Raw genomic sequence first — 57,671 nt, 5'->3', positions numbered from 1 at the left:
AAGGTAGTGCCAGTCACGAGCTACTGAAAACCGCTATTGAATCTTTGACATGTATGACACACCGTGGCGGCATCGCAGCTGACGGTAAAACTGGCGATGGTTGTGGTCTTCTAATCCAAAAACCAGATGCATTTTTACGTGCGGAAGCAATGTCCTTGTTTAATCATACTTTGTCGGATTTATACGGCATCGGCATGATCTTCTTAGATCAAGATGAAGACTTGGCCGCTGAACAAAGAGCGACCTTAACAAAGCAACTTGAAGATCAAGAAGTGAATGTAGTGGGTTGGCGTGAAGTGCCAACGGACGCTTCTTGCTTGGGTCGTATTGCGGAAGAGTGTTTACCACGCATTGAACAAGTGTTTATCGACAGTAATCGTATGGACGCTCGTACCTTTGCGACACGTCTGTTTGTGGCTCGTCGTCAAACTGAGCTGGCCTTAGCTCAATATGAAAACTTCTACGTTTGTTCTTTATCTGACAAAGTATTGTCTTATAAAGGCCTAATGATGCCAGTGGATCTGCCTTCTTTTTACAAAGACCTTGGCAATGACAAGCTGAAAACTGCGATTTGTGTTTTCCACCAGCGCTTCTCAACCAACACACTACCAAGATGGCCATTGGCTCAGCCTTTCCGCATGTTGGCCCACAATGGTGAGATCAACACCATCGAAGGTAACCGTAACTGGGCTCTGGCGCGCGCGAACAAACTGCGTTCACCATTGATCCCTGAGCTACAAGACCTTCAGCCTTTGGTTAACCTAACCGGTTCCGACTCTTCTTCTATGGATAACATGTTAGAAGTCTTGGTAACGGGTGGTATGGATATTTTCCGTGCAGCACGCTTGATCATTCCACCAGCGTGGCAAAACGTTGAGAATATGGACCCAGAGCTGCGTGCATTCTACGAATACAACTCTATGCACATGGAACCATGGGATGGTCCAGCCGGTCTTGTAATGACCGATGGCCGCCATGCGATTTGTATGCTTGACCGTAACGGCTTGCGTCCATCTCGTTGGGTCGTTACGAAAAATGGTTTTATCACCCTAGCGTCTGAAATCGGTACTTACGGCTACAAAGACTCTGATGTCGTTGCGAAAGGTCGTGTAGGACCTGGCCAAATGCTGGTGGTTGATACTCAAAATGGCAAGATCTTACACACGGATGATATCGACAATCATCTGAAATCTTTGCATCCGTATAAAAAATGGTTGAAACAAGAAGCGATTCGCGTTGAAACCATGCTGACAGAGTCGTCTCAAGAGTTCGATCACTTCAGCAAAGAAGAAATGCTGACTTACCAAAAGATGTTCCAAGTTTCTTTTGAAGAGCGTGATCAGATTTTCCGTCCATTGGCAGAAAGCGGTCATGAAGGCGTAGGCTCCATGGGTGATGACACGCCTATGGCAGTGATGTCGAGCCAGACTCGTCCGGTCAGTGATTACTTCCGTCAAAAATTTGCTCAGGTTACCAACCCACCGATAGATCCACTACGTGAGTCCATCGTGATGTCGTTGGAAACCTGTATTGGTGTAGAACGTAACCTGTTCGAAGAAACGCCAAAACACGCTAACCGTATTATCTTGTCGTCACCTTTGTTGTCGCCACGTAAGTTCAGCCGCATGTTGGCGATGGACGACCACAGGTTCCGTTTGGTTCGTTTGGACACTAACTATGATCCAGCGCAAACCTCTCTAGAGCAAGCGGTACGTGACCTACAAGTCAAAGCAGAACAAGAAGTTCGTAATGGTGCGGTTATTCTAGTGTTGACCGACCGTGACCTTGTGAAAGGCAGCTTGCCAATTCCAGCACCAATGGCCGTGGGGGCAGTGCATCACCACTTAACGAAAGTGGGCTTGCGTTGTGACTCTAACATTGTTGCTGACACAGGCTTTGCTCGTGACCCTCATCAATTTGCCGTACTACTAGGCTTTGGTGCGACAGCGGTTTACCCATACTTATCTTACCGTCTAATCAATGACATGATTGAGAAGGGCGAAGTGCTGGGCGACCCAATCTCTTGCCACGTGAAATACCGTAAGGGTATTAACAAAGGCTTGATGAAGATTCTGTCGAAAATGGGTATTTCTACCATGGCGTCTTACCGTGGTGCTCAGTTATTTGAAGCCGTGGGTCTATCTAGCAGTGTTATCGATCTATGTTTCAAAGGCGTATCGAGCCGTATTGAAGGGGCAACCTTCATGGACTTCCAGCGTGAGCAAGCTTCTATTGCCAACAACGCTTGGAAGTTGCGTAAGCCAATCCAGCAAGGTGGCTACCTAAAATATGTCCATGATGCGGAATACCATGCTTTCAACCCAGATGTGGTACGTAATCTACAAACTGCGGTGGGCAGTGGTCGTTTTGAAGACTTCACTAAGTACACAGAACTGGTAAATAACCGTCCTGCGTCTATGTTGCGTGACTTGTTTACCTTGTCTGACAAAGCCAAAGCAATTCCGCTAGAAGACGTTGAAAGCATCGACGAAATTTTGCCACGTTTTGACTCTGCTGGTATGTCATTGGGGGCCTTGTCTCCAGAAGCCCATGAAGCCTTAGCACAAGCGATGAATGAATTAGGCTGTCGTTCTAACTCTGGTGAGGGTGGTGAAGACCCAGCTCGTCATGGTACTGAGCGTCGTTCTAAGATTAAGCAGATCGCTTCGGGCCGTTTCGGGGTAACACCTGAATACCTAGTGAATGCTGAAGTACTTCAGATCAAGGTCGCACAAGGTGCGAAACCGGGTGAAGGTGGACAGCTTCCAGGTGGTAAAGTGAACGGTTTGATCGCACGTTTACGTTACGCCGTACCTGGCGTAACCTTGATCTCTCCTCCGCCACACCACGATATTTACTCTATCGAGGATTTGGCGCAGCTGATCTTTGACTTGAAGCAAGTAAACCCAGAAGCTCTAGTATCGGTGAAACTGGTTTCTGAGCCAGGTGTCGGTACCATCGCCGCCGGTGTTGCGAAAGCCTATGCCGACTTGATCACAATTTCCGGTTACGACGGTGGTACAGCAGCATCACCACTAACGTCTATTCGCCATGCGGGTTCTCCATGGGAGCTAGGCTTAGCGGAAGCTCAACAAGCCCTTCGTTCTAACGACTTGCGCGGTAAGATACGTTTGCAAACCGACGGTGGTTTAAAAACAGGTCTAGACGTTGTCAAAGCGGCTATCTTGGGGGCAGAAAGCTTCGGTTTTGGTACCACACCAATGGTTGCTATGGGTTGTAAATTCCTACGTATCTGTCACTTGAACAACTGTGCGACAGGGGTGGCGACTCAAGATCAGCATCTACGTGATGAGCACTTCATCGGTACGGTAGAGATGATCAAAAACTTCTTCCGCTTTATGGCTGAAGACACGCGCCTATGGTTGGCGAAATTGGGTGTTGCAAGTCTACGTGACCTGATTGGCCGTACAGATCTATTGGCGTTGCTACCAGGGGAAACTGAGAAGCAGAAGAACTTGGATCTATCACCAATTTTGAACAATGATTTGATCCCTGCGGACAAGCCTCAATATTGTGAAGCGCCATTCAACCCACCACACGATAAAGGCCTATTGGCGCTGAAAATGTGGGACACGGTGAAAGACGTAATAGAAGAAAAAGAAGGCGGCGAGTTTGCTTTCGATGTGACCAACTGTGACCGTTCGATCGGTGCTCGTCTGTCTGGTGAGATCGCTAAACGTTACGGCAACCAAGGCATGACAGATGCACCTTTGACACTACGTCTAAAAGGTACAGCAGGTCAGAGTTTTGGTGTTTGGAACGCTGGTGGCTTGAACATGTACCTAGAAGGTGATGCCAACGATTACGTAGGTAAAGGTATGACTGGCGGTAAGCTGGTTGTGCGCCCACCACAGGGTTCAGTGTTTGAGTCTCAAGACTCAGCAATTATCGGTAACACCTGTTTGTACGGTGCCACAGGCGGTAAATTGTTTGCAGCGGGTACAGCAGGTGAACGTTTTGCAGTGCGTAACTCAGGTACTCACACTGTCATCGAAGGTGCTGGCGACCACTGTTGTGAATATATGACAGGCGGTATGGTAACGGTACTGGGTAATACAGGTTATAACTTTGGTGCAGGTATGACAGGTGGTTTCGCCTACGTACTGGATTTGGATCGTACCTTCGTGGACAAATACAATCACGAGTTGGTCGAAATTCACCGTATCGGTACCGAGTTAACCGAAGAGTATCGTTCACATCTTCGTTCTGTGATCGAAGAATATGTTCGTGAAACTGACAGCGCATGGGGCCATGAAATCCTAGAAAATTTCTATGACTACATTGGTAAATTCTGGCTAGTGAAACCAAAAGCCGCGAGTCTTGGCGCGCTATTAGCAAGCACGCGTCAACGTCCAGAATAAAACACGCGATCACAATGCCTGAATGCAGGCATTGTGAACAAAACAGTTTGACCCATTTGAGAGAGAGTGCCGCTCGTTGAGAGTGGCCACAGGAGATAGCAGCTTATGTCTGAGCGCTTGAACAATGCATTTCAGTTCGTCGAAGTGGATCGTAAAGACCCGAAAAAGAAGCCTTTAATTACTCGTAAGGCGCAGTTCGTCGAAATTTATAAGCCCTTTGAAGAAGAAGGGGCGAAAGACCAAGCACACCGTTGTTTAGAGTGTGGTAACCCTTATTGTGAGTGGAAGTGCCCAGTGCACAACTACATTCCAAACTGGTTGAAACTGGTCAGCGAAGGCAGCATCTTAGAAGCTGCTGAGCTAAGCCATCAAACCAACTCACTACCAGAAGTTTGTGGCCGTGTTTGTCCACAAGACCGTCTTTGTGAAGGAGCCTGTACCCTTGGCGAAGGTGGCTTTGGTGCCGTGACGATTGGCTCTGTTGAAAAATACATCACGGATACTGCCTTTGCTTTAGGCTGGCGTCCAGATATGAGCAATGTTGTGCCGGCGAACAAAACCGTTGCCATAGTGGGTGCAGGGCCTGCGGGCTTAGCGTGTGCCGATATTCTTGTGCGCAACGGTGTTAAGCCTGTGGTATTTGATAAATACCCAGAGATAGGTGGCTTGCTAACCTTTGGTATTCCAGAATTTAAACTTGAAAAGAGCGTGATGACTCGTCGCCGTGAAATCTTTGAAGAAATGGGTGTTGAATTCGTATTGGGTACATCTGTCGGTGAAGACGTCCCATTTGAGCATGTGCTAGAAGAGTACGATGCTGTTTTCCTTGGTATGGGAACTTACAAGTACATGAAGGGCGGTTTCCCGGGCGAAGATTTACCAGGGGTACACGACGCACTGGATTACTTGATTTCGAATGTGAACCACTGCCTAGACTTCGAAGAAGACGAAGCAGACTACATTAACCTTAAAGGCAAAAAAGTTGTGGTACTTGGTGGTGGTGATACGGCCATGGACTGTAACCGTACTGCCATTCGCCAGGGCGCGAAAAGCGTATCTTGTGCTTACCGTCGTGACCAAGAAAACATGCCGGGTTCTCGTAAAGAAGTCAAAAATGCTCGCGAAGAAGGCGTGCAATTCCTATTCAACCGCCAGCCTGTAGAAATCATTGGTGATGGCAAGGTTGAAGGCATTAAAGTGGTTGAGACACAAATGGGCGAGCCAGACGAAAATGGCCGTCGTAGTGCTGAGGTCATTGAAGGTAGTGAACAAGTGATTCCTGCGGACGCTATCTTGGTTGCCTTTGGTTTCCAAGCCAGCCCAGCGCCTTGGTTTGAGAAGTTTGGTATCGAAACCGATGCTCGCGGTCGAGTGATCGCCCCAAGCAAGGGTAAGTTTATGTTCCAAACGACCAATGAAAAAATCTTTGCTGGTGGTGATATGGTACGTGGTTCTGACTTGGTGGTTACGGCCATTGACGAAGGCCGTAAAGCCGCTGAAGGCATTATGGACTTCCTCGACGTATAAACTGAGTAAGTACAACAAAAAACGGGCATCAGTGATCTGATGCCCGTTTTTTTATGGTGCTAATGTAACCTATTCGGCTTTAGCGGTTGGGTGGATCAAAGCCAAACTTTCTTCCGCGAAGCCCATACCAGCCTCAGTGTAGAAGTTAAAGACATTATCTATGCCGGAAGCGAGCAGTTCTTCGCGCTCATCTTGGTAGCGAGCAATCGCGGCAATGTGCCCTTGGTAGTTAGCTTTACGCAGCTGTATAGCAATGTTGGTACTGTCTTCTGCAATAGGCAGGGCTAACAATATAAGTCGCATACCACTGGTATCCAGTCTCTCCCATAAGTCGGCATCTTCACCATCACCATAAAAGACATTTTGCTGAGCCTCTTTCATGGTCTGAATACGGTTCTTATCCGCATCCATGCCTGCCACGGTACCCTCTGCAAGGCAGTTTAGGGATTCAAACGCACCACGACCAACTCGACCTAGACCCACCACAAGTATCTCAGCGTTAGGCGGCTGCACAAAGATATCTTCTGGTAGACACTTAGGTGTTTCAAAGCGGCGCAAGGCTTCTTTGTTTCTTCGATATAAACGGTGTGCATTGCGATATATCAAGCTGGTAATCACAAAAGAGAAAGACACAGCGAGAGCCAGAATCACCAACCACTCTTTATTTAACCAACCGTTAGCGACACTTAACGCCACGACGATCAAGCCAAACTCGCTGTAGTTGGACAAAATCAGCGACGACAAGAACGAAGTACGACTGCGCAACTGGAGTTTGGAAAACAGTACGAAGAAGAGCACAAACTTGATCAGCATAACGAGAGTGATCAGCAAGCTCATCAGTATCATGTCGAGGCTTGGAAGGGCCGTGAAGCCGATGGATAAGAAGAAGCCAATCAAGAACAAATCTTTGAAGTTCATCAATGACTTATTCATTTCCGTCGCTTTCGGATGAGAGGCCAGCAAAATACCGAAAATGAGTGCCCCTAAATCACCTTTTACCCCAACCAAGTAGAAGAGCTCATAGCCCCCTAGTGCTAAGAATAAGCCGGTTAGAGGGAGCATTTCACCGTGCCCCGCTTGGTCAACAATGCGGTTAATGATGGGGCGTAGCAAGAGCAAGCCAAACAAACCAATCGCCCAAATGGAAGGGATGTTACCTGTCGCAGCAACCAAGAAGATCACCGCCACTATGTCTTGCATGACCAAAACACCAAGAGAAAGCTGACCATGACGCGTTTTTAGCTCCCCAGTTTCTTCCAATAGCTTCATCACACAAACGGTGCTGGAGAAGCTTAGGGCAAAGCCTATAAGGGCTGCGGTGCTGAACTCTAACACGCCAAAGTAGGGCAGACTCAAGATGGTAAGCAACATGGCAATACCCGCAAAGGTAATGCTCCAGACCCCCATATGGGAAAGCGTAGAGGCCCAAACTTCCCGTTTCAGCAAGTCTTGTACGTGCAGTTTTAAACCAATGCTAAACAGCATCAGGGTGATACCAATGTTCGCGAGCGAATCTAAGGTGCTACTGGCTTCGAAACCAAGAAAATTGAGGAGAAAACCGGCTAACAGGAAACCGATCAAAGGGGGCAAATTGATCATTTTGACGGCTAAGCCGCAAACAAAAGCAAACAAGAGCCAAATAAATTCCATGAAGACCTTCTAATAATGGATAGGGAAATGACGTTTTTCAATGGTACGAAAATCATGCCAAAAACGCAGTAGCTGAAAGATGATTTATATCAGGGGTTAATTTATCTGTGTTGTGGGTAACGGCACAAGGACTTTTTATAGTAAGGTAGCAGGTTAATTGAGACCAGCAGTAAGGATGATGAAGTGGCTATATTTGGAAAGTTTTTCGAAGCAAAAAAACAGCTGCCAGAAAAGGAATTTATTGTACTTTTTGCCATTTTAACCTCACTGACGGCCCTCAGTATTGACGCCATGTTACCCGCTTTTCCTGATATCAGCCGTGATCTGAATATCCAAGATTATCAACATACTCAATGGATTATCTCTGCGCTCATCTTCGGCATGATGTTTGGGGAAATTATTTTTGGCCCTTTATCGGATGCCATAGGGCGTAAAAGCAGTATTTTGCTCGGTGTGGGCATTTATCTGGTCGGCACCATTATGGCCCTGTGTGCTGATTCATTGTGGATGCTTCTTGCGGGGCGGGTTGTGCAAGGCTTTGGTGTGGCCGGGCCAAAAATCGCTTCCCGGGCATTGATTCGGGATCTCTACCAAGGTTCTGCCATGGCGCGCATCATGTCTTATGTGATGGTGATTTTTATCCTTGTGCCTATGCTGGCACCTGCCTTTGGGCAACTCATCATGCAGCTCGGCCATTGGCGTTGGATCTTTGCTGCCTTGATGATACAGGCTTTAATTGCCTCCCTTTGGCTGATTTTCCGACAAGAAGAGACCCTGCCCAAAGATAGACGTTTGCCTCTAGAAGTTTCGCGGTTGATAAATAGCGCCAAGTTTATTCTCTCTCGGAAAGATGTGGTTGCTTACACAGGAATTGCTGGGCTTATTTTTGGTGGTTTGATGCTGTATTTAAGTATCGCCCAATCCATCTTTCAGGATGTTTACCAGCTTGGGGATAATTTCCCACTTTATTTCGCCATGGTGGCATCTGGCTCTGGTTTAGCGAACCTACTGAATGCTCGCATCGTCCAACGAGTCGGGATGAAGCCCTGCGTGGCTTTTGCGCTCATACTCATGTTTAGCACGGCTGGATTGCTGAGTGTGCTGTCCATGTGGTATTCAGGAGTGCCGCCATTTTGGCTGTTTATGATGTTGGGGATTGCTATGTTCGCTTGTTTGGGGATGGTGTTTGGTAACATCAATGCCTTAGCCATGGAGCCTCTAGGTAAGGTGGCCGGCTTAGCTGCCGCAATGATTTCGTCTGCTTCGAGTTTAGTCGCCATTGTGGCAGCGACCTTGATGGGGCAATTTTATCACTTCACCGTCACCCCTTTAGCTTTCGGCTTTTTGATCTTCTCGGGTTTAGGTTACCTTTTGCTGCGTTATGCTCGTCATTATCAACATGATGAGCAAACACCGAGCGATAACAAATGAGGCAAAGATAAAGTCATGGCTGTCATCAGATAGTGGTAAAAGTGCGGTAGAATAGCTGCCAATTGTTATCCGCATCCGAGAATGATATGCCAACCCAAACATCCGCTGCCCCTTCTTTAGGCAAACAACTTTTTGACATGACCTGGCCTATGCTCTTTGGCATCTTATCTATGATGAGCTTCCAATTGGTAGACAGTGCTTTCATCGGCCAATTAGGGGTTCTGCCCCTTGCCGCACAAGGTTTTACACTGCCTATCCAGATGATCATTATTGGTATCCAAGTGGGTTTAGGCATTGCCACCACGGCAATTATCGCTCGCGCACTCGGCGCAGAAAGAGTTCGCTACGCCAAACAGTTAGGTGGTTTGGTTATCATCATTGGCAGTGTTGGTATTGCCATTATCTGTTTGCTGCTGTGGCTTTTTCGCTACCTGTTGTTAGCCCTGTTAAGCGCCCCAGAGGATGTTTATGCCTCTATTGATGCTTATTGGCCTTACTGGCTAATAAGCGCTTGGGTTGGCGCTGTGTTGTATTTCTATTACAGCTTGTGTCGTGCCAACGGCAACACCATGTTGCCAGGCTTGATGATGATTTTTACCAGTGTGCTCAATATGCTGCTAGACCCCTTGTTTATTTTTACCTTTGGCCTTGGGCTGGAAGGGGCCGCTATGGCGACGATTGTGGCGTTTGGTATAGGTTTGTTAGTGGTCACTCCTAAGGTCATGAAAAACCATTGGCTGAGTTTAGATTGGAATGACCTCAATGTTTATAAAAGCGTATTGGAAATCGCTCATATTATGGGCCCTGCGATGATCAGCCAGCTGTTACCGCCTATCTCCTCTATGCTGGCCACCAAACTCATTGCAGGTTTTGGTACTGCGGCGGTGGCGGCATGGGCATTAGGTTCACGGTTTGAGTTCTTTGTTATTGTGCCTGTGTTGGCGCTCACCATGTCTATGCCTCCGATGATTGGTCGCTTGTTGGGGGCGAAGAAATTGGTCGAGGTGCGCCAATTGATTAGTATTGCGAGTCGCTTCGTGATCCTTTCTCAATTGGTGATAGCTGTGTTGGCTTTCATGGGAGCATCATCTCTCGCTCAGCTATTGTCTGGGGAAGAAAGCGTAGCAAACATTCTGAGTTGGCATCTTATGCTAGTGCCAATCAGTTTAGGGGCGTTGGGGTTGTGTATGGTGATGGTGTCCGTTTCTAATGCTATAGGGCGCTCCTATACGGCCTTAACCATTTCGGCCCTGCGCCTGTTCGCCTTCTTTTTACCCTGTATCTGGCTGGGGTCAGAAATTGGCGGACTACAAGGTGTTTTTGTGGGCGTTTTGGTGGGTAATCTGCTGGCAGGTTTATGTGCTTGGGTGGTTTGTCAAAAAGCATTACGACGTGTTGAGGCCGAAACTCAAGCGAATTAAGCAGAAGATTTGGCATAGACCACTAAAAGCATTAAGAGACCGTAAATTATTGGCGTGTGGACGCGACAAGAGTTGAAAATACAGGTGATAATGAATATCATTAAAGAATATTAACCCTGTATGGAGACTTTTGTGGACGACTTAGTAAAACAACAGATTATTGACTTCTTGCAAGTTGGTGGTCCTGTGGTATGGATACTGATGGTCTTTTCCGTTGTCGCGTTAACCATTGTGCTATTAAAACTTTGGCAGTTCTCTTCCCTACGAGCAGAAAGTTTAAAAACGTCAAATCAAGCTTTGGCGCTATGGCGCGCTGGCGACAAAGATAAGGCTCTAGAGACTTTGCAGCAAAAGCGTCCTATTGATGCTTTGGTGGCATTTAGCATGGAAAGCATTACGGCTAACCGTCTCCATGTTGACCTGATCCGTGAAGAAGTTGAGCGTCGTGCCATGAACTTACTTGGACAACTGCGAGCTTACCTTCGACCTCTCGAAATCATTGCGACACTCAGCCCATTACTCGGTCTGCTTGGTACTGTTTTGGGTATGATTACCGCATTCCAGCAAATGGAAGGTGCGGGCAGTCAAGTTGACCCATCGGTATTGTCTGGTGGTATCTGGCAAGCCTTGTTGACCACGGCTGTAGGTTTGGCCGTTGCTATTCCAGTTGTAAGTTTACACAGCTGGCTAGAACGTAAAGTTGAGCGTATTGCCCATAATATGAATGACGCAGTGACTCAGGTTTTTACGGCTCAATCTGTTGAAGCGCTCAAGGATGAGGCTCAAAAAGAGGTCTTGCATGCCGCTTAACCTGGAACAACCAAAGCGTAAGCAAGCGATTAGCTTAACGCCTTTGATTGATGTGGTTTTTATTCTCCTGTTATTTTTCATGCTAACGTCCAGCTTTGTGCCTTGGCGTATCCTAGATACGCCCTTGGCGGTGCATACGCCACCACAAGAGCAAGATCAAGAAGAGCAAGAAATCATTACCCTGACCCTACAACAAAATGATGGTCAGGTTTGGCAGGACGACATCGCCATTAGATTGTCAGATCGTCAGGCATTTGAAACCTTGGTAAGTGAAAGCAGTGATGCAGTATTTGTGGTGAAAGCAGAGTCGGGAGTGACTTTGCAGAGTTTATTGAAGCTTGCGGATACCCTAAAACTACATGGTGCTGAGACCGTTTCGATTGCAGACGCTTTTGATATGCCGGAGACCCCATGAAATTAGCTGCAAAATTTGCTGCACGTAACGCCAGTGACAATGACGATAACATGGTGCCACTGATCAACGTGGTATTTTTGATGTTGGTCTTCTTTATGGTGGCCGGTCAAATCAAAAAAGCCGATCCGGTGGCCGTTATTCCTCCTACTTCTATTAATGATACCCGTGCAAACAGTGAGCCCAATGCAGTGATTGTGGTGAGCAATGACGAGCTGTATTTGGATGATCAGCCAGTTGTAATGGAAGACATTCAAAGCTTGCTAGAAACCTCATTTAGCGCTGCGGAAAACCAAGCCGATTATTGGGTGCAGGTGAAAGCGGATGGTGGCATCGCCATTGATCAGCTTAGACCTATCTTTAATCAGATACGCTTGGCAGGCTTGGTTAAAGTGAGCTTGGCCACTCAGTTGGAGAGAGAGCAACCATGATAAAAACACATCATTGGTTGTTGGCATCTGCACTGGCAGTATCTGTGCATGGTGTGGCTTTTTACTTGGTCTTCAATGAAGAAGCCGAAGGTGGACAAGCTGCGGGCCAACAGGGTATTGAGTTTGATCTTGGTATGCTAGGCGATATGGGAACCGAGGCAGAAACCAGCGCAGCCCAAGAGGAAGTGGTGGTTGAAGAACCTGTTGAGGTGGAAGAGCCAGAACCGATCGTAGAACCAGAGCCGATCGTAGAGCCAGAACCGGTCGTAGAGCCTGAACCGATTGTAGAGCCAGAGACGATCGTAGAGCCAGAGCCAATCGTAGAACCAGAGCCGATAGTAGAACCAGAACCAGTCATTGAGCCTGAACCAGTCATTGAGCCTGAACCTGTTGAGGTGAAACAAGAATCTCCGGTAGTGATTGAAAAACCAGAGGTTATTATTCCGCCAGAACCAGAACCAGAACCAGAACCAGAACCAGAACCAGAGCCAGAACCAGAACCAGAGCCAGAACCAGAGCCAGAACCAGAGCCAGAGCCAGAGCCAGAACCAAAACCAAAACCTCAGCCAGTAGTTGTCCAAGAACCAGCCCCTGAGCCGGTTGAAAAAGTCGAGGCACCTGTTCAGCCACCTGTGCAAGAGAAGCCCCAAGAAGCTGCGCAAGCGACTCAAAAAGCTTCCACAGGAACCTCCAATGCCAGCACCAGTGGTGGTAATGAAGGCGCTAAAACGGATTACTTTACCAAGCTTGCGGCAGTGCTAGCGCAAAATAAACGTTACCCACGGGCGTCCCGTCGTCGTAATGAAGAGGGTGTGGTAACACTGGCGTTTGTGGTGAACCGTGATGGACAAGTATCGGATGTGGAAATACGCGAGAGCTCAGGTTACAAACGACTTGATAATGCCGTATTGGACATGATCAAACGTGCGACTCCCTTGCCTAAGTTCCCGCCAGATATGGATATGGCCGATCTAAGCATTGTTTTGCCGATCAGTTTTAAGCTTAACTAATCGGCAAAACCAACCGCTCGCCTAGCAAAGTCATGGCCGCTGTTAAGGGGCCTCTTTGCTAGGAAGCAATAACCAGACTTTACCAAAGTGCTTCAATTGGCCTGCGTGAAAGTGGGCATCTTCACCTACCCCTTGATACCAATCAATATGCCCCGCTCCTTTAATGGCACCGCCTTTGTCTTGGGCAAGTAGTAGCTGAAAGCTGTGTCCGATAAGTTGTCCTTGCAGGTCTAGCTTAGGCACTTGCGCGAGCAAAACAGAACCAAGCGGAATGACACTAGGATCCACCGCCGCCGAATACAAAGGGGTTAACGGCACATTGGCAGCGCCTACAGGACGAGTCAGCCCTTCACTAAAAAACAAATAACTTGGGTTGGTTGAGAGGATCTCTCGGTTACGCTCCGGGTGGTCTGCTAACCATTGGCGGATGCTTTGCGCCGAAATGTCTTCACGAGCAATTTCGCCCCGTTCAATCAATTCTTTGCCCAGACTGCGATAGGCATGACCATTAACGCCCCCCCAAGACAGTAACTGCTGTTCGCCGTTTTCGTATTCCACTACCCCAGAGCCTTGCACGTGCAAAAAGAAGTTGTCGACCAAATCTGCGGTATAGGCGATTTCTAACCCTTGACCATCTAACGCCCCTTCAAAATCAATCTCTTCACGGCTTGGGAAAGTGCCGTCAGGCTTGCGCTGACTGGGCTTTCGGTACAGGGGGTATTTGAATGTTTCATCTGCTTGGTGGCGTACTGACAGCACAGGTACATAGTAGCCAGTGATCTGCACATTGCCGCGCTGGTCTTGCCCAGCCAGTTGATAAGCCGTGAGGTTAGGCTGTGTGGCAGGGTTATCTAACCAATCTTGCAATGCTTGGGTGCTGGCCAGTAAGTCCTCTAGGCTCACAGTAAGGTTGCCCAACTGGTACTCTCGCTCGCTGAGCTTATTTAAATACTTTACTTGCTGGGCGAGACCATCTTTAAACACATCATCTGGAACTGGTAAGCCTGGCGGCAGGCTTTCTTTCAAATACAAGGTGTCACGTTTAAGGGCTTGGGTATCACGGCCGTTGTTCTCAAAATCATTCGAGGCGTCAATTTCACGCTGACTGCAGGCGCTTAATACTAATAAAGCCGCTAGGCTTAAACCATGTAGCCAAGGCCGGCTGTTGAGTAAAGAAAAAGAAGGTGAAAATCTGTGTGTCATAACAACAAACCCAGTTTAAAAATCGATAAAAAACAACAAAAAATAAAAAAGTGAGTCGTCAGCTTGCCGATTAATACCCCCTAAATCAAGCGACTTTACAGCATCAATTGCTCGTAGGCTTGGCGTAGGGCAATGAAGGTTTCAGGGTCACCTCCTAAGTCTGGGTGATGCTTTTGTACCAGTTTGCGATAGTGCTGTTTTATTTCGACTTTGCTGGGATTCTCGTGGTCGATGGCGAGGGTTTTAAGGGCCTCTTGCCGGCCAGTTTGATAGCAAGTGCCAAGATAGAAGCTTTCCAATAATCGTGATACTTCTGCCTCATCGGTTTTTTGATACTCCTGCCAGTCCAGATAATAAGCAGCAAGCTTTACATCTGCACTGTTGTCTAATTCTTGCAGCTGCGCCTTGGGTATCACGCTTTTACTCGTCAGCTTAATTTTTAAAGAACTGATTTCAAGGACTAGGTTATCTTCGCGCCATAAGCGACCTTGTAGCTGATATAACGCGTTCATGATCAAGAAATGTTGGCGAAAGAGCTGTAGATTGGCATCGTCGGCCAGTTCATTAAAGGTGGGGTGCTGCTGCTTTAAGGTTTTGAGAATATCAAACTCACTGATGCCATCAGGATGGGCTTTCAGTAGGGTGAGTATTGATGCGACTAAAGGGTTTCTCATTTGGTGCCTTAAATGCGAATATTTAAACCAGTGTAAGCGATTTGGATTTTGATCACCAAATCCATGGTCGCTGATTTTAGTTAGAGGAAGAGATATGTTGTGGATAGTCCTCATCATAGTGTTGGTACTGCTGATTGTCGCGCCGACGTTATGGGTGAAATATACCCTGAAGCGCTATGCTGGCCACAGAGACGATTTACCGGGTACAGGCGGGGAGTTGGCGCAGCATTTGATCAAGCGCTTCGAATTAGATCAAGTGAGTGTGGAGACCACCCAAGAAGGGCGTGACCACTTTGACTTTCAGGCCCATGCGGTGCGTCTCAGCCCAAGTGTATTCAACGGACACTCTCTTACTGCCGTGGCGGTGGCCAGTCACGAAGTCGGCCATGCCTTGGCCCATGAAAGAAATGAAAGCATCGCCAAGTTGAGTCGTCGTTATCGACCCTTATTGATGATCATAGCGAAACTTACCGGGGCATTATTGATTGGCTGGCCACTGATCTCCATGTTGCTGCATTTACCTTATGCGGTGGCGTTGCATGCTTTAGTCGTAGGCTTGTCGGGCTTTTTGGCGGTGCTGGTACAGCTTATTATCTTGCCAGAGGAGTGGGACGCCAGTTTCAATAAAGCGTTACCGATTGTTGCCCAAGGAGAATATGTACCTAAGCAGGATTTGCCAAAAATAAAACGTATTTTAACGGCCTGCGCTTTGACCTATGTGGCGGCGGCCTTGGTTCGCTTGCTCTTCTTCTGGCGTTGGCTGAAACGCTAACCTTCTTGCCCATTCACGACCTCCATTCATCAAAATGACGAATTTGTTACAGAACGCCTATGAAACTGTAACAATTTCGTTTTATGATGGAATATTAACCTTTTGGTTAGTATTAATATTGACCACATCAATCATAGTGTATGGAGAGACATGATGACCCCTTCTATTCTAAGAGGAGCTGCTGTTTTAGCTTCTTCTTTGGCCCTAAGCAGCTTGGCTCAAGCCGCGACCATTGACTTACGCGTCATGGAAACCACAGATATTCACATGAACCTAGTGGATTATGACTACTACGGCGATAAGCAAAGTGATGCAGTGGGGCTTTCACGAGTCGCGACACTGATAAAGGCCGCTCGCGCCGAAGTCAGTAACTCTGTGCTAGTGGATAATGGTGATTTGCTACAGGGTACGCCACTAGGAGATTACGTCGCTAAAGGTCGAGTGCTACGCTACGGAGAAACACATCCAGCGTTTAAAGCCATGAATCTATTAGATTATGATGTGGGGAATATCGGTAACCATGAATTTAACTATGGCTTAGACTTTTTGATGAAAAGCCTAAGTGGGGCAAACTTCCCTTATGTGAACGCCAATGTGTATTTGGACGACGGCGATAAAGACCCTTCAAACGATCAACCTTATTTCCAACCTTACCTGATTAAAGACAAGCAGTTTGTCGATTCCGATGGCAATACGCAAACTGTAAAAATTGGTTATATCGGCTTTGTTCCACCACAAATCATGACTTGGGATAAAGACAACCTAACGGGCAAAGTGGTGGCAAAAGACATTATCGAAACTGCTGAACGCTATGTGCCAGAAATGAAAGCCCAAGGGGCCGATGTGATCATCGCCATTCCCCACAGTGGTATGCAAAATTCCCCTTATATGAAGGGCGAAGAAAACGCGACTTACCATCTCGCCAAAGTGGATGGCATTGATGCCATCTTGTTCGGCCACTCCCATCGCGTCTTCCCTGGGGATAAATCTTTGAATGGACTGGCGGGCGTGGACAACGAAAAAGGCACAGTGTTCGGTAAGTTTGCAACCATGCCGGGCTTTTGGGGCTCTCACCTAGGGGTGATTGATCTAGTGCTAGAAGAAAGCCCACAAGGAGGCTGGCAAGTCGCCGACGGTAAAGCCTCTGTGCGTGCTATTGCCAAGCGTGAAGGGCGTAAAACCATTCCGTTGGTGAAGGCGGATGCCGCCATCAATGATGCCGTAGAAACCGAGCATGAAGGCACCTTGCAATACATGCGTCGTAAAGTGGGTGAGTCCACCGCAGACATTAACAGCTTCTTTGCACTGGTTCAGGATGATCCTTCTATCCAGATCGTGAACAATGCGCAAACTTGGTATGTGCAAAACATTGTTCGTGGCACTTCTTATGAAGGCATGCCTATTTTATCCGCGGGCGCGCCTTTCAAAGCGGGTGGCCGGGGTGGCCCTGAGTATTACACCAATGTCCCTAAGGGTGATATTGCGCTGAAAAATGTTAGCGACTTGTATATCTACCCGAACGATTTAAAAGTTGTGAAGTTGACTGGGGCACAGGTGATTGAATGGCTGGAAGTGGCTGCTGGACAGTTTAACCAGATTGATGGCAATTCTAGCCAAGCACAGGACTTGGTGAATGCGTCTTTCCCAACCTATAACTTTGATGTGATTGATGGTATCGATTATCAAATTAATGTTACCAATCCTGCGCGTTATGATCTAGAAGGTAACTTGGTCAATGCTGACTCCCATCGCATTGAGAAGGTGACTTTTGAAGGTAAGCCTTTGGATAAGGAAGCTGAATTCCTAGTCGCTACCAATAACTACCGTGCTACAGGGGGCGGCCATTTCCCGAACTTATCCGGTGATACCATTGTTATTGATGCCCCAGATAAAAACCGTGATGTGGTGGCGAACTATCTTCTGAGCCAGAAAACCATCAACCCTGAAGCCGATGGCAACTGGAAGTTCGCAAGCTTTGGTAAAGCCAAAGTGCAATTTACTTCCTCTCCTAATGCTAAAGAGCTAGCGCCTAGCAATATGACTTACAAAGCGTTAGACGACAAAGGTTTTGCGATTTTTGAGTTACGTTAATCTTTAGTAAGCTAGACGAAAAAAGCGCCATGATGTAAGTCATGGCGCTTTTTTATTGGGTGTTTTTGAGGCGGCAGTTAGCGTTGCTGGGCGTCGAATTCTGGGTGAATCCACACGGGAGCATTTTCGCTCGCTAGCGCCGGTTTGCCTAAAATAATATCCGCCGCTTTCTCCGCCACCATAATGGTTGGCGCATTTAAGTTACCATTGGTGATGGTTGGGAAAATCGACGAATCGACAACTCTGAGTTGCTTGACGCCTCTCACTTGGCAAGCACTGTCTAATACTGCCATTGGATCGTTGTCAGCACCCATCTTACAGGTACAAGATGGGTGGTAAGCACTTTCTACATTGGCTTTCACCCACTGGTCGATTTCTTCATCAGTTTGAACCTGAGACCCCGGCTGAATCTCTTCGCCGCGATAGTTATCCAAGGGAGACTGTTGCAGGATTTCTCGGGTGAGGCGAATGGTGTCGCGCCAATCTTGCTTATCTTGCTCTGTGCTAATGTAGTTAAACAAGATGCGTGGTTTCGCTCCTGGGTCCGCGGATTCAATCCATAACTTACCACGGCTTTCTGGTTTATTAGGCCCCACATGAACTTGAAAACCATGGCCATCCACTGCGGCTTGACCATCGTAGCGCATGGCGGCAGGCAAGAAATGGTACTGGATATTCGGCCATTTCAAGCCCGCACGTGAACGAATAAAACCACAAGACTCAAAGTGATTGGTTGCTCCCAAGCCGCTCTTGAAGAGTAACCAACGGGCACCAATCAAGCCTTTACTGACCAAACCAAGCTTGCTGTTCAGCGTCACCGGTTGCTTACAAAAGTACTGGAAATAGACTTCAAGGTGATCTTGCAGGTTTTCACCCACGCCCGGTGCGTCAACCACTAAAGGCACACCGGCTTTCTCTAGAACGGCTTTTGGACCTATACCAGAAAGCTGTAGCAGCTGTGGTGAACCCACAGATCCTGCGCTTAAAATGACTTCCTTGCTTGCCAACACAGTTTGAACTTGTGCGTTTTTGCTAAACTCAACGCCCACAGCCTTAGTGCCTTCGAGTAAGACCTTATGAGTCAAAACGCCTGTTTTTAGTGTTAAGTTAGGGCGTTTTAAGGCACGACGTAAATAGGCATTGGAAGTCGAGGCACGGACACCGTCTTTGACCGTCATGTGCATAGGGCCAAAACCTTCTTGGCAATAGCCATTGTAATCATCGGTTTGGCGGTAGCCGGCTTTGACACCCGCATCAATGAAGGCTTGGTAAAGCGGGTTATACGTCATATCGTTGCCATTATTGGTCGATAGAGGACCATTGCCGCCACGATAGGTGTCTTCTCCACCTTTCCAGCTTTCTGCCTTTTTAAAATAGGGCAGACAGCTTTGGTAGTCCCAACCTTGGGCGCCATTTTCTTGCCATTGGTCGAAATCGCAAGCATGACCACGAACGTAAACCATGCCATTAATAGACGAGGATCCACCGAGCACCTTGCCTCTAGGGCAGTGCATTTCACGATTGTCTAAGCCTGGCTCTTTTTCCGTGTGGAATTGCCAAGCGTACTTTTCCGTGTTCATCGGGTATGACAAAGCGGTGGGCATTTGAATAAATACACTTTTATCTGAGCCACCCATTTCCAGCAGTAGTACAGAGTGCTCGCCACTTTCAGTTAAACGATCCGCTAGTACGCAACCTGCAGAGCCCGCCCCGACAATGACATAATCATAGGTCTGTGTTGTCATTCATTGCTCCTGCTTAGTAAGGGTTTTGGACATCGTTTAGATCCACATAAACACTCTTGTTTTGGGTGTAGTGATAGAGGGTTTCAATGCCATTTTCACGGCCAATTCCAGACTCTTTGTAGCCACCCACTGGCATCTCGGCTGGAGATGCACCCCAAGCATTGATCCAACAAATGCCCGCTTGTAGCTGATTGATCACGCGATGAGCACGGGCGAAGTCTTTGGTGAATACTCCAGCGGCCAAGCCATATTTGGTGTCATTGGCGCGCGCGATAACTTCGTCTTCATCACTAAAACTCAACACAGACATAACAGGACCGAAGATTTCATCCTTAACCTGCGGCATATCATCCGTACATTCGGTGAAGACAGTAGGTGCCACAAAAGCGCCTTTGTCTAAACAATTTTCAGTCACCTGATAACCGCCACACAGTAGCTTAGCGCCTGCGGCTTTGGCGGCTTCAATAAAACCTAATACCTTGTGCATGTGGTCTTTAGAAATGAGTGCGCCCACTTGTGTGTCCATGTCCATTGGGTCACCAACTACCATAGCTTGGGTGCGAGTTTTTAGCTCGGCGGTGAAAGCGTCCATGATGTCTTGATGAACAAACACTCGAGTACCATTGGTGCAGACTTCCCCTTGGGTGTAAAAGTTGGCCAGCATTGCCGCTGAAACTGCTTGATCTACCGGCATATCTGGGAAAATAATCATGGGCGATTTACCGCCAAGTTCCATGGTGACCTGCTTTAAAGATTGGGCTGAAGCCGCCATCACTTTTTTACCTGTACCGACTTCTCCGGTGAAGGAAACCTTGTCGATTTGTGGGTGGCTGGTAATCATTTGCCCCGTCCGAGCGTCCCCTTGAACCACATTGAAAACACCGTCTGGTAAGCCTGCTTGAGTGTATATTTCAGCAAGTTTCAGAGCCGTTAGAGGGGTTTCCTCAGAAGGTTTGAAGATCATGGCATTACCTGCAGCGAGGGCAGGACCAGACTTCCAGCAAGCAATTTGAATCGGATAATTCCAAGCGCCTATGCCAGCACAAACACCAAGCGGCTCACGGCGGGTATAAAAGAAATTACCATTACCTAAATCTTGGTATTCCCCTTGGATTTTATTGGTTAAGCCCGCGTAGTATTCAATAACATCGGCACCTGTTTCAATGTCTACACAGATGGCTTCTTGCAGTGGCTTACCCGTATCAAGCACTTCTAGGCGTGCTAGCTCTTCGTTATGTTCACGCAATAAATCCGCTGCTTTTTTAAGAATACGGCCGCGTTCTACAGGGCTCATGGCAGCCCAAACTTTTTGCCCTTGGATAGCAGAAGCTACTGCAGCATCCAGTTCAGCTTGGCCAGCTTGCTCTATGGTAGCGATTACTTCGCCAGTGGCAGGATTGAGGCTGTCAAAAGTTTCCTCACTCGTGGAACCATGATATTGGCCATGAATGTACTGTTGGTGATGTGCCATGATAACCCTCTTTGTGTGTTGCGATAGTTTGCCATTGATGAAAAACGGTTTTATTAAACGCGCATTTAATAAAAACATTGTACACTTTTTGACAGGTGAAACCCAGCCTGCAACAGGCTAAAAACTCTTATGGAGCATAGAGATGTCGTTGATTGGCAAATAACGAGGGAGAAGGCAGGCCTACATTTTAGTCAAATAAGGCCTGCTTAATTAGAGTGGTTTATAGACTAAGGACGCAGTTAGCTTCGTGACTGATTGGGCTGGTGGCATAGCTGTCGGCTTGGTCGTCATTCAGCCATTGGTTTGAGTCGAGCAGGTAACGAAATTGGTATGCTGAGGCTACTGCTAGATTAACCGTGCAGCTAAATAGACCATTTTTTTGTTTTCGCATTGGATGACTGGCAGGATCCCAATCATTGAAATCACCTACCACTGAGATGCTTTTGGCATCGCCAACTAAGTCAGCAGGCAAAGAAAATTTAATTTTGCATTCCGGTTTTGTCTTGAGAAATTTTTTTTCAATCATTTCCTGCTCCTCGGGTAACTCACTTGACGGTTTTAATGGCAAATCCTTCTACGTTCAATGAAGCAAATCCTAAGCCAAAGGTAATAAGTGGTTAATCTGCTGATAAAAATTTCTAAAGTCCTGGATCAATAAGTAGTGCTCAAAGCGAAAAAACTGTTTAACCCTAGTCGAATTGCACCTTTTAATACGCAAAAGGTATGCATTCTGTTATCTCTTGGTGCAGGTAAAAATCGCCACATTTATTATTTCTGTACTAGACTGAAATAATATTCAGCGAAAAATGAGGTGTTGTTATGGACTTACAACTGATCGTTCTTCTCGTGCTAAGTGTCATGCTGTTAATTAAGGTTGTTTACTTAATGGTGGTGAAAAAAGCTCACAAAAAGCCATACCAACCTAAACATCATCACAGTGGCCATGGTCACCATGGCCCTTTCTAAGTGTCTCTAAGCACCACGGTAACGCTTATGTTTCGCTTCTTTGACTTTTTCTAAGTCCACTAGGACTAAGCCGTCAACGCAATAGCCAAAGTCGGCATCGACCCCAAAGTCTAAGAAGCGAACCCCTCCTGCTTCACACAACTCACTGTACTGCTTAAACAAGGTCGGCACGCTAGCACCCACATGACCCAGTTGCTCTTTTAATGCTCTAAAATCTTCTTCGTAGCTTTCTCCTGTAAATAACCCAGCGATCAATTCATTGTGATCTGGATTAATTTGGTAGGGCGTATAAGAACGAGCTAGATGCTCATTGTCGGCATAATATTTTTTGTAAAAGGCCACAATAAGGTCCTTGGCAATTTGCGGGTAGCTGTTGCTTAAGCTCACTGGACCAAACATATAGCGAATATCTGGGTGACGGTTTAAATAGGCGCCAATGCCATACCATAAGTAATCCAGGCTGCGTTTGCCCCAATATTTCGGCTGTACAAAACTACGCCCCAGCTCTATGCCTTGTTCAAAATAGGGTTCCATGTCGCAAGAGTAGCGGAACAGCTCGGCACTGTAGATTTTGTTACTGCTCTTATCTCTCATGTAACGGGCGACTTCCCCTATGCGGTAGGCGCCGACAATTTCTAACTCTTCTTCGTCCCACAAAATAAGATGGCGATAGTACTGATCAAATTTATCTAAATCGGTACGTTCTCCAGTGCCTTCTCCCACTTGTCGAAAGGCTATTTCACGTAGTCGGCCGATTTCCTTCATGGTGACGGAGCTTGGATTGTAATCAAATAGATAAATCTGCTTGTTGTCCTTGGTGCTGCCTAGGTGCTCAGACTGCTTCAACTCGTTTTTAATTAACTGTCGATTCTGTGGATGGTCGACCGTCTTTTCGGTTTTCAGTAAAGGCTTTTTGCCCTTGGCAATGCGGTAAAGGTGGCGCTTAACCAGTTTATTTTTGTCTTTATCTCTAAGTGGTAACTTAGCCAGTTCTTGAATGGGAATGGCTTGACCCACCTGCATTGGAATCTTGCGATTCTTCTGGCGGAACATTTCATTGGCGAGTTGTAGGGTCGACAATGGTCGATACACCAAAGAGCTGGTGTAAAACAGCATGGAGTTACGACCACCAATATGCACAGGTAATAAAGGGCTGTTGGTTTTTTGCGCCAACTTTAGGTAGTTATGATTCCAGCGTTGGTCTTTTACCCCACTTGGGGATAAGCGAGAGACTTCTCCCGCAGGGAAAATGATCACGGCTTCTTCATTGTGAAGGCAGTTCATAATGGCTTTGAGTTGCTGGCGACCCGTTTTGCCACCTATGTTATCTACAGGGAGAACAAGGTTATTTAAGCTGTCGAAACCCATCAATAAATCGTTGCCGACAATTTTGACATCTGGACGTATCTCGCCAACCAAACGCAATAAAGCTAGGCCATCCAGTGCGCCTAAAGGGTGGTTAGCAATGATCATCACGCGGCCACTGGCGGGAATGTTACGTCTGTCTATCTGACTGACCTGATAACTAAAGTTGAAGTGATCAAGAACTCGATCTATGAATTCAAAGCCAATGCAGTCGCTGTTTTGTTCTAAAAACTCATTCACCTCGCTTTCATGAAATAAGCGCTTTAAAACACTTAAAGTTGGGCGAGTAATAATGGGACTTTTATCAAAAAACTGCGGTGATTTACTGGCAATCAATTGTTCAACTTGTATCACAATAGGGCTCCGCTAGGGTTCATAGACTTGTTCTTTATGACCTCAGATTAGAGTGTATTCATGACATTAAAGTGACAGTGGTGTGTCTGATTGATGACGGCTGAGTAAGCAATTTATGACATTCCATCGTTTGAATTCGCCGTTGAAAAGAAAATTTAAGGATTGTTTTGTGCACATATTGACATTTTGCAAGCGCTTGCATTAATGTGTTGATGTCGTTAAATCAACTAAAGGAAGAATAAAAATAATGAAACTTCAACTCTCAAATGCGCCTTGTTCCTGGGGAATAGAATTTGCCGATAACCCTGATAATCCACCATGGCAAACCGTGCTAAATGAAATATCTCAGGCAGGATATAAGGCAACAGAGCTGGGGCCTTTAGGCTATCTGCCCACCGATAGCCAAGTTTTGGCTGCAAAATTAGAAGAGAATGGCCTAGGGCTGATCGCTGGAACTATCTTTAAGCATCTGCATAAAGCAGAGCAACGAGATGCCATCCTTCAATATACCCATGACACCTGTAAGCTATTACAGGCTCAGAATGCAAAATATATGGTTGTCATTGATCATGTATCTTCACCGCGTACAGACCAAGCGGGTCAGGTTGAGACAGCTTATCGCTTACCAGATGAGCAATGGCAAGAGATGATGACCACAATTACTGAGCTATCCCTGATCTGCCGAGAATATAACATCACCCCTGTTATTCATCCCCATGCAGGTAGTTTCATCGAATACCGTGATGAAATTGACCGCGCCATGCAAGATCTAGACAGTGATTTAGTTAAGCTTTGTATTGATACGGGCCATTGCCGATACGCAAGTATTGACCCTGCTGAGCTGATTGAAACCTATCAAGATCGTGTTGAATACATTCACTTCAAAGATATTAATGAAGCCGTACTTGCGCATACCGTAGCGAATAATGTGGATTTCTATAAAGCCATTGGTAATGGTGTCTTTTGTCCATTAGGCCAAGGCTGTGTTGATTTTAATGCTGTGCGTTCAACATTAGAAAGAATCCAATACGAAGGCTGGATTACCGTTGAGCAAGACGTTGACCCTGCAGCCAAAGATAACAGCTCATTAGAAAATGCCCAGTTGAGTTTGCAATTTATTGAACAAAAGTTTTTGCAATAAGTTGCCAATATAAATTGGTGAATCAATGAGTTAAAGCGCCTTCTGCTACTTATTAAGTGGTGGGTTGCGCTTTTCTTTTATATTTCATACCACAGACCATTAAGTGGTATGAGCTAGGGGGATACTATGATTGCAAATCCAGTAATTGATGCATTGGGAAGAAAGCTACGCTTGGGTGTCATTGGAGGAGGGCCTGGCTCCTTTATCGGCATTGTGCATCGGGGCGCAGCTTGTTTAGAAGAATATTATGAAGTCGTGGCTGGGGTCTTTTCGTCAAAGCCTGAAACGTCATTGCAAAGTGCCCAACAGCTAGGCATAGCAAGAGGCTATGCCACTCCTGAAGAAATGATCTTAGCAGAAGCTGCTCGTGAAGATAGGGTCGATGTCATAGCCATTATGACCCCTAACAATAGTCACTATGAAATCGCTTGTTTAGCAATAAAACATGGGTTTCATATTATGTGTGAAAAGCCTCTAACTAATCATTTAGATGAGGCGATGGACCTGGTTGAAAAAGTACAGGCTAGTGGCTTGGAATGCTGTGTTGCTTATGCCTACTCAGGTTTTCCTATGGTTAGGGAAGCAAAGGCTATTATTGCCGCCGGTGAACTGGGCGAAATCCGCATGGTGCAATGTGATTATGTGCAAGGGCATCTTGCAGAACTGACTGAGAGCGAGCGCCTTTGTAAGAACTGGCATATGGACCCAGAGATAGCGGGACCTTCTTTGATCTTAGGAGACATAGGGACACATTGTTACCATCTGGCTGCGTTTGTTACAGGTATGGAGCCTAGTGAAATTAGTGCGGATCTTGCGACGGTTGTGCCCGGTCGGGAGGCAGATGATTACACGGGGATTCTAAGCCGTTATGACAACAATGCTCGGGGCTCGTTCTTTATTACTCAAGCTGCCGCGGGAGCAGATCACGGTTTATATCTGAGAATATACGGTAGTAAAGGTGGCCTAGAGTGGCATCAGGAGCAGCCGAATCAGTTAATGGTTAGAAGCCTTGAGCAGCCTACCAAAATATTGCAAAAAGGTGGCTTAGGACTGCATGAAGCGGCAAATCGCGTATCGCGTATTGCGATTGGTCATCCGGAAGGTTACCGAGAAGCATTTGCTAATCTCTATACCGACTTGGCAGAGGTTATTATTGCCCAGCATACTCAAATTGAAGCCAATCCATTAGCGCGTTACTTTCCGAGTATTGAGGAGGGGGCACGAGGCGTGAAATTTGTTCAGGCTGCTGTGGCATCTCATCAAGCCAATGGTCAATGGATGAAGCTAGATTAGCCATTGTGTTAAAGCAGCAGTAAACGAAGGTGGTTACTGCTGTTTTAATGTCCCACGCAAGACTACTTGGCAAGGTAGTAAGCGCTTTTCTGTATCCAGTTGGGGCTGCTCAATGCGGTTTATAATAATATCCACAGCCGCGTCGACCATCGCCTTGATGGGTTGTTGTATGGTGGTGAGGTTATAAGCCCCCCAAGAGGCCATAGACATATCATTAAAACCAAGTACGCCAATATCATCTGGACACTTTTTACCAAGCTCGCGAGCCGTATCTAGCGTGGCAATCGCCAGAATGTCATCACCGCAAAAAATAGCCTCTATTTCAGGGTTGTCCTTCAGCAGCTTTAGCGATTGTTTTCGAGCAGATTCGTAGGAGTAAACCTCACAATGTTCGACTGCTGCAAGCTCTAGATCGTGCTGTTTAAGCGTTTCAACAATACTTTGTTTACGATCTATCGTGGTGGTGGCATTGATAGGGCCACCTAAAAAGGCGATCTTTCGATAGCCATGGTCTAGCAATAATTGCACTCCCATCTCGCCACCATGATAGTTGTCTGCCGTGACGATATTGATAGGGCCTTGAATATTTTCACGACCAAACATGATGGCCGCTGGAAGTTTCGCCTTCGCACAAACCTCTGCAAAAATGGAAGGTAATACAGACGAAAGGAAGAGCACACCATCGACTCGGTATTGCAATAATCGATCAAGTACATCTTCAGGTTTGGACTCAGAGGCAAGGTTTTCGACTAAGGAGCGGTAATTTCGCGATTGAAGCTCCTTGGTTATCAAATCAAGTACTTCTATAAACATGGGGTTTTCGAAGTTGCTAGAAATCACACCAATTAGGCGCGTCCTATTGGTCATCAGAGACTGTGCCAAAATATTCGTTTTGTAGCCAAGTTCATTGGCCGCAACTTCGATTTTCGCACGGGTTTTTGCGGAGACACTAGCACCCGGTGTAAAAGCCCTTGAAACCGCAGATAGAGAAACGCCAGCTTTGTCGGCCACTTCTTTTTGGGTTATGTGTTTATAGCGGTTATTGTTCATACTTTACCTTATGTTGGCTTTATCTAGCCTATATCACTGCGTCCTTGTTTAAATTGTCATAGGGTATTAATAATACGTTTCTTATCTGGTTTTGGCTATTTATTCGACGGTTTTGGCTATATTTTCATCGCCCTAATGACAGAGTTTAAGTACTGATGATTCAGCTTAGCGTCTAATAAAGTGCGATCAGAGTGCGGATCACACTCTTGCTCTATAGTTGACCAACCTTGAAATCCAGTTTCTTGTAGTGTTTCAAAGAGTGTGTCAAATCGACACAAACCAGTACCAAGATTGCAAAATAAGCCCTGACTTATCGCGTCGTAAAAATTAATTCTATTAGCAATCACGTAGTCTTTTACCTTAGGGTTGATGTCTTTAAAGTGTAGATAATGAGTTCTATTTTGGTATTTTTTATAGAAATCTATCGGGTCAAAGCCTGCATATAGGCAATGTCCAGTATCAATGCATAAGGATAAATATTTTTCGTCGATCATTTCTAAGGCGCTTTCAATTTCGTCTTGGTACTCTATAAACCCTGCTGCATGGCCATGTAATGCAATATCTAACCCATACTCTTCTTGGCCAATCTTAGCGATTGTTTCCACACGACTTATCATGCTTTGCCAGTCGCTTTTATCTAATCTCCTAGCCTCATCAGGGAGACCGGCCGTTAAGGCTCTTTCTGATGCAATAGAGTCAATTAAGACACCTGTTTTTGCTCCGTGTGCGGATAACGCAGAAAAAGTTCTGTGGGCGCCATCCAACACATTATCCCAAGCGCTTTTATCGTGAAACGGGCGGAATACAACACCTGCCGTCAGGGTTAAATCTCGCTTAGATAGGGCTTCTCCAAGAATTTCAGGGTTCTCTGGGAAGTAACCCACTGGGCCAAGCTCTATGCCTTTGTAACCTGCTAGCTGACATTCATCTAAGACTTTTTCCCAATGGGGGTTGCTGGTGGCGTCGGGCATTTCTACGCCCCAAGAACAGGGAGCATTACCTAGTTTTAACTGCATATTCGTCTCTTTTTATTTTTGATTGATGCGCTATTTGTTCCTGATAATAAGTTAAGATTATTTTATTGCAAGCGCTTGCAATAAAATAATCTTGTTGCTAGTCTGCTTAGCAAGTGATCATCAGATAGACGTTATGGCGGTCACTTACTGATTCTTATTACTCAACTAAAAACAATAAAAGGGTGAGATGAAAATGATTAAAAAAACGCTACTTGCGGCGTCAATTCTGTGCTCCGCTTCAAACTTTGCATTAGCTGATAACATGGTTATTGGGGCTCCAATGCCATCGTTTGCCGACAAATGGCTAAGCTATTTGTTTGAAGGTATTAGTGAGTTTGATGTAAATCATGCAGATGTAGACATAAAATTAACGGATGCCAATGAAGACCCAAGCAAGATGCTTAACGACGTAGACAACTTTATTGATGCTGAGGTGTCAGCACTGTTAGTTGTTCCTACTGATGTTGCAATTGTTAAACCCATCGCCAAGAAAGCCAATCGCGCCGGTATCCCGCTGGTAATCGTCAACCGCCTCCCTAATGAAAGTACCATGAAAAATGTTGATGCTTATGTGGGTTCTGAGTCCATTCAAGCAGGCATTATTCAAGCGCAAAGTATTGTTGGCATGCTAGATGGCAAGCCTGGCAATGTGGCGATTCTGATGGGTGTATTGGGGCATGAAGCTCAAATCAACCGTACAGAAGGTAATAAGCAAGTATTCTCGCAACATCCAAATATCAAAATTATTGCAGAGCAAGAAGGTCGTTGGGATAGAGCTAAAGCATTGCAAATCACCGAAGACTGGCTGCAAGCCCACCCTGAAATTAACGTTATTGTTGCTAACAACGATGAAATGGCGATTGGAGCCTTGTTGGCCGCTAAAAAAGCGGGCCTAACCGATGCTGATCTTATCATTTCTGGTGTTGATGCTACCCCTGATGCATTGGAATACCTAGGCGCTGGTTTGGATTCAACGGTTTTCCAAAGTGCTAAAGGCCAAGGTTATGGCGGAGCTGAAATTGCTTACCAGCTAGGCAAAGGCGAGAAAGTTGAAAAAATGAACTGGATCGACTTTGAGTTAGTAAAAGAAGACCAGAAAGCCGAGTACCTCTCTAAATATTAAAGCAGGACTAATGTTTGTTCAGCAGTGCGCATATGTGGAAGCGCACTGCTGAGCAGCGAGTCTAAAAAGGCGTATTGGCATAAAGCAACTAAGCGCACGGTATTGCAAAACTTAGTTGAAGCCAGACTAAAAAGGACGCTGAGAGAAGTGCTCAAACCCCGATATTACGCTGGTGCGAGTCAATTTTCTCAAAATTTAAACCACTAATAAAAACAACAACGCTTATGACTAACTCAGATTGCATATTAGAAATGGTCAATGTAAGTAAAACCTTTCCAGGTGTGAAGGCTTTGGATCAGGTTAACTTATCAATCAAAAAGGGCAGCATACACGCACTCATGGGGGAAAATGGTGCGGGTAAGTCAACGTTAATGAAAATCCTATATGGCTTGTATACACCTGATGCTGGAGGGGAGATCTTCTTTGACGGTAAGCCATTTTTACCTAAAGCACCGATCGATGCTATTCACTCTGGACTGGCCATGGTTCCTCAAGAAATCAGTCCATCTGCAAACTTATCCGTTGCCGCTAACTTTTATCTGGGCCGCGAAATCAAAAAAGGTTTGTTGATGGATCAAGAGGCCATGAACAAACAAACCAACACCATTCTTCAAGAGCTGGGGATTCCAATGAGTGTTGAGACACTCATGCAGGATGTATCTGTTGCTAAGGCTCAATTACTTGCCATTGCGACGGCAGTGTCTTACGACGCTCAGCTGATCATCATGGATGAGCCAACTACAGCCTTGACTGAGTCAGAGGTTCACCAGCTTTATCGTATCGTCAAAAAAGTCCAACAGCGGGGCATCGCCATTATCTATATCTCTCACAAATTAGGAGAGGTATTTGAACTATCTGATGAAGTCTCGGTGATTCGTGACGGCCAATACATAGGCACGAAAAAAACCACTGAGATCAGTAAAGAAGAGCTAATCAATATGATGGTTGGCCGTGAAATGGATGAAATGTTTCAGCGTGAAGATGTAGAGATTGGCGAGACGCTACTTGATGTTCGTAACCTGAGCTTAGCGGGTAAGTTCGAAGACATTAATTTTACCGTACGTAAGGGGGAAATATTTGGTATCGCTGGGCTTGTAGGAGCTGGTCGCAGTGAAGTGGTAGAAGCGCTTTTTGGCTATAAAGCTGCTCAAAGTGGCGAAATCCGTTTGCACGGAGAAAAGATTGAAATCCATAAACCCGCAGATGCGATTAAACATCGTATTGGCTTTGTTACCGAGGACCGTAAGTTAACTGGCCTCATGCTGAATATGAGCGTGACAGACAACATGATCATGCCGGAACTCTTACCTTACGAAAAACACCACCTTATCTCTGAAGAGTTAGCCCGTGATGTGGCGAACAAAATGAAAGAGCAGTTGCGCATCAAAACGCCAACAGTAGAAACCATCATTGGCAACCTATCGGGAGGTAATCAGCAAAAAGTACTCATTGCTCGATGGTTGCTGTTAGAGCCTGAAATTCTCATTTTGGACGAACCCACTAAAGGGATTGATATAGGTGCTAAGGCGGAGATCTATAAGTTGATTGTTGAGTTAGCACGCTTAGGCAAAGCCATCATCATCGTCTCTTCCGAAATGCTAGAGCTGTTGTCACTGAGTGATCGCATCATGGTGATGTCGGAAGGTCATGAAGTCGGCATTGTTGACAGGGCTGAAGCGACACAAGAATTGATTTTAGAAATGGCGGCCGGTGGCGATGTGCCATCACAACAACAAGAAGAAACTGACATCGCGTCTGAATTTAAGACTCAAGGGGTTGCATAATGGTTAAGGAAGTTAGTGCGAACGCGCGCAAAATTCATTACACAGAAATTTTGAATAAGTACGGCATGCTACTCATTCTAATTTTATTGTTTTCAGTCCTATCGCTAAAAATTGAAGGCTTTGCCTCGCTAAGGAACATATTCAGTATCCTAGAGCAGGTGTCCATGTTTGGCATCATCGCAATAGGGGTGACCTTTGCCATAGTCACAGGGGGTATCGATTTATCCTCTGGTGCTGTGGTTGCTCTGGCTTCTGTTGTCGGGGCATCTATTGTGACGGGCACAGAAGGTTATGGCATGACCATATTTGCCTTTGGCGCTGCCATGTTTGTGGGCAGTATCTGTGGTTTGATCAATGGCTCTATCACCGCATATGGCCGTATACCTCCCTTTATTGCCACTCTGGGCATGATGACAATGGCCCGTGGTGTGGCTCAGCTGGTCAGTAATGGCCGTCCAGTTGACGCAAGTTCTGATGCCTTTACTTCCATCGGTGATGGTTCCGTCTTCGGTGTACCAGGGCTTGTCATCATTTACATTGGTGTGGCCTTTATTTGTCACATCATGATGAGTCGTATGAGTTTTGGGCGCCATGTATTTGCCATTGGCGGTAACGTCAATACCGCAAAAATTTGTGGTGTAAATGTCGAGATTACCCTTCTTAAAGTCTACATCTTAGCAGGTGCTTTAGCTGGCCTAGCAGGGGCTATGCTGACGTCACGAGCGTATGCGGGTAACCCTACGTTCGGCAACATGTGGGAGTTGGATGCCATTGCCGCAGCGGTTATTGGCGGGACTTCGCTTGCTGGTGGTGTGGGTTCAGTACCCATGTGTATCGTTGGTGCCCTAATCATCGGGGTGATGAACAAAGGCTTGAATATGATGGGCGTTGATCCTTATTGGCAGCAAATCATTAAGGGCATGATCATCATTGGTGCGGTACTGCTTGATGCGCAAAAACGCAAAAAAGCGTAATCCATTGTTTTCCATTACCCAGTTAATTTAAGAATAAGAAGAGACGTATTATGAAAACAGTTCGCCTTACTGTAGCGGAAGCCTTGGTCAAATACTTAGTGGCTCAAAAAATTGAAGTCAAAGGCCAAGTTGAGCCTCTATTCGGATGCTCGTTTGCTATTTTTGGTCATGGCAATGTAACTTGCCTTGGCCAGCAGCTAAAAAATGTTGAAGACCAACTGCCCACTTGGCGTGGCCAGAATGAACAGTCTATGGCAATGGCCGCTGTCGCCTATGCCAAGGCGAATAACCGTCAACGTATCGGTATCGCTACAACGTCCATTGGTCCTGGTGCTACTAATATGGTGACCGCTGCAGGTATTGCTCATACTAACCGCCTGCCTTTGTTGATGATTTCTGGTGATGCCTACACCAGTCGTTTGCCTGACCCAGTTTTACAGCAAACAGAACATTTTCATTCTCCTTCCATTACGGCCAACGATACCTTTAAAGCGGTGACTCGTTACTGGGATCGAATTGTTCATCCTGCACAGTTGATGCAAACCTTGCCTCAGGCTTTGGACACAATGTTGGACCCAGCAGACTGTGGGCCTGTCTTCCTGGGGTTGCCGCAGGATGTTCAGGGGATGGCCTATGATTATCCAGCCCGTTTCTTTGAAGAAAAAGTGCATCGTATCCGCCGCCCACAACCTGAGACACAAGATATAGAAGCGGTTGCTGAACTGCTTCGAGGTGCTAAACGTCCTCTAATTATCAGTGGTGGAGGTGTGCATTACTCAGGTGCGAATGCTGAGTTGGCGGACTTTATCGAGCGCCACCAGATTCCAACCATAGAAACCATTGCGGGGCGTGCTGCGTTACTGCAAAGCCATCCTTTAAATGGTGGACCAGTGGGCGCGACAGGTTCAGATTCGGCTAACTATCTCGCTGCACAAGCGGATGTGGTACTGGCCATTGGCACACGCTTACAAGATTTCACCACGGGATCTTGGTCCATTTTCAGAAACCCCGATTTAAAAATTATCAGTATTAATGTTGGACGCAGTGATGCCATTAAGCATCTTGCTATGCCTGTGATTGCGGATGCTAAGGACAGCCTTGTTCAGCTAGATGCTCAACTCGGTGATTGGCAAGCTAGTCAGGCGTGGGCTCAACAAGCACAACAACAAGCCCAAAAGTGGAAAGATTTATGTGCTCAGCGTGCCCATGTGGAAGGGGATGAAATGGCCTCTTACGCGCAAGTTATTGGTGCGGTGAACCGCTTAATTGAGCCTGGGGATTCGGTGTTAACAGCTGCAGGTGGCTTGCCAGCAGAACTGAACATGAATTGGCAGAGTAAGCAGGTGGGTAAATTCGACATTGAGTTTGGCTTCTCCTGTATGGGGTATGAAATTGCGGGGGGCTGGGGCGCTAAGATCGCCAATCCAGATAACGATGTGGTGGTGTTAGTTGGGGACGGTTCTTACATGATCCTCAACTCAGATATCTATAGCTCAGTTCTTACTGGCCACAAGATGATCATAGTCGTTTGTGATAACGCAGGTTTTGCCGTGATCAACAAACTGCAAAACAACACAGGTAATGACTCCTTCAATAACCTATTAGCGGATTGCCGTCGCCCTGATGGCGAGTTGGCTCGGGTAGATTTTGCCATGCATGCACGAGCGCAAGGGGCGAACAGTGAGAAGGTCGCCAATATGCAGGAGTTTGATCAAGCATTTGCCAGAGCCAAAGCGGCGGATAAGACCTCCGTGATTGTGGTGGATATTGATCCGACTAAATGGTCCAGCTGTGACTGCTGGTGGGAAGTTGGTCTACCTGAAATTACTCGTAATGAAAAAGTTGAAAAAGCCGTACAAAACTTTAATCAAGGCCGAGCTCATCAGCGCCGCGGCATATAAGGAGTCGAACAATGTTTAATGAAGAAACGCGTTCTCAAGCGGCGATTCGCTGGGCCATGGTGGGTGGTGGTCGTGGTAGTCAGATTGGCTACGCTCATCGTGCCAGTGCTACTCGTGATGGCCACTTTAATCTTGTGGCAGGAGCGTTCGATATTGATGCTCAGCGCTGTAAGGACTTTGGGGTGAACTTAGGGTTAGCAGAAGACCGCTGTTATCCAGATTATCAAAGCATGTTCGATGCCGAGGCGCTACGTGAAGATGGTATCCAAGCGGTTTCTATCGCCACGCCTAATGGCACTCACTATGCCATTTCGAAAGCTGCTTTAGAGTCTGGTCTACATGTGGTTTGTGAAAAGCCCGTTACCTTTACGGTTGCGGAAGCCGAAGACCTAAAACGAATTGCTCAGCAAAAAGGCCGTATTTTTGGTGTCATGTATGGCTACACAGGTTTTCCAATGATTCATCAAGCGCGGGAAATGATCCAGCGTGGTGAAATCGGTGATGTCCGTGTCATTAATATGCAGTTTGCCCATGGCTTCCATTCGCAAGAAGTTGAGAAAAATGATCCCGGTGCTAAATGGCGCATGAACCCAGAAGTCTCTGGACCCACTTATGTGTTGGGAGACATAGGTACTCATGCCTTTTATTTAGCGCAACTGATGACAGGTCTCGATGTTGAGAAGCTTTGCTGTACACGACAAAGCTTTGTGAAATCCCGCACGCCTCTGGAAGATAATGCTCATGTGATGATGCAGTTCGCCAATGGTGCCGTAGGTACCTTATGGGCCAGTGGCGTGAACGCAGGCTCTATGCATCAGCAAAAGATTCGTATTGTCGGAGAAAAAGCCAGCTTGGAGTGGTGGGATGAGCGTCCTAATCAATTGAGCTACGAAGTACAAGGCCAGCCAGCACAAGTGCTCGAACGTGGTATGGGCTATTTGCATAACGACGTTGAAGGCGTGGCCTGTAATCGTATTGGTGGTGGCCATGCGGAAGGCTTCTTTGAGTCTTGGGCAAACCTCTATAGTCGCTACGCAACGGTGATGAGAGCGGCAGACCGACAAGATCAGCAAACCATTGATGAGACATGGTTCCCAGATATCGATGCGGGCATCGAAGGCGTTCGATTATTGGAACGTTGTGTTGAGTCCGCCGATAACGACGCGAAATGGGTGGCATACCATGACTAGCTTACATTTCCCGACAGACCGCTCATTGGATGTTGTTTGCTTGGGGCGTGCCGGAGTGGATTTATACGCCCGTGAGGAAAACCTCGATATGAGTGATGTATCTGGCTTCGATAAATTTGTCGGTGGCTCACCGGCGAATATCGCGGTGGCACTCACCCGACTGGGGGCCAAAGCGGGACTCATCAGCTGTGTGTCCGATGACAGCCTTGGTCACTATGTTTGTGATTATTTGCGTCAAGCGGGTGTCGATCTACAAGGTATGGTGATGGACCATTCGGGTTCAAGAACCAGTCTTGCTGTGACCGAAATGAAAGCACAAGACTGCCAAGTAGTGATTTATCGAAATCATGCCGCGGACCTTACTCTATCAATTGAGCAGGTCGATAAAGACTATATCCGCCAAGCCAAAATATTACTTGTTTCTGGTACCGCTTTATCGACTAGCCCTTCTAGGGAAGCGGCGATAGCAGCGATGCGTTATGCCCGAGAAAGTAATACCAAGGTGATCTTAGACATTGATTATCGTGCCTATTCTTGGCGCTGCCCTGAAGACTCATCACTTTATTACCAACTAGCGGCCAGTTTGTCGGATGTGGTGATAGGTAATCGTGAAGAGTTCGATGTACTGGAGTTGCTCGACAAGGACGATGCGCCTCAGAACGATGATGCAACAGCACAGCGCTGTCTTAAAGATGCGACGCAAGTGGTCATTATCAAAGCCGGTGAATTGGGTTCAAAAGTCTACACCAGAGATGGGGAGCACTTTGCGCAGGGAATCTTCCCAGTGGAAGTCAAAAAGCCCTTTGGGGCGGGTGACTCCTTTGCCGGGGCGTTTATGTATTTTCTTCTGCAGGGGGCCAGCTTGCAAGAAAGCGTCAAGATGGGCTCTGCCTCGGCGGCGATCAATGTATCCCGTAAAAGCTGTACTGAAGCCATGGCGACTAAGCAAGAACTGTTCACTTTTCTTGAGGCTTACAACTCTTAAAGCACATAACAATCATTGCTCTTAGTGCTGTGGCGCTATCAGCAAAGTTTTAGATTCCATTAAAAAAGGATAGGGAAAGATTATGGGTAAACATATTCCAGCATACGACAATAAGAACCAAGCGATTATTGATGTTAACGATGATACGACACCACTGATTTATTTTAACCAGGTGTTTTTGCAAAAGGGTGAAAGTCATCAGTATCAGCTGGCGGATTATGAAAGCGCAGTAGTTCTTGCTGGTGGTACTTGTACTGTGACGGTGGACGGCAAAGAGTTCCCTAACATTGGTGTCAGAAAACACGTTTGGGACGGTGATCCAGCAGCCGTATATGCGCCGGTAAATGCTGTGGTCAAGGTGACTTGTACTTCAGAAAATGCCGATGTGATGATCGCTGGTGGTCGTTATGAAGAGACCTTAGAGCCATTTGAAGTGAAACCTGAAGATGCTGACAAGGTGCAATACGGCAGTGACGACACCAAGACGCACCGCAAAATTAAGCACATTCTTGGGCAGAAAAACGCGCCGCAAAGGGGCCGCTTATTAGTCAGTGAGCTTTTCACTGTGGGTGCGGGTGGCTGGTCAGGTTTCCCTGCTCATAAACATGACACTGAGCGTGGTTCAAACGAAACACGTTATGAAGAAGTTTATCAATTCCGCTTTAACCCAGATCAAGGGTTTGGGGCGCAATTCTTATATGAGCACGAAGATGATATTGGTCCGGTTTACCATATTAAAAACCGTAGTGTGATCGCCATCGATAAGGGCTACCACCCTTGCGTCGCGGCACCTGGCTATGAAATGTATTACTTCACTATCATAGTTGGAGCGCATTCTAAGTCACTTATTCAACACTTTGATCCTCACCATGAATATCAGGTGCATACCATTCCTGGCATTAAGGACATGATCAACAAATTTAAATAACGGAGTGTGACCATGCTAGTTTCCTTAAATGACATTCTGCCTGATGCCGCTAATTCTGATTACGCGATACCTTGCTGTAATGTATTTGGTTATGAGGAAGGTCGTGCCATCGTGGCGGCGGCAGAAGCGTTGAAAAGCCCAATCATTTTGGCTGCCAATAAAGATATGGTGGACTTCATGGGCGTTGAGGCAGTGGCGAATATGCTGTTGTCCTTAGCTAAGCAAAGCAGTACTCAAGTCTGCGTACACTTAGATCACACTTATGATGAGGCGATTGTTTATCGCGCCATACACCATGGTTTTTCATCGGTAATGTTTGATGGTTCTCAATTACCATTGGAAGAAAACATCGCTCGAACTAAACAGGTAGCTCAGGTAGCTCATGCTATGGGCGTCAGTGTGGAAGGTGAGATTGGTTCTGTTGCCTATAAAGAGGGACGGGACCATATAAAATCGATTAAAACGTCGCCAGACGACGCTTATCGGTACGCTACGGAAAGTGGACTGGATGCTATGGCGATTGCCATCGGTAATGTTCATCGCTTAACGACCCCAGACTCAGTGATTGATTATGAGTTGTTGGATGCTATTAAAACCCGAGTAACCAATCTTCCGTTAGTGATTCATGGCACCACGGGGATTAAAGAAGTAGACATTAAGCAGCTTAAGCAGACGCGAGTCGCAAAGTTTAATATCGGTACGTCTTTGCGAATGGCCATGGGATCTAACTTACGCCGTTTAATGAATGAAGAGCCAGATAAGTTCGACAAAATGTATTTTATGCAAAAAGCCATGCCGTTTGTGCAGCAAGAGGCGGAGCGGATTATTCAGTTGCTCAGGTAATTCGTCCCTATTAGCCCCTTTTAAGGGGCATTTTTTTCGATTGATAAAAATAATAAAAGGAGTTCAAAATGGTGAATTTAGCACTGTTTGGCGCGGGTCGTATCGGTCAAATACATGCGGCTAACGTGGCGTTGAATGCAGATTGTAATCTACTTTATGTGGTCGATGTGAATGCTGAGGTAGCTCAGCAAACCGCAGATAAATACGCTGCCAAGGTGGCAACTCTGGATACTGTCTTTGCCGACGAAGCGGTCGATGCCGTATTGATCTGCAGTATTACTGAAACCCATGCGGACTTAATTGAACGAGCTGCACTCGCTGGCAAAGCCATTTTCTGTGAAAAGCCTGTAGACCTCTCAATTGATAGAGTGAATGCTTGTTTAGCGTTAGTAAAAGAGCATCAAGTCCCACTTATGATGGCGTTTAACCGCCGCTTTGATCCTAATTTTGCCCATTTGAAAAATGTGCTCGACTCAGGACAGGTCGGTGACATTGAAATGTTGACCATCTCTTCTCGTGACCCTTCTGCGCCGCCTGCCAGTTATATCAAAAGCTCCGGTGGATTATTTCGTGATATGACGATTCATGACTTCGATGTCGCAAGATGGTTGCTAGGTGAGGAGCCTATTTCTCTTTATGCCAGTGCCTCAGCACTCACTGAAGATTATGTGAAAGAGTGTGGTGATGTAGATACCGCGATTATTACTCTAACCTGTAAAAGTGGAAAAATGGCGGTGATCACTAACAGCCGTCGAGCGACTTATGGCTATGATCAGCGCGTCGAAGTGCACGCCAGTGGTGGTATGTTAAGTATAAATAATGTGCCTGAAAGTACATTGTCTATCGCTAATCAACAAGGCGTGAGCTCTCAAAAGCCAATGGCTTTCTTCCTTGAACGCTATGCTGCAGCCTATCGCCATGAGTTGGATGCCTTTATTCAAGGGATTGTATCGGGTGAGGTAAATTATCCGAGTGGGGATGATGGGCGTAAGGCGTTACTTATGGCCGATGCGGCAGTGAAGTCTTTGCAAACCGGCGAAGTACAGCCGTTGAATCTCACGGCAGAATAACTTAACCAAAACAAAAAAAGTGGCCTGCGGGCCACTTTTTTTGTTTATGATGAAAGTTACCCCACCAACCGCCTAACACTTTGGCCGCTGGTGGTTTGGCATCATTTCATGGTTGGCATGGAAAACTCAGCGCCGGCCCTTAAGCCCGTTGGCCAGCGAGCCGTAACGGTTTTCATACGAGTATAAAAACGCACACCATCTGGCCCATGCATATGCAATGGGCCAAACAATGAACGTTTCCAACCACCAAAGCTATGAAATGCCATAGGCACAGGTATTGGCAAATTGACGCCAACCATACCCACTTGCACGTTTTCACAAAATTGACGAGCGGTATCGCCATCACGGGTAAAGATTGCTGTACCGTTACCGTATTCGTGCTCATTAATCATGGTGAGAGCTTGTTGATAAGACTCTGCTCGCACCACACATAATACTGGGCCAAAGATTTCCTCTTGGTAAATGCGCATGCCGGGTGTGACATGATCGAATAAACTTGCTCCCACAAAGTAGCCGTGTTCGTGGCCAGGGTATACAAAATCTCGCCCATCACGGATAAGGCTGGCTCCTTCTTGCTGCCCTAAAGTAATGTAGTCTTTGATTTTCGCGCAATGTTGCTCAGAGATAACTGGCCCCATGTGAGCTTCTTCTGTTAAGCCTAACCCCGGCCCAACTCTTAGTTGGTCGATTTCATCTGCTAGCTGACCGACGAGCCGATCCGCGACCTCATCGCCAACACACACAGCAACAGATATCGCCATGCAACGCTCCCCTGCAGAGCCGTAAGCTGCGCCGATTAAGGAAGCAACGACTTGATCAGGGTCTGCATCTGGCATTACCAACATGTGGTTTTTGGCACCACCTAAGGCTTGTACACGTTTACCATGGGCGGAGGCGGTAGCATAAATGTACTCGGCAATGGGGGTGGAACCAACAAAACTGACGGCTTGAACTCGCTCATCGGTTAACAACACATCAACGGCCTCTTTATCGCCATTAACTATGTTAAATACACCATCAGGCAGGCCTGCTTCAGTGAGAAGCTCAGCTAACCTTAGTGGTACAGAAGGATCTTTCTCGGAAGGCTTCATGACAAAGGTATTGCCACAGGCAATGGCGACAGGAAACATCCACATGGGAACCATTGCTGGGAAGTTAAAGGGTGAGATACCAGCACAAACACCTAATGGTTGCATCAGCGAGAAGCTGTCAACGCCTCGGCCCACATTAAGACTGTGTTCACCTTTTTGTAAGTGAGGGATGCCACAGGCGAATTCCACAACTTCTAAGCCTCTAGTAAGTTCACCACGGGCATCTGAAAAGACTTTGCCATGCTCTTGGCTGATCAAGGTGGCGATTTCATCAGCATGTTGCTCAACCAGCGCCTTAAATTTAAACATCACTCTGGCTCGATTGAGGGGCGTAACCTGACTCCATTGAGAAAAAGCGGCCTCTGCTGAGGCGATTGCCTCACGGGTTTCTGCTTGGTTTGAAAGGGCTACTTGGCAGCTTTCATGGCCAGTGGCTGGGTTAAAAACCGAGCCATAACGACCACTGTTTGACGGTACGGCTTGTCCATTGATGTAATTTCCTAATCTACGCATGTTGTTTCCTATTTGATTCGTGAAGATTAATGTTCATTGGTTGGCACTATTACTAGCCATTTCGTGATTGCCAGTAATTCACCAGCTCAAGGTAGTTGTTACGAATGGCCTCGATAAACTGCCGATCAGTGATTTGCTTGGCTAACCACTGTTTGCTTGGGGTGCTAAAAATAGAGCGTCCTACAGCAAAACCTTTACAGATTGGGAAGTTTGCGCTGGCAGCAAAACCGGCTTTTAACTCTGCCATCGGGGCATCTAACCCCAGCAATACAACACCTCGGCAATGGGCATCATAATGACGAATAATGTCACTAATTTGTTGCCAGCTTTGAGAGCTTTGGGGAGGCAGTTTCCACCAGTCTGGTCGTACGTTAAGTTGATAAAAACGCTCTAGACTCTTAGCGAACAGTGCTTCCGATGCCGTTTTATCTTTGGGTGGAATAATCTCTAAAAGTAACTCATGACCCGACTGACAGCAGGCGTTATAGAGCTCGATTATCTGCCTTTCCTGGGCGTCACGTAGGGCAATTTCATCTTCTGGGTGATAAAACACCAAGCATTTCACAATATGCTCTTTAGGCCAGTGTTTGAGGCGTGAGCCTATGCTTCGCCCGCCTTCTAATTCCAGTGGACGAGACCCAGGTAGCTCTACGGGTCGACCTATCCATAGGCCTCGACCCGTGACATCGTTTAGCGCTGCTTGGCCATAGGTGTCATCAATTAGAACGCCTTGTTGACTGCTGCCAACGCTACCCTTAGCCGACTCGAGAGCCGTGACCATGAGTTGTTTAAGCTGGCTAATACGGGCAGGGTCTGCGCCGGCTTGTTGGGCCATATCGAACAATTGCATGCGATGGTCGAAAGCAAGAATACATAGATCCTGCCAGTCATAAGGCAAACGTTCTGTGGTCACTCGATGAAGGTGGTTGAGCTCAGTGTCTAAGTCTGGACGGGGTATTTCATGGGCGCGGGCAAGGTAATGATCAAGCTCTTCTGCGCTTGGAATTGCTGGGGCACAGCCGTGGCGAGAGACCACTAAAGCCCCGCAGGCATTGGCATAGGCACAGGATTGTTGGTGCGTTTCACCTTGTATCCAGCCCCTTAAAAAGCCGCTCATAAAAGCATCACCAGCCCCCAATACATTCATTACATCCACTTGTACGCCAGTATGTAGCACAAAGTCCGATACTGTTTGAGGTATCTCGCTTTCTAAAACGGTGCAGCCTTGTGGCCCTAGTTTTAAGACAATGGTCGCCGCTGTTAGTTTACGAATGTTGTGTAAGGCACTTATGGTATCTGTGCTACCGCCGGCAATATGAATCTCTTCCTCTGTACCAACAATCAGATCGAAATCAGCCAAGATCGTTTGCAGGTGGGCGGTGACCTTGTCATTGGATATAAAACGCGTTTCGCCATCTCCAGGGGAGGTTAGTCCCCATAGTACTGGGCGATAGTCTATGTCTAACACTCGCTTAGTCTGCGCCGCTTTTGCGAAGCTCAGCGCTTGCTTACTGGCTTCAAAGGTTTTGGCCGTCGAAAAGTGGGTACCGGTAATCAGCAAGGCTTTTGCTGAAGCAATAAAGTCGTAATTAAAGTCATCTTTGCAGACCGCCATATCCGCACAGTCGTTACGGTAAAAAATTAGCGGGAAGGTATCTTGGTCTTTAATGCCGAGAACGACTAAAGCGGTGAGCCTTTCTGGGTCGGTGATCACATGGCTGGTATCGACACCTGCGCGAGCTAACTCTTCTCGCACAAAACGCCCCATGTGCTCGTTACCGACACGGGTTAGCATGGCACTTTTTAGCCCCAAACGTGCTGCACCAAAGGCAATATTTCCAGATGATCCGCCCAGATATTTCGCAAAGCTGGAGACATCTTCTAGTCGACTCCCCACTTGTTCTGAGTACATGTCGACAGCAGCGCGCCCAAGGCAGATTAAGTCTAGATTTTTTTCTGTTTGCATGGCTCCTTCCTTTTCTTGTTATTGTGTTTTTTATAAAATAGAATTTTTATTCTATAAATGCAACATTTGAAAAATTTATTCTCAAAAATAATAAGAAAGAGTACTAAGCGTTTTCAGCTTGGTACTCTTGTCAGGTATAGGAGTCGCTGTAGGAGTGAGTCACAGAGGGCTGTTATTGAGGGGTTAACTTAACAGCAGTGTAAAGTTCATTAAAAAGCTATTCGGCATCTCTAGGAGACTGTTTTTGCTCAAATTTGTAAAAGAAGTTCCACACACAATAAGCGCTAACGCCTAACGCAAGTACGCCCCAGAACGCTTGACCAGACCACCATTCAAGTGCGGCCCAAGCAAAGCAAAAGAGGGTGGCTGTGATGCGTCGCCATTTGGGTTGGAAAAAATCCTGGTCGGTTTGTGTCATAAGGGAGTCCTGTGTATCTAAGAGGGGTTTTGACTAGGGGGACAAGATACCTTGGCTTGAGTGGTACTTATCGAAGGGCTCCCTAGACATCAGCTAAGGCTCTAAGTTAGAATTTTTATTCTAAAAATGCAATTTCTAATGCATTTAACCTTATCAGAGCACCTAGCTTGCCTAATTTCGGACGGATAAATGACACCGCAACCTCCTGAGACTCTTGATGCTCTCAACAATAAAATTAAACAAGCGAGTCCTTCCCTTAGTAAACGTTTACGACAGGTGGCAGATTATGTTCTAGAAGCCCCGAGAGAAGTGGCATTTGGTACGGTGGCAACCTTATCGAAAGCGGCTCAAGTGCATCCATCAACTTGGGTGCGTTTTGCGAATGCTTTTGGCTTTAGTGGCTTTAGTGAAATGCAGAGGGTGTTCAAGCAAAACTTGCTATCACAAACGTCTAACTATCAAGAGCGTGTGCGTTTAGTTCGTGATGAATGGCCCTCTGGCGATGCTGAGGACTCTGCTCACCAGATATTAAGCCAATTCTGCGAGGAGAATGCCCGTAGCTTAGAGCAGCTTGCAGAAAGTATTTCTAAAGACGATCTAACAACCAGCATCAATCTATTGCAGCAAGCCCTTTCGGTACATATTGTCGGTGTTAGGCGTGCTTTCTCTGTGGCCAGTTATTTTGCTTATGGTTTGCGCCACATTGAGCGAAAAGCGTATTTGATCGATGGTATGGCGGGGATGTTTGAAGAGCAGGCGGCCGCACTTGATAAAAATGATGTGTTAATTGTCGTGAGCTTTGCACCCTACGGAGAAGAAACCTTAAAAGTCGCTAAGTTAGCGGCACAGAAAGAGGTACCTTTGATTGTGTTGAGTGACAGCCATAGCAATCCTTTAGCCTCAATGGCGAGGGTTAACTTTGTGGTAAGAGATGCGCAGGTTCAATCTTTCCGTGGCTTATCGTCATCTTTGTGTTTGGCTCAAGCCATTATTATTGGCTTAGCTCATGAGCTAGAAAAAAAGAATGCCAGTGGATAACAAGTTATCAACACTGGCATTCTTTAATGGTTTCAAACAGATCAATTATTGGCTTTTGGTTTTGCTATTACCAAGGGAGATGTGACGAGACCCTGTCAGTTGTGATTGGCCGCTAACACCTGTATCAATTTTGTCGATTTGGCCACCGCGAGCAAGGAACTCTTGCATTTGTTTTTCGATGGATTCCGAGGTTTCCGAAGCGGCTGGCTGTTTCTTCTTAGTGGCCATGGTAAAAAGTCCTTGTTGTTATACTCAATAAGTTGATTGAACAAGGACTATACCATAATTAGACAAACTATGCTTGTTATAAGGGAACGTCTGCAATCGTGCGCCCATCTTGAGAGTCTTTTGTAGCAGCCATTGCTAGGATGACAACGGATGGTGGCGACGTATCAAAGGGTTCAGCAAGCGGGTAAACCAGCCGGTAAATTCTATCGGTGCATCCAAGACGGTGAGACAAATGCATTCGGCGTCCTTAGTGACGATAGGTTTGTGCTTATGGCTGGCATCACGACAGACAAAATCACCTTTTCGATACATGCCAGACTCATCCGAGAAGGCGCCTTCCAAGACTAAGGTTATTTCATCTCCCGTGTGAGTATGGGTCGGCATGTGGGCGCCAGCTTTTACTCGAGTTAAAGAAATTTGTGGTCCACCTTTTTCATTGAGCAAGGTAGCGATTTTAAAGGACGGTGATAAGCGCATCCAAGTTAAATCATCATAGGCTTGGGTGACAAACTGCTTCAAGCTACGGGGAACTTTATAGCCTAAGCCATTCGTATGTTGAGCTGGCTGAGGCGCTGTCTGGATGCCTTTTTCTGAAGTCATTTGAGTCTGCTCTGGTGCTTCTTGCAAGCGCGCAAACAAGGCATTTTTTAAACCTTCTAGGCTACGCTGCTCTTGCTTTTCGTTGGTTAGTAGCTGGCCACCGAGTAATTCAAGCTTGTTTACCTGTTGTTGGCACTCAGGGCACAGCTCAACATGCGTGGCAATGCACATAGCATGAGGTAGTGTTAGTGAACCTGCGGCGTAGTCCGTCAGCATTTCTATTGAAGGGTGATGTTTAAGCATCTGGGCTACCTCTTAATGTAGATAGAGAGTTTGTGTAAGGCGAGGCGCACTCGAGACTTGATCGTCCCCAAGGGCAGTGCTAAATCCTCAGCGGCTTCTTTGTGGGTTTTACCCTCTAAATACACCTTGTATAACACCTGTCTTTGTTCACTGGGTAGTTGCTCCAAGCCTTGTTCAATTTGAGCTTGATTACGGTGATGTTGTGCATCTTTAAAAGGGTCTGCATCTTCGTCGATAACATTGCGCCACAGATATTCCGGATCAATCTCAGACTGGTGACGACTGTTTTTTCGTAAATAGTCAATTCTGGCATTCCTTGCCAAGGTGAATATCCAAGTGTTTAAGGATGCGGCTTCTGGTTTGTATAAATGTGCTTTTTGCCAAACACGTATCATCACTTCTTGGGCGATATCGTCAGCCATTAAGTTTGCTCCAGGTTGAGCGGCAAGGCAGAACAGCCGGATCTTTGGGGCGTAATGGTCAAACAAACGCCCCAGCGCTTCCTGACTTTTATGTTGAGCAACAGCGGACATATCTTGCAAAAGACTGTGTTCGCTGGTGACCTTTGTCGCTTGCTCCATGAAGTATGTCCTCAGAATGTTTATCTCAAGTATTACCTAGTATACGGCTGGTGTCGCAACTTAGATCACTCAATCAAAATAAAAAATTTTCATTAAATGTTATTTCCAGTGATCCATAACGCGATTTGTTACGTTTAACGAATTAGGACACCTAATGTTCAAATAGGAAGCATCACCATGACAGGCCAAGAAGAAACACCACAGCATTTATTAATAGAAGCCTTTAAAGCATTTTATCAGGATGTGAAAAGCCCTCCTTTGCATCGTATTAATGAAATCTATGCTGAAAATGCCTTGTTTAAAGACCCTGTACATGAAATTCGTGGTACCGATAAGTTACACGCTTACTTAAGTGACATGTGCGTCAATGTAGAAAGTGGCCGTTTCGAGTTTTTGGATCAGCTGGTGAGTGAAGACAGTGCCTACATCAAATGGAACATGCATTTCACTCATCCTAAATTAGGGCCAAAGCCTATTAGTGTTCGTGGCATGACTCAGGTGCAGTTCCATGAGCGTATTTACTTCCATGAAGATGTTTATGATCTGGGGCAAATGCTTTATGAGCATGTGCCATTCCTCGGACATATGACCAAAATGCTCAAAAAACGTATGGCGACCAGCTAATGGGTGATTCAATGGCACATACCACAGCGCAAGTGATTTGGATTACTGGAGCAAGCTCAGGCATTGGTTTAGCGCTGACAAAAAATTATCTAGCCCAGGGCCACAAGGTTATTGCCAGTGCTCGTCATCAAGGTGAGCTTGCACCATTGTTGCAAGCACATGAACAGCTGAGTTTTGTTGAGTTTGACGTATCCAACCAAGAGCAGATAGCAAGTGTTAGAGCGAGCTTGCAGACACTGACAGATCATCTGGATTGTGTGATTCTCAATGCGGGTACATGTGAATATTTTGAAGTGGCCAGTCAACAGCCTGACTGGCAAATGATGGAGCGGGTCATGGCGGTCAACTTCATTGGCATGATTAATAGCGTGCAAGTGAGCTTACCCTTATTAAAAAAAGCGACTGCTCCCCATTTAGTGGGCATCAGTTCCCAATCTGTGCAAGCGGCATTCCCACAAGCACAAGCGTACGGGGCCAGCAAAGCCGCCATGCGTTATTTCTTATCCTCATTACGCATTGATTTAAAACCATTCAACATAGATGTGACCTGCATACTACCAGGTTTTGTTGATACCCCGTTGACGCAAAAAAACACTTTCCCTATGCCATTTATTGAGTCATCGGAGAAGGCGGCATTACGAATCGTGAGAGGTATACGACATAGGAAATACGAGTATGCTTTCCCGAAACGTTTATCGGTTTTACTTTGGTGTGGCAGGCACTTTCCTAAATTGTGGTTGCGCTTGCTGTCACCACAGGTGAAACCAACACATTAATCATTTAGGCCGTTTAAAGCTCCCAAAGTAAAAGAGGCTCTAGGAAGAAAAGTATGAAGATTGCAATTATTGGCACAGGAATTTCGGGTCTAACCTCTGCGTATTTATTGAACCCTCATCATGACATCAGTGTATTTGAATCGGCTGATCGTATTGGCGGGCACACTGCCACGGTTAGCGTTCCTGAAGGTGAGGGGCAGCGTGCGATTGATACTGGCTTTATTGTCTTTAATGATTGGACCTACCCAACCTTTATTCGCCTAATGAATGAAATAGGGGTTACGTCCTCCGCCACAGAAATGAGTTTCAGTGTCAGTTGCGAAAACACTGGCTTGGAATATGGGGGCAATAATCTTAATACTCTGTTTGCTCAACGTCGTAATCTTTTGAGCTTGTCTTTTTGGTCCATGCTGAAAGACATTATGCGCTTCAATAAAGAGTCAGTAAGGGATCTTGAAAGCGGTGCGTTAGATGAGTCTCTAACACTCGGGGAATATCTTCAGCAAAAAGGCTACGGTGAAAAGTTTGCGCGGCATTATTTGATTCCTATGGGTAGCGCTATTTGGTCCTCCACTCTAGACGAAATGTTGAAGTTTCCTCTCGTATTCTTTGTGCGTTTTTTCAAAAACCATGGTTTATTAAGCGTCAATGACCGCCCCCAGTGGCGAGTGATTGATGGTGGTTCTTCCGCTTATTTAAAGCCCCTTACCGCCTCCTTTGCTGACAAGATTCAATTAAATACACGGATTGAAAAAGTACAGAGACAAGATAATAAAGTGAGCATTTTCTTTGCACAGGGTGGCGTAAGCGAGTTTGACCAAGTGATCTTTGCCTGCCATAGCGATCAGGCATTAGCTCTACTCGATGATGCCAGCTCAACGGAACAGGAAATACTGTCTGCCATTCCTTATCGTAATAATGAAGTGGTTTTGCACACGGATACAGGCTTGCTACCTAAGGCAAAATTGGCTTGGTCGAGTTGGAATTACCATCTAGGCCATGATCAAAATGTGCCCGCCACCCTCAGCTACAACATGAATATCTTGCAGCATTTAGAAACGGATACCACTTATGTGGTAACGCTGAATAAAAGTGAGTTAATTGATCCAACAAAAGTGCTGGCGAGTTTCAATTATAGCCACCCAACATTCACCTTGGCTGGCAGTAAAGCCCAAAGCCGTTGGGCAGAAATTAATGGTGTGAATAACACCTGGTTCTGTGGCGCCTATTGGCGCAATGGCTTCCATGAGGATGGCTGCTGGAGTGGTGCTCGAGTCGCGGAAGGCTTGGGGGTGACATGGTAGCCCTGAAAGATATAAGCGCGCCGCTGCACAGTGGTATTTATACAGGCCATGTTCGCCATCGTCGCTTTACACCCCGTCGTCATGGCTTTCGTTATCGGGTCTTTATGATGTATCTAGATCTGGACGAGCTGGATCAAGTTATAGACATGAGCCCTTGGTGGTCTCTTAGTCGTTGGTCATTGGCGCGCTTTCGCCGTGAAGATTACTTTGGTGATAACAAGGTTAATCTCAAGCAAGCTGTGCTGGACGAAGTGAATGGGCAATTAGGTTGTGAACTGACAGGTCCTGTGAGGATGCTGACCAATTGTCGTTACTTTGGTTTCATCATTAACCCTATCACTATTTATTACTGTTTCGATGAAGATCAAAGCTTACAGGCCATGTTGCTGGAAGTGACGAATACCCCATGGCGGGAAAAAGTCGCTTATGTATTGAAGTGTGATGAGCAATATCGCACCCAACGCATTCGCTTTGATAAAACCATGCATGTCTCTCCCTTTCACCCTATGGATCATTTTTATGACTGGCGCAGTAATTTCCCAGGCAAAAAGATCGCCGTATATATGCAAAACAAAGTGATAAATGAACCGACCAAAACCGTGTTCGATGCCACTTTGTCGCTACGCCATGAAGCCATTACGTCTAAATCCATGGCCAAAGTCTTGTTCAGTTATCCACTAATGACCCTTCAGGTGGTGGTCGGTATTTATTGGCAAGCGTTAAAACTTTGGCTAAAGAAAGTCCCTTTTTACTCACATCCGGCCCATTCATCTAAGGCGACCAAGTCTTAACTTTTAGGCCATTAAGGAGCATTACCATTATGAATTCTATCAGTATGAATAAAAGTAAAATGCGTTTGGAGTCTTCGGGATCTTGGTTTGATCGGCTGGCTAAAAAAGCCGTGTTAGCCATGCTAAAAAAACTGCAAGTAGGGCATTTGACCTTAGAAGATAATGGTCAAACGTATCAATTCGGCGAGAGTCTGGGCACTGCACGTTATGTGGCGCACATACAGATTACCCACACCAGTACCTACAAGGATATTTTTCTTAATAGCAGCATAGGTGCAGGGGAGTCTTACATGAAAGGCGGCTGGACGTCTCCTGATATTGTGGCGGTGATTCGTTTAATGGTGGCTAATCTAGACTTGATCAACAAGATGGATGCCAAGCGTCCTATTTGGCAAAGGTTAGGCACTAAACTTTTGCACAAAATGAACGCCAATAGTAAGCAAGGTTCAAAAGCCAATATTTCGGCCCATTATGATCTAGGTAATGATTTCTTCTCGCTGTTTCTTGATCCAACCATGATGTATTCCGCGGCCATGTACCCAAGTCAAGAGGCTAGCCTAGAGCAAGCCTCGGTGAATAAGCTGGAGCAAATTTGTCGTAAATTACAGCTTAGTGAACAGGATCATTTGTTGGAAATCGGCACAGGTTGGGGTGGTATGGCCATCTATGCGGCCAAACATTACGGTTGTAAAGTGACTACGACCACCATTTCTCAAGAGCAATATGACTACGCTAAGCAACAGGTTGAACGCGAAGGCTTGTCGGACAAGATCACTTTGCTATTGGAAGACTACCGTGATCTAAAGGGTCAGTACGATAAATTAGTGTCCATTGAAATGATCGAAGCCGTGGGCCATGAATTCTACGATAGTTATTTCTCCCAATGCAGTGCGCTCCTAAAACCTCATGGTGTCATGGTGATTCAAGCCATCACCATTGCGGATCAAAGATATGACTATGCCCGCCGCTCGGTAGACTTCATTCAGCGTTATATTTTCCCCGGTGGCTGCTTGCCTTCCAATCAAGTGATCGCCGACAAAATTGCTCATAAAACCGATATGCAGATCATTGCTCTAGAGGACATTACAGAGCATTACGCCAAAACGTTGGCGGATTGGCGAAGTCGTTTTCACGCAGCGCGTCGAGAAGTTAACGACATGGGCTTTGATGAAATATTTTGTCGTATGTGGGATTTCTATTTGGCCTACTGCGAAGGGGGCTTTAAAGAGCGCGCCATCAGTACGGGTCAGTTCGTCTTTGCCAAACCCCAGCACCGCTTGTCTTTGAGTTAATCGCCAACATGAAGGTGTTTCTTAATGCAGGCTTATTTCAGCTACTTTGGTTTGCCTGTGTATTGGGAGGGAATACAGCGGCTTTCGTCGCCACCTGTGGCTATTTCCTGCTGCATCGCTGGTTGTTTTTACGCCAAACTCGGGAATGGGGGCTGATTGTTAGCTTTGTGTTATTGGGCATCTTAATCGATGGTAGCTTGCTGAACCTAGGAATATTGCAGCAAGAAGGGGCTGAATTAGATACGCTTGTCTTTCCTCCCTTGTGGCTACTGTGCTTGTGGGCAGGAGTCGCCAGCCTGTTTCCTCACAGTCTCAGCTGGTTGCGAGGTAAATATCTTTGGGCAGCTATCATGGGCTTTGTTGGGCCTGTGTGGAGTTATCTGCTCGGGGCTCAAATGAGCGAAATCAATATATCAGGTTCAGTTTGGCAAACAGGCTTACTCATGGCATGCATTTGGATGCTGTTAATTCCTGCAGGAGTATTTGCCTGTGAAAAATTAGCACTGTTTGATAACAAGGCGTCTATAAAATGATGAAGTTCATAACCACTGTTAGCATGACGTTGGCTTCATTACTCGTCATGGGCGACACAGAGATATCCAATGAGGCAAGCGCTTCGAAAGTAATTGGCTATGCCTACGATGTTAAAACCAAAGACTTGCTCTACACGGAGCATCATCAAGCAAAGGCCCCGCAAGACTATAGCATTGTCTATAAGGATGCTAAGGGAGAAGTTTTTGCGACCAAAACCATAGATTTTTCACGATCCCGTATTACGCCAAGTTTTCAGCAAACAAACGAGCTGCTTGGAGAGCAAATCACAGTGCGCCCTCTAGAAGCAGGCTTTGAAGTAACTTATCAGCCAGATGGAGAATCACCCAAGCAGCAAGAGCAGTTGGAAGCCAGTTCTGCCATGGTGATTGATGCAGGCTTTGATGGTGTGATTAAACAAAATTGGCAAACGCTCACTCTAGGAGAGGTTGTTGATGTGGACTTTTTAGCGCCAACTGAACTGCGCACATTTCGCTTTCGTTTTAAGCAAGCAGACTGCCTTGCAGGCACAGACTCAGGTGCTACTTGCTTTAGCTTATCGCCTCGTTCTTGGCTGGTGAAATTAGCGGTGGCGCCGATTATTGTAGCCTATAACCCTGAGCAACAACTTATTCGTTTTACTGGTCGTTCTAATATCAGTGATGTGAATGGTAAATACCACACCGCCGACATCCATTATCAATACTTTTAAATCGGGCAGGAAAATAACATGAAGAAAAGTCGCTTTATTCTGATGATCTTATTTGTGGCCAGTTTAGTTGGCTGTTCGAGTACAGACATATCCGTGTACGAGAAGAATCAGCCTAAGTTTGTTTTAGAAGATTTCTTTTCAGGCAAGTTAACCGCTCATGGCATTTTGAAAAACCGCCAAGGGGAGGTGATTCGTTATTTTAATGCTGACTTATTGGCTAGTTGGCAGTCAGGTGTGGGCCGACTTGAAGAAACCTTTTTATTTGATGATGGTGAAGAACAAGAGCGAATTTGGACGCTGACGCCAAACGAAACGGGTGGTTATATAGCGAAGGCAAATGATGTGGTTGGTACGGGTGAAGTGCATATAGCCGGCAATGCCTTATTCATGAATTATGAGCTTTTGGTGCCTTATGACGGTGATTTGTTGCAGATAAACGTGGATGACCGCATGTATCTAGTGAATGAAAACACTGTCATAAATGAGTCTGTTATGAAGAAATTTGGCTTTGAGGTGGGGTATTTAACCATTGTGATTACAAAATAATAAACACTTATGCGTTCTGTGCAGTCATTTTGAAAAAAATGTTCTAAATAGGTGTTTTTACAGGGTAATTTATTTAGTGACTGTTTCGCCAATAAAAGAAAATAGAGAAAAAATATTGGCGTTATTTTTGTTATATGTAATTATGTTTGTGAAATATGACACTTTGTTACAAATGCTGTCATATGCCACCAGTCATCAATCAATACAAGGAGAAGGGTATGTTGAAAAACGTTTTCGCCTGGACCCCTGTTAATGGTAAGTGGCTGTCTATCTACGCTGGTATTGCTTTTGCGTTTTGTCTGCTGACGTTTCCTACCGCCCTTTATTTCCATCTCTCCTCCGAACTTGAAACAAGAAGCGCTTATGCAAGCACAGCTTTGCAGAAAAAAATGCAGGCGATTTTCAGTGAATTGAAAAACGTCGTTGATGAAGCGAATGTTAGCTGTAGCGATGATCATATTAAACATTTACAAAGGGCGACTTTTTATTCGTCTTTAGTGAAAGGCTATGGGTTGTTCGATGAAAATTATAAGGTTTACTGTACGTCGGATGGACCAACGGACTTTTATATCTTCAGCTCTATCATCGAAAAAATTGAAGCCAGCCCTAAAAAAATAACCGTGTCCCTCGTTCGTTCCAAAAACTTAGGTGAGCCTACGGTTTTTGCCTTCTACGTGGGTGACAGAGGTATCGGAGCGAACGCCTTAGTGTCGCCAGAGGACTTAACAGAAGAAATTGCTTGGTGGCTAACAAAAGATTTCCCCTATCAGTTAAAAGTCGGTCAACAACTAAGCTCTTCCCACCAAGATTTTAGTCAGCTAAATATATTAGCAAGTGAGCAAGTAGACTTTAGCGACTGGTCATTAACCCTAGATGTGGTATTACCCAAATCCACCTATTGGCAATATTTGTGCGGTCTATTTGGATGGATTTTAGGTACTTGGCTAACCTTGACCCTATTGTTACGGGGATTGCATTTAGTGGTTGAAGAGTATCGCCGCTCATTGTCTTTCTCTTTAAAAAAGGCGATTAAAAATGGCCAGTTAGAAGTGCATTATCAGCCGATTATTACCTTGAACCCCCATGAGGTTCATGAAATGGAGGCTTTGGTTCGATGGAATACGCCTTATCACGGCCCTGTATCGGCACTGAAAATTATTGAGCTCGCCGAACGCTTGGGCTTGATGAGAGAACTTACCTGGATTGTGGTTCGTAAAGTGGGTGAGTTGTACCGACAGCACTTTACATCACTACAGCATATTCGCACCTCAATAAATGTTGATCGCCACACGTTAATAGAAGATGACTTTTTAACTGAACTGAGCAACTTGCTGGAGGAATATCCTGAACTTAAGGATAGGCTAGGCATAGAAGTCACCGAGACCAGTATTTTGTCCAACGATGAAATGACGGCTATGGTGGAGCGATTAGATGCCATCAAAGCGCTCGATATTCGCCTGTCGGTGGATGACTTTGGTACAGGTTATTCAGGATTAGATTTCTTAAGCCGCTTCCCTTATGACACCTTAAAGCTAGATCAAGTATTTATAGCCAGTTTAAATGACGACCAATATGCCCAACAAATATTAGTCTCTGTTATTCAAATGGCGAAAGACCTAAATATGGGGCTCGTTGCAGAAGGGGTGGAGCGAGAAGACCAACTCACGGCCATTGCTTCTTTAGGGGTTGAAAGAGTGCAGGGCTATTATTTTTCTCGGCCTTTAGAAGAGCAAAAAATCCTATCTTGGTTAGAAGGGCATGAAGCGAGTGCGGCGGAGACTGTTCTTTCATCTTAATATTGAGTTTATTAAGGTCATCTCTTATCCTACTGCCCATAAATCAATGTATTTTCTTCCCAGCTGTAAACTAAGGTCATTCTATGGCGACTCTCGTCTTTCGATTAAAATATGTGCCAGATGACGAAGCAGACGATATTCGTCAGTTGCTCAGTGACCATGATATTGCTTTTTATGAAACCAGTGCTGGCCGTTGGCAAGTGTCATTGGCGGGTATTTGGGTAAAAGACAAGGAGCAGGCGAGACAAGCTCGGGCGCTGATTCATGAAGATCAGCAGCAGCGTGCTCTGCATATGCAAGCCCCAACCCTAGGGCAGTGGCTATTGGGCTATATTCAGCATGCACGGGAAAATCCAGCAGAGTCTTGTTTTACTCTGTTGGCTATTGTGTTGATTTTAGGCCTCTCAATCTATCCATTTTTCGCTTGGCTATAGTCCCAGAATACAGTGACTAGGCTTGGTCTCAAGCCGTCTTTTTCATTGTGCTCCAGCACGCTTAAGCTGACGCTCCAAGTAGGTCAGAAATCGGGTATACTCAAGCTTTAGAATTACTGATGGCAAAGTCGTGGTATCGAAAACTAAAACCCCTAAGGGCAAGCGTCATAATAAGCTAGAACTGCACGATCGTAATCCTCATCGCGCGCGTTATAACTTTGCTTTGTTAGCTGACTCTTGTCCGGAACTTTCTGACTACATAGAACTCAATAAATACGGTAATGAATCGGTGGATTTCTCGAATCCCGATGCCGTTAAAGTTCTTAATCGAGCCTTGCTGAACCATTTCTATGGGGTGTCTTTTTGGGATATCCCGGCGGGTTATTTGTGTCCCCCTATCCCGGGACGAGCAGATTACATTCATTATTTGGCTGATCTTTTGGCGGCGAGCAATCAGGGAGTTATTCCCCGAGGTAAGGGGGTTCGTGTGCTAGATGTGGGAGTGGGCGCTAACTGTGTTTACCCTATTATTGGTCACCAAGAATATGGCTGGCAATTTGTGGGAGCCGATATCAACCCTATTGCTATTGCCACCAGTGAAGCCATTATAAAGTCTAATTCTTGCCTGAAAGGTAACGTGAACGTTCGCTTGCAGGCTGAGCAAAATCAAGTGTTTAAAGGGGTTTGGCAGGATAATGAACGTTTTGATCTGACCCTTTGTAACCCGCCTTTCCATACCAGTGAAGCTGTGATGAAAAGTGAAAATCAGCGTAAATGGCGTGGTTTGAAAGACAAACCTAATGCCTCTGCTAACAAACTCAATTTCGGTGGAACTCAGGCGGAATTATGGTGTGAAGGCGGCGAAGCCGGCTTTATTGGTCGTATGGTGAAAGAAAGCGTCGCGTTTGGTGAGCGCTGCTTCTGGTTTACCTCTTTGGTGGCAAGACAAGAAAACTTAGAGCTGATTTACAAACAATTATCAGCAGTTGGAGCCAAACAAGTACGAACGATAGAGATGGCGCAAGGCCATAAAGTAAGTCGTTTCGTGGCTTGGAGCTTTTTGGCGTCCGACCAAGTTGATTATTGGCAAGATACCTACTGGTCAAATTAAAATCTAGATGAATTGAAATACAAGGGTGAATGGTTGATATGCTTGTACTACTCAGAGCGCTGGCCCTGCTTGTTCTTATTATTTTTGTGACTCTCCTGGGCATTCTTTTATGCCTTTGCATATTGGGTTCCAAAAATCGTGTTTATTATATTGGTAAGGTTTTTCATCAAGTCAGCCGCTTATTTGGCTTGTCGGTTGAAGGCCGGGTGAACGACATTGCCAAAACTGTGCCGCAAGCTGTGTATGTGGCCAACCATCAAAATAATTTCGATCTATTTACTTTAGCCGCTGTGGTGCCCCAAGGTGTGGTCACGGTTGGTAAGAGCAGTCTTAAGTGGATACCTTTTTTTGGTCAGCTGTATTGGGCAAGCGGTAACATACTGATAAACCGTAACAACCGAGTGAAGGCCATTGCTACCATTGATCAAGTAGTGGCTGGAATGAAGAAGACAGGTTTATCTATTTGGATGTTTCCAGAAGGTACCCGTAGCCGAGGACGCGGCTGGTTGCCTTTTAAACGTGGCGCTTTTCATGCGGCTATCCAAGCGGGTGTTCCAGTGATTCCAGTGGTGTGCAGTAACACCCACAAGCAAGTCCACTTGAATCGTTGGTCAAACGGTAAGGTGATTGTTGAGATCCTCGCTCCCATTGATACCACCAAGTTCACAGAAGGGGACGTTCAAGCACTGCTTGAAGAGTGCCAAACCCAAATGCATCAAGCCAAAGCGCGTCTTGACAAAGAGCTGGAACAGACACCTTCCTAAACAACTGAGAACTCTCACGTTAGCTGTTTAAGGTGATGTTTCAAAAGGTCATTAATTGCTTCTTTTAGTGGGTGTGTTTCTGGTAGTACTTGATGGAACCAAGCTGGGTGTTGCTGGGCTTGTTTCCATAATGGACTCAGGTCTTTGGTGAGTGTTTTGTGTGAGATTTCACTCTCTTTATTATTTAATATAAAGGCTTGTTGGGTGGCATGCCCTCGTTGATTCAGATGACTCGTAAGTGTGAGCGCTCTTAGGGTAAACAAGGTGAGAGTGGCGGTGTCAGCGGTTAAAAAGTGCTGATTGGTGAGTTTGCTTTTTAGGGTGTCTTTATAGTGTTGTCCCGTTTTCCAGCCCGCTCCAATAATCGCGCCTAATGTTGTGGCGGTGCCAAGAGAAAGTCCGGCTGAAAGTACATCTATGCTTGCACCAATGGCAGCTCCTGTCATCGCACTTGTGCCGGCTTCAATGCCCCATTCTTTTAGTGTCTCTTTCGCAAAAATGTCTTGTTGCCAATGGCCGTTTTGAATCGGCATGGGGGTTGTTTGTAAATCTTCATGGCGAAACTCATATAAGGCCAGCAGGTTGTTGAGTAACTGGCTTTCAATTGATCGAACAGTAGTTTCAAATTGCTTGGCATCTTCAACTTTAGGCGGATAAGCATCGCACTCAAGACGCCAGCTGGCCAGTTTGATGAGGCTTTCCGTGAGTTGGCCTAGAGCAAGCTGTAAGCGTTGTTGTGCCGCTTCTTCTCTGTGCTTGATGAGCTTTTCAATGGTGTCGTATTGATCTGGCACTAGACTTTGTAAGCTTTGATATAAGCGTTTTTCATCCTCAAAATAGAACGCCACCGAGTCATATTTTACAAACGCATGTAAATGGCGCTGAGCCAGAATCTGCTTCCAACTATCATAGTGTGGGCTGCTATGGGCACTGAAATTTAAGATGGGAATAATGGGCTTACTGGCAGTGGCTAAGATTGATAGCTCGTCCAAATATTTGCCTAAAGGGGCTTGGCGCACATCTATCACATACAGAACAATATCGCAGGACACTAGCTGCTTGAGGGCTTTGGCTTCTTGTTCAAACGCCTGTTGAGCATAAGGGCTGTCACAAAATGCCGTGAGCCATTGGGCACCTTGCAAGGATTGAAATTCCCCGCTCTGGCGTATCTCCCATAAGGCCATGGAGTCTTCAAAACCTGGGGTATCGGTCAAAGTGAGAAATTGCCCCGCAGATATCTCGATCTGTACTCTTTCAATATGACGTGTGGCCCCGGCTTTAGGGCTGACCGTACCAAAA

General features: G+C 46.1%; 51 protein-coding genes (2 of these 51 cut by a window edge). 35 read left to right on the top strand and 16 right to left on the bottom strand.

Annotated features, from left to right (window positions below):
- Both gltB and ACUM5Y_RS14475 read left to right on the top strand, forming a co-directional pair.
- Positions 1-4,382: the 3' portion of a glutamate synthase large subunit gene (gene gltB, locus ACUM5Y_RS14480; RefSeq protein WP_445977601.1), read on the top strand. 70 nt of this gene lie to the left of the window's left edge; 4,382 of the gene's 4,452 nt are visible here — the last part of the coding sequence; the start codon falls outside the window, past its left edge; its stop codon occupies positions 4,380-4,382.
- A gap of 105 nt (positions 4,383-4,487) precedes the next feature.
- A complete protein-coding gene (locus tag ACUM5Y_RS14475) occupies positions 4,488-5,909 on the top strand; it encodes a glutamate synthase small subunit GltD family protein (protein WP_445977600.1) in 1,422 nt (473 codons plus the stop codon).
- A gap of 69 nt (positions 5,910-5,978) precedes the next feature.
- On the opposite strand, the gene ACUM5Y_RS14470 is transcribed toward ACUM5Y_RS14475, so the two are convergent.
- Entirely contained in the window at positions 5,979-7,559 is a 1,581-nt protein-coding gene (locus ACUM5Y_RS14470; protein ID WP_445977599.1) for a cation:proton antiporter domain-containing protein, read from the bottom strand.
- A gap of 183 nt (positions 7,560-7,742) precedes the next feature.
- On the opposite strand from ACUM5Y_RS14470, the gene ACUM5Y_RS14465 reads away from it, so the two are divergent.
- The 6 genes from ACUM5Y_RS14465 (at position 7,743) to ACUM5Y_RS14440 (ending at position 13,074) form a co-directional block, all read left to right on the top strand.
- The gene (locus tag ACUM5Y_RS14465) at positions 7,743-8,990 is read left to right on the top strand and encodes a multidrug effflux MFS transporter (RefSeq protein ID WP_445977598.1); all 1,248 of its coding nucleotides are present in this window, start codon (positions 7,743-7,745) and stop codon (positions 8,988-8,990) included.
- 86 nt (positions 8,991-9,076) lie between these two features.
- Positions 9,077-10,411 carry an MATE family efflux transporter gene (locus ACUM5Y_RS14460; protein WP_445977597.1) on the top strand — a complete coding sequence of 445 codons (1,335 nt, stop codon included), beginning with the start codon at positions 9,077-9,079 and terminating at the stop codon, positions 10,409-10,411.
- A 132-nt stretch (positions 10,412-10,543) separates the two neighbouring features.
- On the top strand, positions 10,544-11,221 hold the full coding sequence (locus ACUM5Y_RS14455; RefSeq protein ID WP_445977596.1) for a MotA/TolQ/ExbB proton channel family protein: 678 nt from the start codon (positions 10,544-10,546) through the stop codon (positions 11,219-11,221).
- Positions 11,211-11,636, top strand: a complete 426-nt coding sequence (locus ACUM5Y_RS14450) for an ExbD/TolR family protein (protein WP_445977595.1) — start codon at positions 11,211-11,213, stop codon at positions 11,634-11,636. Before ACUM5Y_RS14455 ends, ACUM5Y_RS14450 begins: the two co-directional genes overlap by 11 nt.
- Positions 11,633-12,064, top strand: coding sequence for an ExbD/TolR family protein (locus ACUM5Y_RS14445; RefSeq protein WP_445977594.1), 432 nt, complete (start codon positions 11,633-11,635; stop codon positions 12,062-12,064). The genes ACUM5Y_RS14450 and ACUM5Y_RS14445 overlap by 4 nt, the downstream gene beginning before the upstream one ends.
- Positions 12,061-13,074: an energy transducer TonB gene (locus ACUM5Y_RS14440; protein ID WP_445977593.1), complete on the top strand. Its 1,014-nt coding sequence runs from the start codon at positions 12,061-12,063 to the stop codon at positions 13,072-13,074. The genes ACUM5Y_RS14445 and ACUM5Y_RS14440 overlap by 4 nt, the downstream gene beginning before the upstream one ends.
- 42 nt (positions 13,075-13,116) lie before the next feature.
- On the opposite strand, the gene mltA is transcribed toward ACUM5Y_RS14440, so the two are convergent.
- Positions 13,117-14,277: a murein transglycosylase A gene (gene mltA, locus ACUM5Y_RS14435; protein WP_445977592.1), complete on the bottom strand. Its 1,161-nt coding sequence runs from the start codon at positions 14,275-14,277 to the stop codon at positions 13,117-13,119.
- A gap of 95 nt (positions 14,278-14,372) precedes the next feature.
- Positions 14,373-14,951, bottom strand: coding sequence for a DNA-J related domain-containing protein (locus ACUM5Y_RS14430; RefSeq protein WP_445977591.1), 579 nt, complete (start codon positions 14,949-14,951; stop codon positions 14,373-14,375).
- A gap of 94 nt (positions 14,952-15,045) precedes the next feature.
- Here ACUM5Y_RS14430 and ACUM5Y_RS14425 point away from each other — a divergent pair, with 94 nt between their 5' ends.
- Both ACUM5Y_RS14425 and ACUM5Y_RS14420 read left to right on the top strand, forming a co-directional pair.
- Positions 15,046-15,723 carry a zinc metallopeptidase gene (locus ACUM5Y_RS14425; protein WP_445977590.1) on the top strand — a complete coding sequence of 226 codons (678 nt, stop codon included), beginning with the start codon at positions 15,046-15,048 and terminating at the stop codon, positions 15,721-15,723.
- A 153-nt stretch (positions 15,724-15,876) separates the two neighbouring features.
- Positions 15,877-17,814: a bifunctional 2',3'-cyclic-nucleotide 2'-phosphodiesterase/3'-nucleotidase gene (locus ACUM5Y_RS14420; RefSeq protein ID WP_511008251.1), complete on the top strand. Its 1,938-nt coding sequence runs from the start codon at positions 15,877-15,879 to the stop codon at positions 17,812-17,814.
- 77 nt (positions 17,815-17,891) lie between these two features.
- On the opposite strand, the gene betA is transcribed toward ACUM5Y_RS14420, so the two are convergent.
- The 3 genes from betA to ACUM5Y_RS14405 form a co-directional block, all read right to left on the bottom strand.
- The gene (gene betA / locus ACUM5Y_RS14415; RefSeq protein WP_445977588.1) at positions 17,892-19,559 is read right to left on the bottom strand and encodes a choline dehydrogenase; all 1,668 of its coding nucleotides are present in this window, start codon (positions 19,557-19,559) and stop codon (positions 17,892-17,894) included.
- A 13-nt stretch (positions 19,560-19,572) separates the two neighbouring features.
- The gene (gene betB, locus ACUM5Y_RS14410) at positions 19,573-21,030 is read right to left on the bottom strand and encodes a betaine-aldehyde dehydrogenase (protein WP_445977587.1); all 1,458 of its coding nucleotides are present in this window, start codon (positions 21,028-21,030) and stop codon (positions 19,573-19,575) included.
- Positions 21,031-21,250: 220 nt separating this feature from the next.
- Complete coding sequence (locus tag ACUM5Y_RS14405) at positions 21,251-21,556, bottom strand: isoamylase early set domain-containing protein (RefSeq protein WP_445977586.1); 306 nt, start codon at positions 21,554-21,556, stop codon at positions 21,251-21,253.
- A gap of 293 nt (positions 21,557-21,849) precedes the next feature.
- Here ACUM5Y_RS14405 and ACUM5Y_RS14400 point away from each other — a divergent pair, with 293 nt between their 5' ends.
- On the top strand, positions 21,850-21,996 hold the full coding sequence (locus tag ACUM5Y_RS14400) for a hypothetical protein (protein ID WP_445977585.1): 147 nt from the start codon (positions 21,850-21,852) through the stop codon (positions 21,994-21,996).
- A gap of 6 nt (positions 21,997-22,002) precedes the next feature.
- Here the strand turns inward: ACUM5Y_RS14400 and olsF are convergent, their stop codons facing one another.
- Positions 22,003-23,715, bottom strand: a complete 1,713-nt coding sequence (gene olsF, locus ACUM5Y_RS14395) for a bifunctional ornithine lipid synthase OlsF (RefSeq protein WP_445977584.1) — start codon at positions 23,713-23,715, stop codon at positions 22,003-22,005.
- Positions 23,716-23,962: 247 nt separating this feature from the next.
- Between olsF and ACUM5Y_RS14390 the strand changes: the two genes are divergently transcribed.
- Together ACUM5Y_RS14390 and ACUM5Y_RS14385 are read left to right on the top strand one after the other, a co-directional pair.
- A complete protein-coding gene (locus ACUM5Y_RS14390; protein WP_445977583.1) occupies positions 23,963-24,856 on the top strand; it encodes a TIM barrel protein in 894 nt (297 codons plus the stop codon).
- Between the two features lie 126 nt (positions 24,857-24,982).
- A complete protein-coding gene (locus ACUM5Y_RS14385; RefSeq protein WP_445977582.1) occupies positions 24,983-26,149 on the top strand; it encodes a Gfo/Idh/MocA family protein in 1,167 nt (388 codons plus the stop codon).
- A 33-nt stretch (positions 26,150-26,182) separates the two neighbouring features.
- On the opposite strand, the gene ACUM5Y_RS14380 is transcribed toward ACUM5Y_RS14385, so the two are convergent.
- Positions 26,183-27,199, bottom strand: coding sequence for a LacI family DNA-binding transcriptional regulator (locus ACUM5Y_RS14380; RefSeq protein ID WP_445977581.1), 1,017 nt, complete (start codon positions 27,197-27,199; stop codon positions 26,183-26,185).
- Positions 27,200-27,315: 116 nt separating this feature from the next.
- The gene (locus ACUM5Y_RS14375) at positions 27,316-28,215 is read right to left on the bottom strand and encodes a TIM barrel protein (RefSeq protein WP_445977580.1); all 900 of its coding nucleotides are present in this window, start codon (positions 28,213-28,215) and stop codon (positions 27,316-27,318) included.
- A 193-nt stretch (positions 28,216-28,408) separates the two neighbouring features.
- On the opposite strand from ACUM5Y_RS14375, the gene ACUM5Y_RS14370 reads away from it, so the two are divergent.
- The 9 genes from ACUM5Y_RS14370 to iolG all read left to right on the top strand — a co-directional run bounded on the left by ACUM5Y_RS14370 (position 28,409) and on the right by iolG (position 39,013).
- The gene (locus ACUM5Y_RS14370) at positions 28,409-29,338 is read left to right on the top strand and encodes a sugar ABC transporter substrate-binding protein (protein ID WP_445977579.1); all 930 of its coding nucleotides are present in this window, start codon (positions 28,409-28,411) and stop codon (positions 29,336-29,338) included.
- Between the two features lie 224 nt (positions 29,339-29,562).
- Complete coding sequence (locus ACUM5Y_RS14365; protein ID WP_445977578.1) at positions 29,563-31,122, top strand: sugar ABC transporter ATP-binding protein; 1,560 nt, start codon at positions 29,563-29,565, stop codon at positions 31,120-31,122.
- The gene (locus ACUM5Y_RS14360) at positions 31,122-32,096 is read left to right on the top strand and encodes an ABC transporter permease (protein ID WP_445977577.1); all 975 of its coding nucleotides are present in this window, start codon (positions 31,122-31,124) and stop codon (positions 32,094-32,096) included. The genes ACUM5Y_RS14365 and ACUM5Y_RS14360 overlap by 1 nt, the downstream gene beginning before the upstream one ends.
- Before the next feature lie 50 nt (positions 32,097-32,146).
- Positions 32,147-33,997 carry a 3D-(3,5/4)-trihydroxycyclohexane-1,2-dione acylhydrolase (decyclizing) gene (gene iolD / locus ACUM5Y_RS14355; protein WP_445977576.1) on the top strand — a complete coding sequence of 617 codons (1,851 nt, stop codon included), beginning with the start codon at positions 32,147-32,149 and terminating at the stop codon, positions 33,995-33,997.
- 11 nt (positions 33,998-34,008) lie between these two features.
- Positions 34,009-35,187, top strand: coding sequence for a Gfo/Idh/MocA family protein (locus ACUM5Y_RS14350; RefSeq protein ID WP_445977575.1), 1,179 nt, complete (start codon positions 34,009-34,011; stop codon positions 35,185-35,187).
- Positions 35,180-36,172: a 5-dehydro-2-deoxygluconokinase gene (gene iolC / locus ACUM5Y_RS14345; RefSeq protein ID WP_445977574.1), complete on the top strand. Its 993-nt coding sequence runs from the start codon at positions 35,180-35,182 to the stop codon at positions 36,170-36,172. Before ACUM5Y_RS14350 ends, iolC begins: the two co-directional genes overlap by 8 nt.
- 82 nt (positions 36,173-36,254) lie before the next feature.
- Positions 36,255-37,100 (top strand): 5-deoxy-glucuronate isomerase, encoded by an 846-nt coding sequence (locus ACUM5Y_RS14340; protein ID WP_445977573.1) that lies wholly within the window; start codon positions 36,255-36,257, stop codon positions 37,098-37,100.
- A gap of 12 nt (positions 37,101-37,112) precedes the next feature.
- Positions 37,113-37,943 carry a class II fructose-bisphosphate aldolase gene (locus ACUM5Y_RS14335; RefSeq protein ID WP_445977572.1) on the top strand — a complete coding sequence of 277 codons (831 nt, stop codon included), beginning with the start codon at positions 37,113-37,115 and terminating at the stop codon, positions 37,941-37,943.
- A 68-nt stretch (positions 37,944-38,011) separates the two neighbouring features.
- Positions 38,012-39,013, top strand: coding sequence for an inositol 2-dehydrogenase (gene iolG, locus ACUM5Y_RS14330; protein WP_445977571.1), 1,002 nt, complete (start codon positions 38,012-38,014; stop codon positions 39,011-39,013).
- Positions 39,014-39,114: 101 nt separating this feature from the next.
- Here the strand turns inward: iolG and ACUM5Y_RS14325 are convergent, their stop codons facing one another.
- The 3 genes from ACUM5Y_RS14325 to ACUM5Y_RS14315 form a co-directional block, all read right to left on the bottom strand.
- Positions 39,115-40,617 (bottom strand): CoA-acylating methylmalonate-semialdehyde dehydrogenase, encoded by a 1,503-nt coding sequence (locus ACUM5Y_RS14325; protein ID WP_445977570.1) that lies wholly within the window; start codon positions 40,615-40,617, stop codon positions 39,115-39,117.
- A 52-nt stretch (positions 40,618-40,669) separates the two neighbouring features.
- Entirely contained in the window at positions 40,670-42,583 is a 1,914-nt protein-coding gene (locus tag ACUM5Y_RS14320; RefSeq protein ID WP_445977569.1) for a bifunctional 5-dehydro-2-deoxygluconokinase/5-dehydro-2-deoxyphosphogluconate aldolase, read from the bottom strand.
- A 217-nt stretch (positions 42,584-42,800) separates the two neighbouring features.
- Positions 42,801-43,001: a hypothetical protein gene (locus tag ACUM5Y_RS14315; RefSeq protein ID WP_445977568.1), complete on the bottom strand. Its 201-nt coding sequence runs from the start codon at positions 42,999-43,001 to the stop codon at positions 42,801-42,803.
- Between the two features lie 189 nt (positions 43,002-43,190).
- On the opposite strand from ACUM5Y_RS14315, the gene ACUM5Y_RS14310 reads away from it, so the two are divergent.
- Entirely contained in the window at positions 43,191-44,039 is an 849-nt protein-coding gene (locus ACUM5Y_RS14310) for a MurR/RpiR family transcriptional regulator (protein ID WP_445977567.1), read from the top strand.
- A gap of 45 nt (positions 44,040-44,084) precedes the next feature.
- Here ACUM5Y_RS14310 and ACUM5Y_RS14305 read toward each other — a convergent pair whose 3' ends face one another.
- The 3 genes from ACUM5Y_RS14305 to ACUM5Y_RS14295 form a co-directional block, all read right to left on the bottom strand.
- Complete coding sequence (locus tag ACUM5Y_RS14305) at positions 44,085-44,267, bottom strand: PFL_1563 family small protein (protein WP_445977566.1); 183 nt, start codon at positions 44,265-44,267, stop codon at positions 44,085-44,087.
- Positions 44,268-44,402: 135 nt separating this feature from the next.
- Positions 44,403-45,110 carry a ChrR family anti-sigma-E factor gene (locus ACUM5Y_RS14300; protein ID WP_445977565.1) on the bottom strand — a complete coding sequence of 236 codons (708 nt, stop codon included), beginning with the start codon at positions 45,108-45,110 and terminating at the stop codon, positions 44,403-44,405.
- Between the two features lie 5 nt (positions 45,111-45,115).
- The gene (locus ACUM5Y_RS14295) at positions 45,116-45,691 is read right to left on the bottom strand and encodes a sigma-70 family RNA polymerase sigma factor (RefSeq protein WP_445977564.1); all 576 of its coding nucleotides are present in this window, start codon (positions 45,689-45,691) and stop codon (positions 45,116-45,118) included.
- Positions 45,692-45,868: 177 nt separating this feature from the next.
- On the opposite strand from ACUM5Y_RS14295, the gene ACUM5Y_RS14290 reads away from it, so the two are divergent.
- From ACUM5Y_RS14290 to ACUM5Y_RS14235, 12 genes are all read left to right on the top strand, one after another.
- Positions 45,869-46,315, top strand: a complete 447-nt coding sequence (locus ACUM5Y_RS14290) for a nuclear transport factor 2 family protein (RefSeq protein WP_445977563.1) — start codon at positions 45,869-45,871, stop codon at positions 46,313-46,315.
- 11 nt (positions 46,316-46,326) lie between these two features.
- Positions 46,327-47,091, top strand: a complete 765-nt coding sequence (locus ACUM5Y_RS14285) for an SDR family NAD(P)-dependent oxidoreductase (RefSeq protein ID WP_445977562.1) — start codon at positions 46,327-46,329, stop codon at positions 47,089-47,091.
- A gap of 53 nt (positions 47,092-47,144) precedes the next feature.
- Entirely contained in the window at positions 47,145-48,395 is a 1,251-nt protein-coding gene (locus ACUM5Y_RS14280) for an NAD(P)/FAD-dependent oxidoreductase (protein ID WP_445977561.1), read from the top strand.
- Positions 48,389-49,186 (top strand): DUF1365 domain-containing protein, encoded by a 798-nt coding sequence (locus ACUM5Y_RS14275; RefSeq protein ID WP_445977560.1) that lies wholly within the window; start codon positions 48,389-48,391, stop codon positions 49,184-49,186. Before ACUM5Y_RS14280 ends, ACUM5Y_RS14275 begins: the two co-directional genes overlap by 7 nt.
- A gap of 29 nt (positions 49,187-49,215) precedes the next feature.
- On the top strand, positions 49,216-50,478 hold the full coding sequence (locus tag ACUM5Y_RS14270; RefSeq protein WP_445977559.1) for a class I SAM-dependent methyltransferase: 1,263 nt from the start codon (positions 49,216-49,218) through the stop codon (positions 50,476-50,478).
- An 8-nt stretch (positions 50,479-50,486) separates the two neighbouring features.
- Entirely contained in the window at positions 50,487-51,011 is a 525-nt protein-coding gene (locus ACUM5Y_RS14265) for a DUF2878 domain-containing protein (RefSeq protein WP_445977558.1), read from the top strand.
- Complete coding sequence (locus tag ACUM5Y_RS14260; RefSeq protein ID WP_445977557.1) at positions 51,008-51,721, top strand: hypothetical protein; 714 nt, start codon at positions 51,008-51,010, stop codon at positions 51,719-51,721. Before ACUM5Y_RS14265 ends, ACUM5Y_RS14260 begins: the two co-directional genes overlap by 4 nt.
- An 18-nt stretch (positions 51,722-51,739) precedes the next feature.
- Positions 51,740-52,267, top strand: coding sequence for a DUF3833 domain-containing protein (locus ACUM5Y_RS14255; RefSeq protein WP_445977556.1), 528 nt, complete (start codon positions 51,740-51,742; stop codon positions 52,265-52,267).
- Positions 52,268-52,485: 218 nt separating this feature from the next.
- A complete protein-coding gene (locus tag ACUM5Y_RS14250; RefSeq protein ID WP_445977555.1) occupies positions 52,486-54,063 on the top strand; it encodes an EAL domain-containing protein in 1,578 nt (525 codons plus the stop codon).
- Positions 54,064-54,146: 83 nt separating this feature from the next.
- Positions 54,147-54,497: a DUF6164 family protein gene (locus ACUM5Y_RS14245; RefSeq protein ID WP_445977554.1), complete on the top strand. Its 351-nt coding sequence runs from the start codon at positions 54,147-54,149 to the stop codon at positions 54,495-54,497.
- A gap of 130 nt (positions 54,498-54,627) precedes the next feature.
- Positions 54,628-55,608: a 23S rRNA (adenine(1618)-N(6))-methyltransferase RlmF gene (gene rlmF / locus ACUM5Y_RS14240; protein WP_445977553.1), complete on the top strand. Its 981-nt coding sequence runs from the start codon at positions 54,628-54,630 to the stop codon at positions 55,606-55,608.
- Positions 55,609-55,730: 122 nt separating this feature from the next.
- On the top strand, positions 55,731-56,372 hold the full coding sequence (locus ACUM5Y_RS14235; RefSeq protein ID WP_445977552.1) for a 1-acylglycerol-3-phosphate O-acyltransferase: 642 nt from the start codon (positions 55,731-55,733) through the stop codon (positions 56,370-56,372).
- Between the two features lie 14 nt (positions 56,373-56,386).
- Here the strand turns inward: ACUM5Y_RS14235 and ACUM5Y_RS14230 are convergent, their stop codons facing one another.
- A protein-coding gene (locus tag ACUM5Y_RS14230; protein ID WP_445977551.1) for a GTPase/DUF3482 domain-containing protein crosses the window boundary here: on the bottom strand, positions 56,387-57,671 show its 3' portion. The gene runs 80 nt beyond the window's last position; 1,285 of the gene's 1,365 nt are visible here — the last part of the coding sequence; its start codon lies off the right edge, out of view — the gene reads right to left on this strand; the stop codon is at positions 56,387-56,389.

Source organism: Marinomonas dokdonensis (genome assembly GCF_052747885.1).
Note: the sequence above shows the minus strand (reverse complement) of the source record. Positions and strands in the feature narration are given on the sequence as shown.

Coding starts and splice junctions, on each gene's coding strand:
- ACUM5Y_RS14475 (WP_445977600.1), top strand. CDS start 4,488: ATGTCTGAGCGCTTGAACAATGCATTTCAGTTCGTCGAAGTGGATCGT.
- ACUM5Y_RS14470 (WP_445977599.1), bottom strand. CDS start 7,559: ATGGAATTTATTTGGCTCTTGTTTGCTTTTGTTTGCGGCTTAGCCGTC.
- ACUM5Y_RS14460 (WP_445977597.1), top strand. CDS start 9,077: ATGCCAACCCAAACATCCGCTGCCCCTTCTTTAGGCAAACAACTTTTT.
- ACUM5Y_RS14450 (WP_445977595.1), top strand. CDS start 11,211: ATGCCGCTTAACCTGGAACAACCAAAGCGTAAGCAAGCGATTAGCTTA.
- ACUM5Y_RS14445 (WP_445977594.1), top strand. CDS start 11,633: ATGAAATTAGCTGCAAAATTTGCTGCACGTAACGCCAGTGACAATGAC.
- ACUM5Y_RS14440 (WP_445977593.1), top strand. CDS start 12,061: ATGATAAAAACACATCATTGGTTGTTGGCATCTGCACTGGCAGTATCT.
- mltA (WP_445977592.1), bottom strand. CDS start 14,277: ATGACACACAGATTTTCACCTTCTTTTTCTTTACTCAACAGCCGGCCT.
- ACUM5Y_RS14430 (WP_445977591.1), bottom strand. CDS start 14,951: ATGAGAAACCCTTTAGTCGCATCAATACTCACCCTACTGAAAGCCCAT.
- ACUM5Y_RS14425 (WP_445977590.1), top strand. CDS start 15,046: ATGTTGTGGATAGTCCTCATCATAGTGTTGGTACTGCTGATTGTCGCG.
- ACUM5Y_RS14420 (WP_511008251.1), top strand. CDS start 15,877: ATGACCCCTTCTATTCTAAGAGGAGCTGCTGTTTTAGCTTCTTCTTTG.
- betA (WP_445977588.1), bottom strand. CDS start 19,559: ATGACAACACAGACCTATGATTATGTCATTGTCGGGGCGGGCTCTGCA.
- betB (WP_445977587.1), bottom strand. CDS start 21,030: ATGGCACATCACCAACAGTACATTCATGGCCAATATCATGGTTCCACG.
- ACUM5Y_RS14405 (WP_445977586.1), bottom strand. CDS start 21,556: ATGATTGAAAAAAAATTTCTCAAGACAAAACCGGAATGCAAAATTAAA.
- ACUM5Y_RS14400 (WP_445977585.1), top strand. CDS start 21,850: ATGGACTTACAACTGATCGTTCTTCTCGTGCTAAGTGTCATGCTGTTA.
- ACUM5Y_RS14390 (WP_445977583.1), top strand. CDS start 23,963: ATGAAACTTCAACTCTCAAATGCGCCTTGTTCCTGGGGAATAGAATTT.
- ACUM5Y_RS14385 (WP_445977582.1), top strand. CDS start 24,983: ATGATTGCAAATCCAGTAATTGATGCATTGGGAAGAAAGCTACGCTTG.
- ACUM5Y_RS14380 (WP_445977581.1), bottom strand. CDS start 27,199: ATGAACAATAACCGCTATAAACACATAACCCAAAAAGAAGTGGCCGAC.
- ACUM5Y_RS14375 (WP_445977580.1), bottom strand. CDS start 28,215: ATGCAGTTAAAACTAGGTAATGCTCCCTGTTCTTGGGGCGTAGAAATG.
- ACUM5Y_RS14370 (WP_445977579.1), top strand. CDS start 28,409: ATGATTAAAAAAACGCTACTTGCGGCGTCAATTCTGTGCTCCGCTTCA.
- ACUM5Y_RS14365 (WP_445977578.1), top strand. CDS start 29,563: ATGACTAACTCAGATTGCATATTAGAAATGGTCAATGTAAGTAAAACC.
- ACUM5Y_RS14360 (WP_445977577.1), top strand. CDS start 31,122: ATGGTTAAGGAAGTTAGTGCGAACGCGCGCAAAATTCATTACACAGAA.
- iolD (WP_445977576.1), top strand. CDS start 32,147: ATGAAAACAGTTCGCCTTACTGTAGCGGAAGCCTTGGTCAAATACTTA.
- ACUM5Y_RS14350 (WP_445977575.1), top strand. CDS start 34,009: ATGTTTAATGAAGAAACGCGTTCTCAAGCGGCGATTCGCTGGGCCATG.
- iolC (WP_445977574.1), top strand. CDS start 35,180: ATGACTAGCTTACATTTCCCGACAGACCGCTCATTGGATGTTGTTTGC.
- ACUM5Y_RS14340 (WP_445977573.1), top strand. CDS start 36,255: ATGGGTAAACATATTCCAGCATACGACAATAAGAACCAAGCGATTATT.
- ACUM5Y_RS14335 (WP_445977572.1), top strand. CDS start 37,113: ATGCTAGTTTCCTTAAATGACATTCTGCCTGATGCCGCTAATTCTGAT.
- iolG (WP_445977571.1), top strand. CDS start 38,012: ATGGTGAATTTAGCACTGTTTGGCGCGGGTCGTATCGGTCAAATACAT.
- ACUM5Y_RS14325 (WP_445977570.1), bottom strand. CDS start 40,617: ATGCGTAGATTAGGAAATTACATCAATGGACAAGCCGTACCGTCAAAC.
- ACUM5Y_RS14320 (WP_445977569.1), bottom strand. CDS start 42,583: ATGCAAACAGAAAAAAATCTAGACTTAATCTGCCTTGGGCGCGCTGCT.
- ACUM5Y_RS14315 (WP_445977568.1), bottom strand. CDS start 43,001: ATGACACAAACCGACCAGGATTTTTTCCAACCCAAATGGCGACGCATC.
- ACUM5Y_RS14310 (WP_445977567.1), top strand. CDS start 43,191: ATGACACCGCAACCTCCTGAGACTCTTGATGCTCTCAACAATAAAATT.
- ACUM5Y_RS14305 (WP_445977566.1), bottom strand. CDS start 44,267: ATGGCCACTAAGAAGAAACAGCCAGCCGCTTCGGAAACCTCGGAATCC.
- ACUM5Y_RS14300 (WP_445977565.1), bottom strand. CDS start 45,110: ATGCTTAAACATCACCCTTCAATAGAAATGCTGACGGACTACGCCGCA.
- ACUM5Y_RS14295 (WP_445977564.1), bottom strand. CDS start 45,691: ATGGAGCAAGCGACAAAGGTCACCAGCGAACACAGTCTTTTGCAAGAT.
- ACUM5Y_RS14290 (WP_445977563.1), top strand. CDS start 45,869: ATGACAGGCCAAGAAGAAACACCACAGCATTTATTAATAGAAGCCTTT.
- ACUM5Y_RS14285 (WP_445977562.1), top strand. CDS start 46,327: ATGGCACATACCACAGCGCAAGTGATTTGGATTACTGGAGCAAGCTCA.
- ACUM5Y_RS14280 (WP_445977561.1), top strand. CDS start 47,145: ATGAAGATTGCAATTATTGGCACAGGAATTTCGGGTCTAACCTCTGCG.
- ACUM5Y_RS14275 (WP_445977560.1), top strand. CDS start 48,389: ATGGTAGCCCTGAAAGATATAAGCGCGCCGCTGCACAGTGGTATTTAT.
- ACUM5Y_RS14270 (WP_445977559.1), top strand. CDS start 49,216: ATGAATTCTATCAGTATGAATAAAAGTAAAATGCGTTTGGAGTCTTCG.
- ACUM5Y_RS14265 (WP_445977558.1), top strand. CDS start 50,487: ATGAAGGTGTTTCTTAATGCAGGCTTATTTCAGCTACTTTGGTTTGCC.
- ACUM5Y_RS14260 (WP_445977557.1), top strand. CDS start 51,008: ATGATGAAGTTCATAACCACTGTTAGCATGACGTTGGCTTCATTACTC.
- ACUM5Y_RS14255 (WP_445977556.1), top strand. CDS start 51,740: ATGAAGAAAAGTCGCTTTATTCTGATGATCTTATTTGTGGCCAGTTTA.
- ACUM5Y_RS14250 (WP_445977555.1), top strand. CDS start 52,486: ATGTTGAAAAACGTTTTCGCCTGGACCCCTGTTAATGGTAAGTGGCTG.
- ACUM5Y_RS14245 (WP_445977554.1), top strand. CDS start 54,147: ATGGCGACTCTCGTCTTTCGATTAAAATATGTGCCAGATGACGAAGCA.